52 protein-coding genes and 1 riboswitch (1 of these 53 running past the window's edge) are annotated in these 57,671 nt (G+C 50.3%); of the genes, 15 read left to right on the forward strand and 37 right to left on the reverse strand.

Annotated elements, in window-relative coordinates; all coding sequences use genetic code 11:
• Window positions 1-379 precede the first annotated feature (379 nt).
• The 5 genes from A3842_RS16955 to A3842_RS16975 form a co-directional block, all read right to left on the reverse strand.
• Window positions 380-1,606 (reverse strand): TolB family protein, encoded by a 1,227-nt coding sequence (locus A3842_RS16955; protein ID WP_074102165.1) that lies wholly within the window; start codon window positions 1,604-1,606, stop codon window positions 380-382.
• 973 nt (window positions 1,607-2,579) lie between these two features.
• Window positions 2,580-3,332: an amino acid ABC transporter ATP-binding protein gene (locus A3842_RS16960; RefSeq protein WP_074102166.1), complete on the reverse strand. Its 753-nt coding sequence runs from the start codon at window positions 3,330-3,332 to the stop codon at window positions 2,580-2,582.
• A gap of 12 nt (window positions 3,333-3,344) precedes the next feature.
• Window positions 3,345-4,013 carry an amino acid ABC transporter permease gene (locus A3842_RS16965; RefSeq protein ID WP_074088678.1) on the reverse strand — a complete coding sequence of 223 codons (669 nt, stop codon included), beginning with the start codon at window positions 4,011-4,013 and terminating at the stop codon, window positions 3,345-3,347.
• A 58-nt stretch (window positions 4,014-4,071) separates the two neighbouring features.
• The gene (locus A3842_RS16970; RefSeq protein WP_074102167.1) at window positions 4,072-4,923 is read right to left on the reverse strand and encodes an amino acid ABC transporter substrate-binding protein; all 852 of its coding nucleotides are present in this window, start codon (window positions 4,921-4,923) and stop codon (window positions 4,072-4,074) included.
• A 344-nt stretch (window positions 4,924-5,267) separates the two neighbouring features.
• Window positions 5,268-6,788 (reverse strand): DHA2 family efflux MFS transporter permease subunit, encoded by a 1,521-nt coding sequence (locus A3842_RS16975; protein ID WP_074102168.1) that lies wholly within the window; start codon window positions 6,786-6,788, stop codon window positions 5,268-5,270.
• Between the two features lie 194 nt (window positions 6,789-6,982).
• On the opposite strand from A3842_RS16975, the gene A3842_RS16980 reads away from it, so the two are divergent.
• The 7 genes from A3842_RS16980 (at window position 6,983) to thiE (ending at window position 12,942) form a co-directional block, all read left to right on the forward strand.
• Complete coding sequence (locus A3842_RS16980; RefSeq protein WP_074088675.1) at window positions 6,983-7,639, forward strand: TetR/AcrR family transcriptional regulator; 657 nt, start codon at window positions 6,983-6,985, stop codon at window positions 7,637-7,639.
• A gap of 71 nt (window positions 7,640-7,710) precedes the next feature.
• A riboswitch (TPP riboswitch) is annotated at window positions 7,711-7,814 on the forward strand.
• A gap of 111 nt (window positions 7,815-7,925) precedes the next feature.
• Window positions 7,926-8,714: an ABC transporter ATP-binding protein gene (locus tag A3842_RS16985; protein ID WP_256701737.1), complete on the forward strand. Its 789-nt coding sequence runs from the start codon at window positions 7,926-7,928 to the stop codon at window positions 8,712-8,714.
• Window positions 8,698-9,474, forward strand: coding sequence for an ABC transporter permease (locus A3842_RS16990; protein ID WP_074102169.1), 777 nt, complete (start codon window positions 8,698-8,700; stop codon window positions 9,472-9,474). Before A3842_RS16985 ends, A3842_RS16990 begins: the two co-directional genes overlap by 17 nt.
• Entirely contained in the window at window positions 9,471-10,523 is a 1,053-nt protein-coding gene (locus A3842_RS16995; protein WP_074102170.1) for an ABC transporter substrate-binding protein, read from the forward strand. The genes A3842_RS16990 and A3842_RS16995 overlap by 4 nt, the downstream gene beginning before the upstream one ends.
• A 101-nt stretch (window positions 10,524-10,624) precedes the next feature.
• Window positions 10,625-11,428 carry a hydroxyethylthiazole kinase gene (gene thiM / locus A3842_RS17000; RefSeq protein ID WP_256701742.1) on the forward strand — a complete coding sequence of 268 codons (804 nt, stop codon included), beginning with the start codon at window positions 10,625-10,627 and terminating at the stop codon, window positions 11,426-11,428.
• Window positions 11,429-11,456: 28 nt separating this feature from the next.
• Window positions 11,457-12,290 carry a bifunctional hydroxymethylpyrimidine kinase/phosphomethylpyrimidine kinase gene (gene thiD, locus A3842_RS17005; protein ID WP_074102172.1) on the forward strand — a complete coding sequence of 278 codons (834 nt, stop codon included), beginning with the start codon at window positions 11,457-11,459 and terminating at the stop codon, window positions 12,288-12,290.
• A 1-nt stretch (window position 12,291) separates the two neighbouring features.
• Window positions 12,292-12,942: a thiamine phosphate synthase gene (thiE, locus tag A3842_RS17010; RefSeq protein ID WP_074102173.1), complete on the forward strand. Its 651-nt coding sequence runs from the start codon at window positions 12,292-12,294 to the stop codon at window positions 12,940-12,942.
• Between the two features lie 64 nt (window positions 12,943-13,006).
• On the opposite strand, the gene A3842_RS17015 is transcribed toward thiE, so the two are convergent.
• Window positions 13,007-13,549: a GNAT family N-acetyltransferase gene (locus A3842_RS17015; RefSeq protein WP_074102174.1), complete on the reverse strand. Its 543-nt coding sequence runs from the start codon at window positions 13,547-13,549 to the stop codon at window positions 13,007-13,009.
• A 157-nt stretch (window positions 13,550-13,706) separates the two neighbouring features.
• Between A3842_RS17015 and A3842_RS17020 the strand changes: the two genes are divergently transcribed.
• Window positions 13,707-14,144 carry a MarR family winged helix-turn-helix transcriptional regulator gene (locus A3842_RS17020; protein WP_074088668.1) on the forward strand — a complete coding sequence of 146 codons (438 nt, stop codon included), beginning with the start codon at window positions 13,707-13,709 and terminating at the stop codon, window positions 14,142-14,144.
• A gap of 17 nt (window positions 14,145-14,161) precedes the next feature.
• On the forward strand, window positions 14,162-15,985 hold the full coding sequence (locus tag A3842_RS17025; protein WP_256701738.1) for an ABC transporter ATP-binding protein: 1,824 nt from the start codon (window positions 14,162-14,164) through the stop codon (window positions 15,983-15,985).
• Between the two features lie 95 nt (window positions 15,986-16,080).
• Here the strand turns inward: A3842_RS17025 and A3842_RS17030 are convergent, their stop codons facing one another.
• The 18 genes from A3842_RS17030 to A3842_RS17115 form a co-directional block, all read right to left on the reverse strand.
• Window positions 16,081-17,028 carry a hypothetical protein gene (locus A3842_RS17030; RefSeq protein WP_074102176.1) on the reverse strand — a complete coding sequence of 316 codons (948 nt, stop codon included), beginning with the start codon at window positions 17,026-17,028 and terminating at the stop codon, window positions 16,081-16,083.
• Between the two features lie 16 nt (window positions 17,029-17,044).
• Entirely contained in the window at window positions 17,045-17,761 is a 717-nt protein-coding gene (locus tag A3842_RS17035; RefSeq protein ID WP_074102177.1) for a pseudouridine synthase, read from the reverse strand.
• Window positions 17,762-17,868: 107 nt separating this feature from the next.
• A complete protein-coding gene (locus tag A3842_RS17040) occupies window positions 17,869-18,051 on the reverse strand; it encodes a DUF3934 family protein (RefSeq protein ID WP_178382108.1) in 183 nt (60 codons plus the stop codon).
• Window positions 18,052-18,195: 144 nt separating this feature from the next.
• Window positions 18,196-19,284 carry an aspartate-semialdehyde dehydrogenase gene (gene asd, locus A3842_RS17045; protein ID WP_074102178.1) on the reverse strand — a complete coding sequence of 363 codons (1,089 nt, stop codon included), beginning with the start codon at window positions 19,282-19,284 and terminating at the stop codon, window positions 18,196-18,198.
• A gap of 126 nt (window positions 19,285-19,410) precedes the next feature.
• Window positions 19,411-20,622 (reverse strand): VWA domain-containing protein, encoded by a 1,212-nt coding sequence (locus tag A3842_RS17050; RefSeq protein ID WP_074088662.1) that lies wholly within the window; start codon window positions 20,620-20,622, stop codon window positions 19,411-19,413.
• Window positions 20,623-22,968 carry a DUF5682 family protein gene (locus A3842_RS17055; RefSeq protein ID WP_074102179.1) on the reverse strand — a complete coding sequence of 782 codons (2,346 nt, stop codon included), beginning with the start codon at window positions 22,966-22,968 and terminating at the stop codon, window positions 20,623-20,625.
• Window positions 22,965-24,068 (reverse strand): AAA family ATPase, encoded by a 1,104-nt coding sequence (locus tag A3842_RS17060; protein WP_074088660.1) that lies wholly within the window; start codon window positions 24,066-24,068, stop codon window positions 22,965-22,967. Before A3842_RS17060 ends, A3842_RS17055 begins: the two co-directional genes overlap by 4 nt.
• Before the next feature lie 32 nt (window positions 24,069-24,100).
• Entirely contained in the window at window positions 24,101-25,954 is a 1,854-nt protein-coding gene (locus A3842_RS17065; protein WP_074102180.1) for a HEAT repeat domain-containing protein, read from the reverse strand.
• 51 nt (window positions 25,955-26,005) lie between these two features.
• On the reverse strand, window positions 26,006-27,445 hold the full coding sequence (locus A3842_RS17070; protein WP_074102181.1) for an SWIM zinc finger family protein: 1,440 nt from the start codon (window positions 27,443-27,445) through the stop codon (window positions 26,006-26,008).
• Window positions 27,446-27,759: 314 nt separating this feature from the next.
• On the reverse strand, window positions 27,760-28,362 hold the full coding sequence (locus A3842_RS17075) for a response regulator transcription factor (RefSeq protein WP_074088657.1): 603 nt from the start codon (window positions 28,360-28,362) through the stop codon (window positions 27,760-27,762).
• A complete protein-coding gene (locus A3842_RS17080; protein WP_074088696.1) occupies window positions 28,359-29,504 on the reverse strand; it encodes a sensor histidine kinase in 1,146 nt (381 codons plus the stop codon). Before A3842_RS17080 ends, A3842_RS17075 begins: the two co-directional genes overlap by 4 nt.
• Before the next feature lie 140 nt (window positions 29,505-29,644).
• Complete coding sequence (desA, locus tag A3842_RS17085; protein ID WP_074088656.1) at window positions 29,645-30,709, reverse strand: Delta(5) desaturase DesA; 1,065 nt, start codon at window positions 30,707-30,709, stop codon at window positions 29,645-29,647.
• Window positions 30,710-31,236: 527 nt separating this feature from the next.
• Window positions 31,237-32,835, reverse strand: coding sequence for a response regulator (locus A3842_RS17090; RefSeq protein WP_074102182.1), 1,599 nt, complete (start codon window positions 32,833-32,835; stop codon window positions 31,237-31,239).
• Between the two features lie 17 nt (window positions 32,836-32,852).
• Entirely contained in the window at window positions 32,853-34,223 is a 1,371-nt protein-coding gene (locus A3842_RS17095; protein ID WP_083609626.1) for an ABC transporter substrate-binding protein, read from the reverse strand.
• Between the two features lie 14 nt (window positions 34,224-34,237).
• Window positions 34,238-35,962: a sensor histidine kinase gene (locus A3842_RS17100; protein WP_074102183.1), complete on the reverse strand. Its 1,725-nt coding sequence runs from the start codon at window positions 35,960-35,962 to the stop codon at window positions 34,238-34,240.
• A gap of 65 nt (window positions 35,963-36,027) precedes the next feature.
• A complete protein-coding gene (locus A3842_RS17105; RefSeq protein WP_371916007.1) occupies window positions 36,028-36,876 on the reverse strand; it encodes a carbohydrate ABC transporter permease in 849 nt (282 codons plus the stop codon).
• Window positions 36,877-36,887: 11 nt separating this feature from the next.
• On the reverse strand, window positions 36,888-37,841 hold the full coding sequence (locus tag A3842_RS17110; RefSeq protein ID WP_074088651.1) for a carbohydrate ABC transporter permease: 954 nt from the start codon (window positions 37,839-37,841) through the stop codon (window positions 36,888-36,890).
• A 97-nt stretch (window positions 37,842-37,938) separates the two neighbouring features.
• Window positions 37,939-39,297: an ABC transporter substrate-binding protein gene (locus tag A3842_RS17115; RefSeq protein WP_074102184.1), complete on the reverse strand. Its 1,359-nt coding sequence runs from the start codon at window positions 39,295-39,297 to the stop codon at window positions 37,939-37,941.
• Between the two features lie 224 nt (window positions 39,298-39,521).
• Here A3842_RS17115 and A3842_RS17120 point away from each other — a divergent pair, with 224 nt between their 5' ends.
• A complete protein-coding gene (locus A3842_RS17120; protein ID WP_074088649.1) occupies window positions 39,522-39,734 on the forward strand; it encodes a hypothetical protein in 213 nt (70 codons plus the stop codon).
• Window positions 39,735-40,352: 618 nt separating this feature from the next.
• On the opposite strand, the gene A3842_RS32590 is transcribed toward A3842_RS17120, so the two are convergent.
• From A3842_RS32590 to A3842_RS17130, 3 genes are all read right to left on the reverse strand, one after another.
• Window positions 40,353-40,511, reverse strand: a complete 159-nt coding sequence (locus A3842_RS32590; protein WP_167374618.1) for a hypothetical protein — start codon at window positions 40,509-40,511, stop codon at window positions 40,353-40,355.
• 200 nt (window positions 40,512-40,711) lie between these two features.
• Window positions 40,712-41,710: an aldo/keto reductase gene (locus A3842_RS17125; RefSeq protein WP_074088648.1), complete on the reverse strand. Its 999-nt coding sequence runs from the start codon at window positions 41,708-41,710 to the stop codon at window positions 40,712-40,714.
• Between the two features lie 182 nt (window positions 41,711-41,892).
• Window positions 41,893-43,521, reverse strand: a complete 1,629-nt coding sequence (locus A3842_RS17130) for a stalk domain-containing protein (RefSeq protein ID WP_178382366.1) — start codon at window positions 43,519-43,521, stop codon at window positions 41,893-41,895.
• A 235-nt stretch (window positions 43,522-43,756) separates the two neighbouring features.
• Between A3842_RS17130 and A3842_RS17135 the strand changes: the two genes are divergently transcribed.
• Window positions 43,757-44,428: a tetratricopeptide repeat protein gene (locus tag A3842_RS17135; protein ID WP_074088646.1), complete on the forward strand. Its 672-nt coding sequence runs from the start codon at window positions 43,757-43,759 to the stop codon at window positions 44,426-44,428.
• 99 nt (window positions 44,429-44,527) lie between these two features.
• Here A3842_RS17135 and A3842_RS17140 read toward each other — a convergent pair whose 3' ends face one another.
• The 5 genes from A3842_RS17140 to rpiA all read right to left on the reverse strand — a co-directional run bounded on the left by A3842_RS17140 (window position 44,528) and on the right by rpiA (window position 50,038).
• Entirely contained in the window at window positions 44,528-47,686 is a 3,159-nt protein-coding gene (locus A3842_RS17140; protein ID WP_074102186.1) for an MMPL family transporter, read from the reverse strand.
• Window positions 47,683-48,135: a MarR family winged helix-turn-helix transcriptional regulator gene (locus A3842_RS17145; RefSeq protein ID WP_143186307.1), complete on the reverse strand. Its 453-nt coding sequence runs from the start codon at window positions 48,133-48,135 to the stop codon at window positions 47,683-47,685. The genes A3842_RS17140 and A3842_RS17145 overlap by 4 nt, the downstream gene beginning before the upstream one ends.
• 211 nt (window positions 48,136-48,346) lie before the next feature.
• Window positions 48,347-48,787, reverse strand: a complete 441-nt coding sequence (locus tag A3842_RS17150) for a GNAT family N-acetyltransferase (protein ID WP_074102187.1) — start codon at window positions 48,785-48,787, stop codon at window positions 48,347-48,349.
• A gap of 62 nt (window positions 48,788-48,849) precedes the next feature.
• Window positions 48,850-49,296, reverse strand: a complete 447-nt coding sequence (locus A3842_RS17155) for a VanZ family protein (RefSeq protein ID WP_074102203.1) — start codon at window positions 49,294-49,296, stop codon at window positions 48,850-48,852.
• A gap of 55 nt (window positions 49,297-49,351) precedes the next feature.
• Window positions 49,352-50,038 carry a ribose-5-phosphate isomerase RpiA gene (gene rpiA, locus A3842_RS17160; RefSeq protein WP_074102188.1) on the reverse strand — a complete coding sequence of 229 codons (687 nt, stop codon included), beginning with the start codon at window positions 50,036-50,038 and terminating at the stop codon, window positions 49,352-49,354.
• A 74-nt stretch (window positions 50,039-50,112) separates the two neighbouring features.
• Here rpiA and A3842_RS17165 point away from each other — a divergent pair, with 74 nt between their 5' ends.
• Entirely contained in the window at window positions 50,113-50,310 is a 198-nt protein-coding gene (locus A3842_RS17165) for a hypothetical protein (protein WP_074088642.1), read from the forward strand.
• 7 nt (window positions 50,311-50,317) lie between these two features.
• Here A3842_RS17165 and A3842_RS17170 read toward each other — a convergent pair whose 3' ends face one another.
• From A3842_RS17170 to A3842_RS17180, 3 genes are all read right to left on the reverse strand, one after another.
• Entirely contained in the window at window positions 50,318-50,794 is a 477-nt protein-coding gene (locus A3842_RS17170; protein ID WP_083606644.1) for a GNAT family N-acetyltransferase, read from the reverse strand.
• A gap of 96 nt (window positions 50,795-50,890) precedes the next feature.
• Window positions 50,891-51,445, reverse strand: a complete 555-nt coding sequence (locus tag A3842_RS17175) for a macro domain-containing protein (protein ID WP_074102189.1) — start codon at window positions 51,443-51,445, stop codon at window positions 50,891-50,893.
• A complete protein-coding gene (locus A3842_RS17180) occupies window positions 51,429-51,896 on the reverse strand; it encodes a hypothetical protein (RefSeq protein ID WP_074088640.1) in 468 nt (155 codons plus the stop codon). Before A3842_RS17180 ends, A3842_RS17175 begins: the two co-directional genes overlap by 17 nt.
• Window positions 51,897-52,126: 230 nt before the next feature.
• Between A3842_RS17180 and fsa the strand changes: the two genes are divergently transcribed.
• From fsa to A3842_RS17195, 3 genes are all read left to right on the forward strand, one after another.
• Window positions 52,127-52,774, forward strand: a complete 648-nt coding sequence (gene fsa / locus A3842_RS17185) for a fructose-6-phosphate aldolase (RefSeq protein WP_074088639.1) — start codon at window positions 52,127-52,129, stop codon at window positions 52,772-52,774.
• A 130-nt stretch (window positions 52,775-52,904) separates the two neighbouring features.
• Entirely contained in the window at window positions 52,905-53,348 is a 444-nt protein-coding gene (locus tag A3842_RS17190) for a MarR family winged helix-turn-helix transcriptional regulator (protein WP_074102190.1), read from the forward strand.
• Window positions 53,349-53,360: 12 nt separating this feature from the next.
• On the forward strand, window positions 53,361-54,581 hold the full coding sequence (locus A3842_RS17195; protein ID WP_074102191.1) for an MFS transporter: 1,221 nt from the start codon (window positions 53,361-53,363) through the stop codon (window positions 54,579-54,581).
• Between the two features lie 121 nt (window positions 54,582-54,702).
• On the opposite strand, the gene helD is transcribed toward A3842_RS17195, so the two are convergent.
• Window positions 54,703-57,060 carry an RNA polymerase recycling motor HelD gene (gene helD / locus A3842_RS17200; protein WP_074102192.1) on the reverse strand — a complete coding sequence of 786 codons (2,358 nt, stop codon included), beginning with the start codon at window positions 57,058-57,060 and terminating at the stop codon, window positions 54,703-54,705.
• A gap of 270 nt (window positions 57,061-57,330) precedes the next feature.
• Window positions 57,331-57,671 carry the 3' end of an FUSC family protein gene (locus A3842_RS17205; protein WP_074102193.1) on the reverse strand. Its footprint extends 691 nt past the window's final position, so the window shows 341 of its 1,032 coding nt (coding positions 692-1,032); the start codon falls outside the window, past its right edge; its stop codon occupies window positions 57,331-57,333.

The following is a 57,671-nucleotide window of genomic DNA, read 5'->3' on the forward strand; positions in this document are numbered from 1 at the left end:
CGGCCGCTGTTGTCTGCAGATTTCTTGATGTTTCTGGATTTTATTGCTAACTTTCCCCGTTAGAGTTTAATGTACAATTTCGAGCCAGCCAACAAGTCTGACTCCCACACGACCCCACATTTTTGTTATAACAATATATTCCTTTTACTTTATATTAGGGGTCACATTACGAAACAGAAAAAATCGTACGTTTGGAAATAATGAAAAACCAATTTCTATTTCACAAGGAATTTCGACCTTCTCCATATTTAGTATCTTAATTTTACTCTTGTTCGAAACAAAATAGATCGGCAATGGTATCTGCAGTTTCATTTGGAGTAACCCTGCCCAATTAAAATAAAAACCGCCAAGACTACCCGACGGTTAAATATTATGCTATTCACTCCATTGGAGCATACCAACTTACTGAATGTTGATAATCTACGTTTTCGATCCATTTTTTTGCCGACTTTCCGTCTGGCTCGGAAATCCAAACATCATTATTACCCCAATTCGATCGTGTCCAAGTTAATTTTTGATTTAGATACAGAAATTCAGGGTTAAAATCACCATACCCGATAGGTGGAAAACTTATTTGCTTTTGATCTTTGTTTTGAATATCAATTCTAAATAAAATCGGCAGTGCCCTCTTGGAGGGTTTATTTGACCATTCTATTTCAGGTGACCTGGAAACAATTACATTCTTATCGCTCTGCCATGTAAAACTTAGATCAACAAAATTTTCGGGTGTCAAAATAAGAGATTGCAAAGCAGGGAGTTCTTTTACTTTCAAATGTTTGTTCTTGAATCCAAAGATCATTCTACCGCCACCTTGAATGTATCCCAATAAATTGCTGCTGGGTGCCCAATTAAATGCAAACCCCGAAGCCATCTCATCGAGAGGTTCAAACTTCTTTCCATCCGAAGATAACACGCAAAGCATATTGCTATCCATAGACCATGAAGCAGTTGGATGGACAATAAAAGCAATCCATTTTTTATCAGCAGACCATTCGAAACTAGACGTACCTATTGCCAATATTTCAATATTACCTTTCTTCAAATTCCCAGGGATGGTGAAAAATTGTTGCACATTTTTAATTAAGTCTTCAACTTTTAGGTCCTTTCCTAAGGGAACCTTAAAAAGTATAGGGTTTGTCCATCCATTTGGGAGTAGATTTGCACTTGATGAAACCAAAAAGCCACTTCCATCTGGCATCCATGAGAAACTACTGACACCTAGGGCTACATTCGTAAAACTTTTAGGTTTTCCCAAACGAATGTCTGAAATATTCAGAACGCTGCGGTCTTGGAAGGCAAGAACATTTTTATCTGGTGCCCATTGACAGTTTGAGCCTCCCTCATGATACACCTGGTAGCTTTTCATGCCCAGGGTATCATAAACCCATATTCCATCCTTTTTCGTATAGGCAATCCATTTCCCATCATATGACCAAACAGATGAATCCACACGCGAATCATTAGTTATTTGTTTTTCCACTTTATCGACTTTCAACCAAAGATTCTCTTCGCGGATAAAAGCGGCTTTCAATGTACTTTCTGCATGAGTTATGAGTGATCCCTGGAAACAAAATAGAAAAATTAGGATCAATAAAAGTTTCTGCACCTCACCACCTCCAATTCAATGTTATATTCCCCAAAATCGATCTATATATCCATTAAAAAAGACCCTTTAAATAAAGAGTCGTAAACTTGACTTTCCATGTATAGTAGAGAAATGCAAGTTAGCCACAATCAATGTGTAATAATAAACTATACTTCAACTGGACGTCTGCCGTAGGGAACAATAGCGTTAATTTAGGGTTGATTTATCTGACGCTCTCATGGCAACTTCTTAGGACTCAATCTGACAGGATCGCCGATAATGTACGATTTTTTCCGTTTCGTGATGTGACCCCTAATGCCACACTAACCTCCCGTTAGCATAATGAAGCGTCAGCTAGTCTAATACTTTGTTTTCTCAGTCTACAACTTTATTTTCCCAGGCTAACACTTTAATTTTCAGTCTAATACTTTATTTTCTTTGGACAGTCTAATCGATTGACAGCAGCATTTACGACACGAACGAGGTGGTTTTCGGGAATATCTTCTTCCATATCCATTGGCAAAAGTTGGTCCATGGTATATTGAATGTACAAAAGAAACCTCTCCTTGATTGAAAATGGTTGACCGCACTTCCATTTTACCAAAGAAAGGTTTCCTTTTTTATGATTTTAGAAGGATTGTAGATACGGTTCCCACTTAAACAGCGGAGAGAACGGAATGATTGTGGAAAAGCGGCAGCGTTCGCCTTGGTCTCCGGATTTTCACCGCTAAGGGGAATGAAAAAAATCTGGAGACCACAGCGATTGGAACAACGTTTCGTTCGCGGAGCGTCCTCACCAAGCGCAACCGTCTATCCAACTCTAAAAACAAGGGGCGTCCCAGCCATTTCATGGCTTATGGGACACCCCCTCAGGTATCCGTTTCAGCGAGAAATAGAAGGATGATTTATAGTGTGAAACATATAAATCCTTATATTTGTAAAAAGGCAGTCCCGGACGTTCTTCCGGACTGCCTTTTTTTTGTTAATAACCAGATTAGATGTCCTCTCCGCTAATCCGGTTCAGGAACTGCAGCGCGCGCGGGTTCGTTGTATGCTCCAGCACTTCAGCCGGTGTCCCCTGCTCCAGGATTACACCGTCATCCATCAATATAATCTGATCCGCCACATCCGCGGCGAATTTCATCTCATGGGTAACAATGACCATCGTCATGCCTTCGGCAGCAAGCTGCTTGATTACCTTCAATACCTCGCCTACCAGCTCAGGATCGAGAGCCGAGGTGGGCTCATCGAACAGCAGTACTTCAGGCTCCACGGCCATCGCCCGCGCAATGGCGACACGCTGCTGCTGTCCGCCCGATAATTGATGCGGGTAAGCATCCACCTTGTCCGCAAGGCCAACCTTGGCGAGCAGCTCGATGCCGCGCTTGCGGGCTTCCTCCTTCGGGCGTTTCTGGACGGTAACCTGACCCTCCATCACATTTCCCAATGCGGTCATATGCGGGAACAAATTATAGGACTGAAAGACCATTCCGGTCCGCTGGCGGAGCGCAAGTATCGAACGCTGCGGGATTTTGCCGCCGGCTGTGAAATTCAACTTCAGATCAGCCAGTGCCAGGCTTCCCTGGTCAGGCTGTTCCAGCAGATTGAAGCAGCGCAGCAGGGTTGTTTTCCCAGATCCGGAAGGGCCTATTATAACGAGTACTTTGCCATGTTCAACGGTGAGGTCTACACCCTTCAGCACTTGGAGGGGGCCGAACGATTTGTGCAAGTCACGAATTTCAATCACGGGTACTCCTCCTTATCTCGCCGAGTAACGGTCGAGCCGCTTCTCCAGGTGATTTTGCAGAACGGATAGCACGGAACAAAACAGCAGATAAAACAGAGCCGCTTCACAGTATAACAGCAGCGGTTCATAGGTGGTTGCCGTAATCTGCTGTGCTGTTTTGAAAATCTCAACATAAGTGATTGTCGCTGCAAGCGAAGTGTCCTTAACGAGGCTGATAAAAGAATTGGACAACGGTGGAACCGAAACACGCGCTGCCTGAGGGAGAATGACTCTGCGCAGCGCCTGTCCCCGTGTCATTCCGACAGAGAATGCTGCTTCCCATTGGCCTTTATGTATAGACAGAATCGCGGCCCGCACAATCTCGGAGGAATAAGCGCCCACGCTGAGCGTGAATCCTATCGTAGCAGCAATAAAAGGATCAAGTATGATGCCTACCGCCGGCAAGCCGTAAAAAATAATAAACAGTTGCACCAGGAGAGGTGTGCCCCGGATTATCCAAACGTAAAAGCGGGCGATCAGCTTCGGCAAGGTCCATGGCGAAAGGCGGATCAGTGCGGTCAATACAGCCAGCAGAAGCCCCAAGATAAATGAAACGACAGCCAGCGGAATGGTAAAAGCCACCCCGGCTTTGAGCAGGGGCAGCATCGAATCAAGGAAAATTTGTATTTTGCGGTCATCCATAGATCAGACATCCTTCTCTAGACTATGGGCGGCCTCGGCCGCCCTCGTCTACCCGTTATTATTTGGAAACGTCAGCGCCAAAATACTTCTCGGAAATCTTCAGGTATGAACCGTCACTCTTCATAGCTGCCAGAGCTTCGTTCACAGCGGCTACCAGTTCATCGTTGCCTTTCAGGAAGACAGCCGCACTCTGAGAGCCCTCTGCAATTTCGTCAACAACCTTGATTTTCACATCCGGCTTCTGCTTCTTCAGATCCAGATAGGACAGGCCGTCATTCACGGTTGCATCAATGCGCCCTGAGGTCAGCAGATCAATGGCTTGATTAAAACCGTCGGTTGCCACGATTTCCGCTCCGTTCTTACGGGCGATATCGGACAGATTACTGGTCATAGACTGGCCGGCTTTCTTGCCTTTCAGATCAGCGAAGGTCTTGATATCTTCATTCTTCTCGCCAACGATCAGCACAGCTTTGGAGACAATATAAGGGTCCGAGAAATCGTACTTCACCTTGCGTTCGTCGGTAATGGAAACTTCATTAAAGATAACATCAAAGCGCTTCGCGTCCATCCCGGCAAAAATGCCGTCCCACTGGGTTTCGAAGAATTCCGCTTTTACTCCCAGCCGTTTGGCCACCTCTTCAGCGATCTCAACGTCAAAACCGGTTAGCTTACCGGAAGAATCATGGAAGGTAAATGGTGCATAGGTACCCTCGGTCCCAATACGCAGCTTACCGCTGGCTTTGATGGCCTCCAGGCTGTTTTGTTCCGCAGGTGCTGCAGCTCCTTCAGTAGGTGCTGCCGAAGACTCGGCTGCTGAATTTTTGCCTCCGGCATTATTGTTATTATTGCCGCAAGCTGCTAGCAGTACCACTGTAAGCAGCAATAGAATAGTCAAACTAAGTTTTTTCATAAATCGATAACCCCTCTCGTCTCATTCTCTGTATGTACCGGCTGTTCACCGGCAAGTTGAATAGTAACACCGTCACATCAGCGGAGTCAATAGTTTTTCCGATAATAAACATCGGAATTATGATGTAAGCGTTTGAACCGCTATTTTCCTTCTCTTAAGGCTGCTGGTATTGGAATAGCATACCCCAAAACATGTTAAATTCCCCAGAGAAGTCAGGTACAAAAAGTGGAAACAGCTTCGCAGTCCTTATAGAGCCTCAACAATAAAAAAATCCCCGCAGCACCTGAATGCTGAACGGAGATATTTGCACTAACCCATATGTTATTTGACTGCATTTACAGAAACTAACTATGCATCATTTCAGGCTGAACCTTTGACTTGGAGCCGTCTTCCCCGCCTCTGCGCCCTCTCCGCAGAAGTAAGCCCAGCATAGCACCGCCCAGAGCAACGAAAATCATAATGTGAAAGGTATCATCAAACCCTTTGGCAAGAACGGTTTGTGTAGCCAGCTTCAAGGCTTCGGGTGAAGCTTCTGCCGCGCTCTTGCCGGCTGCAGCGGCAGCCTCTTGCATTTCCGCCCCGCGCGCAGCCGCTCTTGAGGTCAGGATGGTTACCAGTGTGGAAACAGCCAGAGAATTGATTACCTGCTGCATGGAATTGGTCAAGGAAGTGACCCGGTTAACCAAATGACTTGGCGCCTTGTTGAGCAGATGTGTATTCATTGGCATCACCATCATTCCCATGCCTGCACCGCACATGATCAGCGGCAGAATCAGGTCCCTGCTCTGCGTGGTAAGATCCACATGAGAATACTGGTACAACGCACCCGAAACCAGGCTGAGTCCGCAGACCACCAGCCAGCGAACTCCGATCTTGTCGAACAAAATCCCGGCAATGGGCATCATAAGGCCAGAGGCAATCGCCTGGGGCAGCAGGGTAAGACCCGTATCAAATGCTCCGAAGCCGCGGGCCTGCTGAAGAAACTGCGGGAGCAGGAACAGCGCACCGTACAAGCCGAACTGTGCAATCCATTGTACAACAATCCCTGTGCTGAAATCGACCGAGCGCAGAATACGCAGTTCCAGGAGCGGTGTCTCCGAACGAAACTCAGCAATGACAAAAGCGATTAAGGCCACAGCACCGAGGGATAAACCGATCAGTGTTTTGTCCGAAGTCCAGCTGTCCGCTCCCTGGCTCACCCCGTAAGACAGAGAAGCAAAGGCAAGGGGCCCAAGAATGATCCCAAGCTTATCCATCCCCGGCACCTGGCTGCGTTCCGATTGAGGCAGCTTGCGGGAACCAATCAGAAGACAAATGATCCCGATGGGAATATTAATGAGGAAGATCCAGCGCCAGGAATGATACTCCACCAGCCAGCCGGACAGCACGGGACCGATAGCCGGAGCGAACAGCACCGGAATACCCATGATCCCCATGACTACGCCTACCTTGCTCTTGGGTGCCAGTTTGTACACATATGCCATCCCGACAGGAAGCACACAACCTCCGCCCAGACCCTGCAGGACACGGAACGCAATCAGCCATTCTGCACGGCTTGGTGTTGCACAGAGAATTGAACCCATAGTGAATACGATAACTGCAGTCAGAAAAACAGTCTTGGCCCCAAAGCGGTCAGACAGCCAGCCGGACAACGGGATCACCGAAGCCTGGGCCAGCATGTACCCGGTCACAATCCATTGCAGTGTATTTAGATCCGTATTAAAATCCTTAACCAGCGTTGATAAAGCCACATTCATAGCCGTACTGTCGAGCACCACCATGAATACACCGGCAATGATGGCCAGCAGCGGAACCAGAATGCTTGACAGGCGAAAATCGGCCTCCGGTTTCAGCGATTGCTCCATTCTCTGTCTCCTCCTGAATTGAACTGCGCGCAGGTGGACTTATTGACCTCAGCGCAGCTTAATCGATATAATATATCTCTAAACGGACAACTGTCCGTATTTACATTTTTCAGTCTACGGACAATTGTCCGCTATGTCAATGGAGTTCACATATTTCCTGTAAATATATACTGTATTTCTGAAAGGAGCCTGTCATGAACCCGAGAGAACAAGGCAGCAACCCATCCTCAAACCCAATACCACCATCAAATCCATCCTCCTTCCGGAATAATCAGGACCCTTATGTCCAGCGTATTCTTGAGGCCGCCCGAGCGCTTTTTACTGAGAACGGTCTGGAAGGAGTCAGTATGTACGGCATTGCCAAGCAGGCAGGAATCGGCCAGGGCTCGCTCTACCGCAGATTCACGGACAAAGGTGAAATTTGCTCTGCCCTGCTCTCCACCAGCTCAGAGCGTTTTCTTACCCGTTTGGAGCAGGAGCTCCAAACCACTTTAGAAACAGACAGCTCCATTGAGGAACTGCGGAGCAGTATTGAACAAGTGGTGGATTTCATAGACCAGCATGCCGAGCTGCTGCAGATGATCAAGTCTGAGTTCACGGGTAAGAAACAGCTTACCCAGTTTGAACATCCGATTTTCCAGCGGCTGAATGCAGTTATGGCCGAGCGTCTGCGGAGGGTTGCTGATGACGGCAAGCTGATTGCTATTGATCCGCATTTTGCCGCAACTTCTCTGATCGCGGTCCTCAGCCCTGATCTCTATCTCTATCAGCAGAAGCTTCACGGGTCGGGCAAAAAGGATATCCTGGAAGGGATTCTAACCCTATTCGTAACTGGACTGCAGCGGTCCTGAGTACACTTTCTTTTGACAACATTCTGGAATATGCTATATTAGTTAGCAGTTGCGAATATAATATTGACCTGCTATTTCACTAGGGGAGTCTAATGACTGAGACGAAGCCTTAAGCTTCGGACCCTTGGAACCTGATCTGGATCATACCAGCGGAGGGAAGTGGAACAGAAACGATCAGCAGTGCCGCTTCACGCCTACTGCCTGAACCTTTCAGACCCATTTGCCTCCCCTGGAGACGGATGGGTCTTTATTGTGCTTCCTAAGTCCCGGAAGCAGATGCGTGCCAATGAAAGGAGGCTTAATACATACGAGTATGATCTCTATCACTAACCTGTCCTATGCTTTCAGCACTTCACCGCAGATGCCCGTATTCAGTAGGCTCTCGATGAACGTCCGCCGGGGCGAATTCATTTCCATTGTCGGTGCCAGCGGCTGCGGAAAAAGCACCCTGTTCAAAATCATCGCCGGTCTGCTTCGGCATACAGGTGGCGAACTCAAAGTTCACGGTATGATCTCTGACGATCCATCGTCGCGCCTGGGCCAGGTCGCCTATATGCCGCAGCAGGATCTGCTGTTGCCCTGGAGAACCGTGATGGACAACTGCCTGCTGCCTTGGGAGCTGAAGCGAAAAGGCAGCAAGGCAGTTGCTGTAAAGAATATCCGTGAGATGCTCGAACGGTTTGGCCTTGAAGGTACAGAGCGGCTCTACCCGCAGGAGCTGTCCGGGGGGATGCGTCAGCGGATCGCTATGCTCCGTACCCTTGCCGCTGGAAATGAGCTGATGCTGCTCGATGAGCCTTTTGGAGCACTGGATGCCATAACCAAGCGTGAACTGCACCGCTGGCTCCTGGAATTGTGGAGCAGTCTTAAGCAAACGGTTCTGTTCATCACCCACGATCTGGAGGAAGCGCTGCTGCTCAGTGACCGGATTTACTTGATGTCTGGAGGCAGCGGCGGTGTACAGGAATTCTCGGTGGATATCCCGCGGCCCAGACACTACCGGATGAACTATGAACCGAAGTTTATTACTTTGCGGGAGAATTTGGAGCGGAGGCTGCATGAGAGTATCTATTAGCAGAACCTTTCTGCGCGATTATGGCCCCTTTGCCTTGCTGGTACTGGTCACCCTAGCCGGCTGGGAGTTCGCTGCATGGCTGAAGCTTGTTCCAGCATTCATTCTCCCGGCTCCAACAGCTATATGGACGGCACTTATGGAGCAGAAAGAACTGCTCTTCGGAGAGCATTTACCCGCTACACTTCAGGAGGTTTTGCTCGGCTTTGTTCTGTCAGCAGCCTGCGGCATGCTGCTGGGTACGGGAATGCACATGTTTACTCCGCTCGAAAAGGCGTTATACCCTTTGCTGGTGATCAGTCAGACCATTCCGCTGATCGCGCTGTCACCCATTTTTATTATGTGGTTTGGCTATACCCTATGGAGCAAGGTTGCGGTGGTTTTCCTTACTGCCTTTTTCCCGGTGGTAGTAGGGACCTTTGACGGTCTGCGCAAAAGCGGTGCTATGTACAAAGAACTGCTGCTCACACTTGGTGCGACCCGCTGGCAAATTCTGCTAAAGACCCAGATTCCGCCTGCACTGCCCTCTTTGTTCTCTGGTCTTAAGCTCTCTATGGTCTACTGCGTCATTGGCGCGACGATTGGGGAATGGCTGGGCGGTAGCCGGGGGCTCGGCTATTTCAGCCGGCGGATGGCGGGCAATCTGCAAAGTGCGGAAATGTTCGCCGCAGTATTTCTTTTATCTGCACTCGGTATCGTTTTATTTCTATTTATTGTGCTGCTCGAAAAAATTATTTTGCAGAAAAGAGGCATTCATCGATGAAACTGATCCCTTCTGAACCTCCCTTTAGAAAAAGGAAACTCCCTTTGCTCCCCTTATTGCTGCTTCTGTGTCTGGGACTTGCTGCGACAGGCTGTGGGAACAGCAATGATAAGTCTCCAGCCAGCTCTGCATCAGCGGATCAAGGCGGGCAGCCCCACAAGCTGACGATTATGCTCGACTGGTACCCGAATGCAGTCCACTCCTTCCTGTACGCCGCCCAGCAGAACGGCTATTTTGCCGACGAAGGGCTTACTGTGGATATCCAAATGCCCGCTGACAGCAATGATGCCCTGAAGCTCGTAGCCGCAGGTAAAGTTGACCTGGCCCTAAGTTACCAGCCGCAGGTGCTGATGGCTCGGGGTGAGCAGATTCCGGTGAAGTCCGTAGCTGCGATCGTCAGACATCCGCTTAATCATCTGATGGTTCCGGCTGACAGCGGGATCAAGAGCCCAAAGGACCTGGCAGGCAAAAATGCCGGATACTCCTCGATCCCACTCTATGAAGCTATGCTGAAAACCATGGTCAAAAGCGATGGCGGAGATCCTGGAGCAGTAACCCTGACCGATGTGGGTTTTGACCTGATTCCAGCCATTACAACCGGGCGTGTCGATGGCATTATTGGCGGATTTATTAACCATGAGCAGTTGATTCTGGAAAAGGAAGGCCATCCGGTCATTTCGCTGAATCCAACCGATTACGGCGTCCCCGATTATTATGAGCTAGTATTGGTCGCCAGCGACCAGGGCCTGCAGAATTCTGAAGGCTATATCCAGAAGTTTATCCAGGCAGCACGTAAAGGACAGCAATTCGTTGCGGATCACCCGCAGGAGGCACTTAACCTCCTTCTGGCTCATGAGGATGCAACGGCTCCACTCGACAAAGACATCGAATCCAAAAGCCTGGAGCTGCTGCTGCCCCTAATGGACGCCGGCAGTGAGCCGTTTGGCTATCAGGACCCTGCATCATGGGAAAAGGTACAAACCTGGCTGAGTGATAACGGGCTGCTGAATGGCAAGGTGAAGACCGCGGAGGCTTTTATTAACTTGTAAATGAGAATTCATAAATGCTCATATAACTAAGTCTACGCTTCTGGAGCGAGTTTGTACGAAGTGAATTCATAGAAGCAAGGCTGACAAAACTTTTAGGAGGAATACTCATGTCTTTCTTATCCAAAGTGCGGGACAGCAATCCGCTGGTGCATAACATTACCAATATTGTGGTCGCGAACTTCAGTGCGAACGGACTGCTGGCACTCGGGGCTTCGCCTTTTATGGCGGATGCACATGAAGAAGTCGCGGATATTGCCGCTATGTCTGGTGCTGTAGTGCTCAATATCGGTACACTCAATGACTACGCCATTGATTCGATGCTAATTGCCGGACTGGCAGCGAACCGTCATCATGTGCCGGTTGTCCTTGACCCCGTAGGTGCCGGAGCCACTGCTTACCGCACCGAAGTAACCCATAGGCTGGTCAACCAAATGCAGATCACCGCGCTGCGCGGCAACGTCGCTGAAGTGGCCCATGTGGTAGGCGAGAGCTGGAACATCAAAGGTGTAGATGCCGGTACCGGAGACGGTGATGTGGTGGCATTGGCTGTAAAAGCTGCGCTGAAGCTGAATTGTGTGGTGATCATCACCGGCAAAGAGGATGTTATCACGGATGGCAGCACCACCTACGTAGTCAGCAACGGCCACCCTGTACTGACTAAGGTTACCGGCACCGGATGCCTGCTCAGTGCAGTCGTCGGCGCTTTCCTGGCAGCTAGCGGCGGCGCCTGGCTGGAAGCAGCTGCAGAAGCTATATCCTTCTATGGCGTTGCCGCTGAAATTGCGGCCAGTCGGTCGTGCCAACAGGGAGTCGGCAGCTTCCAGATCGAGTTCCTGAATCAGCTGGCTCTCGTTACCCCGGAAGTATACGCAGAGCGCTCCCGCATACAACGACTTGAACAATGATAACATTTTCACCAAAGGAGAGCTTGCGATGACAGAGCCTACAAGGAATAAAATATTCAAAGCATTGACAATTGCCGGTTCCGACTCCGGGGGTGGGGCTGGCATTCAGGCCGATCTTAAAACCTTCCAAGAGCTGGGGGTATACGGTATGTCCGCGCTTACTGCAGTGACAGCACAGAACACCTTAGGTGTTCAAGGCGTATATCCGCTGGAAGCGGATGCCGTTACCGCGCAGCTTGATTCCATCGGAACCGATCTTACACCGGATGCTGTCAAAACAGGCATGCTGTTCAGTAGCGGACTCATCCTTGCAGTTGCCGAAAAGGTGAGCCAATATGGCTGGGACCATTTGGTCGTTGATCCGGTTATGGTTGCCAAAGGCGGTTCTCCCCTGCTCCAGCAGGAAGCCGTACAGGCACTGATCCGCTATCTGCTGCCACTGGCCCTGGCTGTAACACCCAATATCCCTGAAGCAGAAATTCTGAGCGGAATGAAGATTTCGGGCATGGCAGACCGCGAGACAGCAGCCAGACTTATTCATGCCATGGGACCGCGCTATGTGATGCTCAAGGGTGGTCATGTTGATGAAGATAGCCATATGGTAACTGACCTTGTATTTGATGGAGAGAAGTTCACTTATTGGGAAAGTCCACGTGTTGCAACTCAGCATACCCACGGAACCGGCTGTACTTACTCCGCTGCCCTTACCGCAGAACTTGCACAACACAAAACGGTCCCTGAAGCGATTCAGACAGCCAAGGCTTTTATCCATGCAGCCATTGAAGACGGCTTGAATATAGGTTCCGGATACGGGCCGACGAACCACTTCGCCTATCAGAACAGAATGAGGGGGAGGCGCTGATATGCAGCGGATAGACAGCGAAGATATGCGCAGACTGCTGAAGCTGTATTTCATTATGGGCAGTGTGAACTGCCGGAAGGCTCCACTGGAAACACTCTCTGAAGCGATTGAGGGCGGGATTACCTTGTTCCAGTATCGCGAAAAAGGCCGGACCGCTTTCACCGGCCAGGCCTATGTCGAGCTTGCCCGACAGTTCCAGCAGCGTTGCCGGGAGTGCCAGGTGCCTTTTATCGTAAACGATGACATTGAGCTGGCGATTGCCCTGGATGCGGACGGTGTTCACGTTGGTCAGGACGATGAACCTGCCCGTTCGATCCGCGAGCGGCTGGGAGCACGTAAAATCATCGGGGTATCCGCCCATACGCTGGAAGAAGGCCAACAGGCTATTGCGGACGGTGCCGATTATCTTGGCGTCGGGCCGGTCTATCCCACTTCTTCCAAGGACGATGCTGAAGCGGTGCAGGGTACCGCTGTGATAGAGACGCTGCGCCGCAGCGGACTTACCATTCCCCTGGTTGGAATCGGTGGTATCACCGTGGACAATGCAGCCCCTGTAATGAAGGCTGGAGCAGACGGAATCTCCGTGATCTCTGCGATCGCCGGTGCAGACAACATCAGCGCTGCTGCCCGGAAGTTCCTGCGGGTGATGTAACACAAAAAAGCACAGCCGCCGTTCATCACTTGGCGTTGTGCTTTTTTTATGACAATAAGAAAACTCAGCTCCATCTACCCATTACAACGGTGTGGTAAAACTTGCCGTCAGATAAAAGCTTGTCGTTCTTCAGAAGACCTTCCTCTTCAAATCCCAGTTTCTGATAGAGCGCGATAGCCTTGTGGTTGGTTTCCAGGACTTTCAATGTGATTTTGCGGATGCCGCTGGTTTCCGCCCAGTGGATGGAGGCAGCCAGCAGCTGGCTGCCAATCCCAACCCCCCAGTATTCCTGCAGCACACCAATACCAAATTCCACTTGGTGAGACAAGCGTTTCAAGCTAGTTCCCTCACATCTGGAGAATCCGGCCAGCCTGCCGTCAATCTCTGCCACTAAAAAAAGGTGCTTGAGGTTAGCGGCATCATTTAGGATGAGCTCTTCAAAGCCCGCCGCATCCATATACGCCTCCCCTTGTTCCCTATCCAAATTCTCCGTTTCTCCATCGATTTGCAGCCGAATTTCAGACAGCATCCCGGCATCTGCGGGGTCTGCTTCCCGAATCGTAATGCTTTTGCCGCCGCGTTCATATTGCCATGATTCCATTTTCATGATGTACTCCCTTTCCTGAGGACTTCAGCTGTATGCACTTCCAATATTAAACATGCTGACGGTATAGTCAATGTTGTTCGTGCTTGACTATACCGAATTATTGGTTTACTTTATAAACAGTTCACATTGATAACTTTTCTTCAAAGGCAGGTGCAGTATGGCTGATCGTGAGCAAACCATAGAAGTGTATCAATCTTATTTTGCGGTAGCCCGCCAGCTTAAGAAGCTGGCACATCAAAGCGCGGCGGACCTTGGGCTGACCGTGCATCAGATCGGCATCCTGAATTTCCTTCTACAGCATCCGGGGCAGACCCAGAAGGAAGTTACGGAACGCCTGGTATTTAACAAAAGCCGGGTCAGTCTGCATATTGATGCGCTGGCGCTCAAGGGACTGGTCACCCGCACAGTTTCGGAGCTGGACCGCAGAGAGACGATGCTATACCTCACCACCGAAGGTGAGATGCTGTGCAAGCGCTATAACGAGGAAGCTTGGTCCCATAAGGTGCTCGGGGAAGCCCTGGCACCCTTCAAGGAGGATGAGCTGCGTCAGCTTATTCATATGAACAAACAGCTGCTGCTGCATCTGAATTCCTAAATCAATAGAAGCTGGTGATGAGAATGTCCCGAGGTTTTGGACCGGGCGGCCCCCATGGCCGATTGAAATTCGACGACGACGCGCAAAAAGCCAATCTCAGCAAAGCTCTCCTGCTCCGCATCGTGAAATTTTTCATGCCCTACTGGAAACAAACCCTACTTGTAATGGCGGTGCTGATTGTGACCGCTGTACTTGGACTCCTGCCTCCCCTGTTCATCCAGCAGATTATCGACCAGGCGCTTCCGGATAAAAATTTGCGGCTGCTCGTTCTGCTCGTTCTTGCTTCACTGGGTACAACTGTCGTGTCCGGCCTGCTGGGTGTGCTGCAGAATTATTTGAATTCATTTATCTCGCTGCACATTGTCTTCGATATGAAAAACCAAATGTACCGCCATCTGCAAAAGATGCCGCTGCAGTTCTACTCCGGGGTACAGCAAGGTGAAGTTATCACACGTATGACCAGCGACATTTCAGGGGTGCAGGGTGTATTCAGCAGCACAGTAGTCAATTTTGCCAGCAATCTGTTCATTCTCGTCTCCACTGCGGTTACGTTGTTCATCATGAACTGGAAGCTGGCGCTGGTCGGCATTCTTGTAATCCCTTTGTTTATCTTCCCTACCCGCAAGATGGGCAATATCAGCTGGAAGCTGGCCAAGCAGACCCAGGAAAAAATTTCAGATCAAAATCAGATCATCCAGGAGACACTCAGCATCAGCGGGTATCTCCTTATGAAACTATTCACCAAAGAATCGGCAGAGTACGCCAAATTCCAGTCCATTAACTCGGAAGCCACAAGCCTGCAAATCCGGCAATCCATGGCCGGCCGCTGGTTCATGATGGTTCTGTCCACTTTTACCAGTATCGGTCCATTAATGATTTACTTATATGGCGGTTATCTGTTTATTCAGGGAGAGCTGTCCGTTGGGGCAATCGTAGCTTTTGTAGCTTTGCTGGGGAGACTCTATGGACCCGTGATGCAAATGACGAATCTCTATGTGGATATCAAGCGCTCTGCAGCGTTGTTTGAACGGATTTTTGACTATTTTGATATGAAGCCACAGATTGTAGACGAACCGGAGGCCAGGGTCATTCCCGCAGCCGGCAAGGATATCAGTTTTCACAACGTTTCTTTTGCCTACCAGGCGGATAAAACAGCGCTGCACGGGATTTCGTTCACTGCTGCTGCCGGAACCTTAACTGCACTCGTCGGCCCAAGCGGCGCTGGAAAAACAACCGTCACCAACCTTATTCCGCGTCTCTATGATACGGATTCAGGCTCGATCACAATCGGTGGCAGCAACATCCGCGACTTTACACTGGATTCCCTGAGGTCACAGATAGGCCTTGTTACGCAGGACACCTATCTATTCAATGGAACGATCCGGGACAACCTGATGTACGCAGAAGACGGGGCCAGCGAAGCAGAAATGATTGCCGCATGCCAGGCAGCCTATATTCACGATTTTATTCTGAGTCTGCCGGAGGGGTACGACACCGTTGTGGGTAACCGGGGCATCAAGCTGTCCGGCGGCGAAAAGCAGCGGATTTCCATCGCCCGTGTGCTGCTGAAGAATCCGCCGATCATTATCATGGATGAAGCTACCTCCTCCCTTGACACAGCCTCCGAGTATTATATCCAGCAAGCCATGCATTCCCTGCTCCAGGGCAAGACCAGCATCGTGATCGCCCATCGGCTCTCTACCATCATGGCGGCGGATCAAATTCTCGTCGTTCAGAGCGGAGCTATCGTCGAGGAAGGAACGCATGAGTCCCTTCTGGAGCATAATGGAGTATACAGAGATTTATACGACAAGCAATTCGAGTCCAAGGTTCTGGCCTAACAATTAGGAACGCAGGCATATATCTTATATCAGAATAACAAAAATCCGTATGGCGCCATGGTATAAAAAGGCACATACGGATTTCTTTTATATAATTATTGATGAGGGCTGGTGTGATCCAGCGGTTTGAGCTTATCCATCCATCCCTTGATCGGATCGTAGGTACCCGCTTCAATGAGTTTGTGGTAGACACTCACAAATCCGCCGTCCCCGGCAGTTTGGCCCGCCCACTTATAGTACTCGGGGAACTTTGCCTCCGCTTCGTCCAGCCGGTCCAAGATCAGATATACATCCATTAACGACTCAAAGGTGCTTTCTTCAGGTTCTGTTTTGTAATGCTGTTCCTCAATAACCAGCTGGTTTTCATAATATTGCTGCGTTCTGGCTCGATTCGGGATATATTGGTTATTCTTGAACTCATAAACAGCGAATAATGCGGGCCCAAGAGGCACCTGACCGGAATATGGACTTGCTAACAACTCCAGCTCGCCGTCTTGATCTACATCCTCATAGGTCAATAGAACATCATCATTCACAGTGACTTGCAGCTTACCTTCTATCTCCTCCAGAACAATAGTTGCCGACTCGGGACGGTTATCTGCCAGACTGAACAGCAGTGTGGGCCGTCCATTTTGAATAAGCGCCTTTGCCCAAATGCTCTTGGCCTGATCAAATTTGTCCCCGCCTTCAAAGCTTAATCCCTGCTGTTTACTGTCAAAAAGAATCTCACGGTTCTTCGCAACCACAAACTGGGTATAATCAAAATCTCCGCTATTCCAGTAATAAACTTCATAGGTCTGTCCGTTCAGATCAAAAGATTCTTTGTGTACAAAACCAGGATATTGATCCTCTATCGATGCAGTCCCTGCGGCTTCTACAGCTGGCGATGCTGAAACAGCCGGTGAAGCAGGCGGTGACGGCGAAGCCTGTACTGCAGACACAGGATTTTCGGTGGGGCTTGTATGCCCCGCATTCCCGTTATCCCCGGATGATGAACAACCGGCCAGGAATATCAACATGATAAAAAAACTCACAAAGCGCATGTAAGGTAGTCCTCCTCTATGGTTGTAAAGGGGCCTGAGCATTGCTAAGCATTCCATGGAGCTCTGCCAGTTCATCCTGCTCCAGATGCCTCCACTGCCCTCTCTCCAGCCCGCTCAAGGATATATTCATGATCCTGATCCGTTCCAGACGGAGCACTCTATAACCGAGCTCTTTGCACATACGGCGGATTTGCAGATTCAGTCCTTGGGTAAGTACAATCCGAAATTCAGTCTCGCTGATCCGGCTGGTCTCGCATGGTTTGGTCCGTGTACCAAGAATCTCCACACCAGCAGCCATCCTCTGAAGAAATTCATCCGTCAAAAGTTTGTCAACAGTAACCGCATATTCCTTCTCGTGACCATATTCCGAGCGCATCATCTGGTTCACGATCGCTCCGTCATTAGTCAGCAGAATCAGTCCCTCCGACTGTTTATCCAGCCGGCCAATGGCAAATATCCGTGATGGGTATCCCACAAAATCAATGATATTCCCCTTCACCTCGCGTGAGGATGTACAGGTGATGCCTATTGGCTTATTCAGCGCCAGGTATACTGGCTCTCTATCGACAGCAGCTAGGGGCTCTCCGTCGACGGCTACAATGTCGCCTGGCTCAACCTCCGCACCTTTTCCACAAGGAAAGCCATTAATCGTAATCCGCCCGGCCGCAAGTAATCTGTCGGTTTCCCTTCGGGGGTAAATCCCTGTTTCGCTTATGTATTTATTGATTCTCATGTCTGTTTCCGCTCTCCTGAAGGGTAATTAAAAACATCTGATTGGAGTGTATACGCTACAAATTCCAAATCAGATGCCGCATGTTGATCTATGAGCATCCGGCCGTTTTACTTGCCGCTCCTAGTTGGTTTGGTTCCACTGCCCTTGGCTGCTCCCGCGCTTTTGCCGCCAGGTCCCCCAGAGGGTCCGCCTTTTGCCGGCTTCACAGGTTTCGCCGTTTTGTTCCAGCGGGTCCAGCCCTTGCTGCCTGTTCCTCTGCCTGTGCCGCCGCCTTTACTTTTTGCCACAATATCACTCCACCCGGTATTCAGTTTTCGTCTTGCATCCATCTATCTTACCATTACAATGCACAATATGTCAGGTAAATACGCAAACAGCCTGCCGGAACTTATCCGGCAGGTTGTTGCTTACCCTCATATATATTAGTGTGCGGTTTATTTTTTCGGCAGAATGTAACCTTCCGCTTTCAGCAGTTCAGCGATTAATACGGCGCCTCCGGCTGCACCTCTAACCGTATTGTGGGACAGGCTGACGAATTTGTAGTCGTAGAGCGAATCCTCGCGGAGTCGGCCGGCAGAGATACCCATACCGTTCTCAATGTCGCGGTCCAGCTGCGTCTGAGGACGGTTCTCCTCTGTGAAATAAGTGATGAATTGTTTGGGTGCGCTTGGCAGGCCGAGTGCCTGTGGACGGCCTTGGAAGCTGTTCCAGCGTTCAAGAATCTCTTCCTTGGATGGCTTCTGTTCAAAGGAGGCAAACACTGCAGCCATATGGCCGTCAGCAACAGGCACACGGATACATTGTGTCGTAATGACAGGCTGTTCGCTTTTCACGATCCCCTCATCCGTCACGTTACCCCAGATCCGCAGCGGCTCCTGCTCGCTCTTCTCTTCTTCACCGCCGATATATGGGATGACGTTGTCAATCATTTCCGGCCAATCGGTAAAGGTTTTGCCTGCCCCGGAGATCGCCTGATAGGTAGTCACTACCACCTTGGACGGCTTAAAATCATGGAGCGCATGCAGCGTAGGCATGTAGCTCTGGATGGAGCAGTTAGGCTTCACCGCGATGAATCCGGTCTCCGTACCCAGACGTTTGCGCTGCTGGGCAATGACCTCCAGATGCTCAGGGTTGATCTCAGGGATCACCATAGGAACGTCTGGCGTCCAGCGGTGTGCGGAGTTATTGGAAATCACCGGCGTTCCAGTGCGCGCGTAAGCTTCTTCCAGTGCCTTGATCTCTTCTTTCTTCATATCAACGGCGCAGAAAATCAGATCTACATCCGCAGCCACTTCCTCCACCTTGGAGGCATCCTGAACCATGATGCTTTTGACAGCCTCAGGCATAGGAGTGGACAGCTTCCATCTGTTCTTGACCGATTCTTCATAAGTTTTACCTGCTGAATTTGCACTTGCGGCAATCGCCGTTACTTGAAACCAGGGATGATTCTCAAGCAATGCGATAAAACGCTGGCCTACCATTCCAGTACCCCCGACGATACCCGCTCTCAACTTACTTGACATAAGAAATTCATTTCCTTTCAAGCAGCGCCTTCGATAGGTGCTTTTTAATAACCGATTATAAATGATATATGCAGCTTACACAATATGTGATTGTAAAGAAGAGGCTTTTGGAAAAAATTATTGGTGTTACGAAGCTCCCAGACGTTTCGCCAGCTCGCCAAGATCCTGTCCCTTAAGCGCCCCTTCCACAAGTTGGGGCAGCAGGGCCGGAGTGCAGGCGAAGCAAGGTGTGCCATCGCGCGACAACTGTCCGGCCAGCCGCTCATCGTAAGAGGGCTTGCCTTCATCCGACAAGGCCAGCAGGGTCATTGTGCGGACCCCTGACTCGCGCAGATCGCGCATCCGGCGCACAAGCCCAGCCTGGTTGCCGTTCTCATAGAGATCCGAGACAATAATGAATAGCGTCTTCTTAGGTTCTTCAATGAACTGCTCGCAGTACTTCACCGACTTGTGGATATCCGTTCCTCCGCCGAGCTGAATCCCGAACAGCATATCCACCGGATCATTAGCACACTGCTCGGTCAAGTCCACCACTTCAGTATCGAAAACGACTACCCTGGTGTTCAGCGCAGGAATACTTGCAAAGATAGACCCGATGACCGAAGCCCAGATAATGGAGCTGGCCATCGAACCGCTCTGGTCAATATCCACGATAACTGTCCATTCCTTACTGCGGCGTGCCCGGTCAAAATAATAAAACCGCTCAGGAATAATTATCCGCCGCTCCTGGTCATAGTGCTTCAGATTCCGCTCAATGGTCCGCTTCCAGTCCAGCCCGCTGAGCGATGGTAGCGGAGAGTGCTGCCGCTTGTTCAGCGCCCCGGTAACGGCGCGGCGGATATCGGTCTCCAGCAGCTTGACCAGATCATCAACCAAAGCCTGGACCAGCATTCTTGCAGTATCTTTCGTCTTTTCAGGAATTTTACCCTTGAGTGACAAAAGCGTGCCTACCAGCTGGATATCCGGCTTCACCGCAGCCAGCAGCTCCGGCTCGAAGAGCAGCTGCTTCCAGCCCCTGCGCTCCATGGCATCACTCTGGATGATCGATACGACATCCTCCGGGAAATAGCTGCGCACATCGCCAAGCCACTTCGAGAGATTCAGGGCGGCATGGCCCGTCCCTGCTCCTTTGCCCCTGCCGCCGGGAGCATTGCCGGAGCCGCCTCCTCCGTTCGTCTCATCATAGATGGCGGCAAGCGCTGAATCCATGATCAATTCCTCTTCAGTCAGGCTAAGCTGGCCGCCTTCACCGTAGCCTGCAAGCGAGGCTTCGGCTTCCTGCCCCAAGATCAGCCGCCAACGGGTAACAGTACTCTCCTGCTTGCTGTCATTCGTCATCTAAAAATCACCGAAGTCAAAATCATTCAAATCGTCCAGCATCTTGGCTTCATCCTCCTTCAGTTCTCCGGTAAGAATCTCTGCCGCCTGCTCTGTATCCACACCCCACAGTTCACCGAGCAGCTCGGAGATCATCGTTTTCTCTCTTGGTGAGAAGGTGCTGAATGCCCGGCGCAGAAACACCAGCGCCCGCTTGAATTCATCATCCTCAAGCGCATTGATATAATCGTTCAGCTGCTCCCAGAGGCTCATTCTAGAGAGCAGTCCATACCGGTTGCGCATCGACAAGCCTTCGAACCATCCCGCCCCAAGATCGGCCGGGATGCCGGGAGACAACCGGCGTGAGACTTCCGAAGCGACTTCATCCGCTGAGATCGCTCCACGCTCCATCAGAATGGCACAGGCGAAGCCGGACAGCCTCGGGTTGCGGTTATCCTGCTCAGACAGATGCAGCAGCTCCTGCAGCCACAGCGGTTCGTCCACCGTCTCGCTATAATCCAGCGATATTCCGTTCAGTTCATTCATAGCCACAATCATCTGCCCGGCGGCCTCGTCATTGCAGCCGCTCGCATCCAGCAGGAACAGACAGCCCCGCCGGAACAGTTCTTCCAGCAGTGGTGTAAGCGGTACGGTATCCACCTTGCGGATGTCGCCAAAGCCGATAATCGTTGCCAGCTCGCGGGCAGCAGCGGCAATGCCAACCACATCGCGGCTGTCTACAGCAAGGCTCTGAAGAACCCGGCTGGCTTCTTCCATCTGCGCTGTCAAGCCGCATTCACAGGCAATACGGATGAGCGCTGAAGCTTCGGCGATGGACTGGCAAGCCTGCAGCTTCTCGCGAAGCACATAAGCGGCAGCGACTTCAATGGTCTCCCCAAGGAGGGTCGATTCAACCACCTGTATCTCCACCTCCGGCGTCCACTGGATAATCCAGTATTCTGCCCAGGTTGCCGCATCCTGCCCGCTGGGCCTGTTCTTCGCAAAAGAAATCCCGAGCAGCCGCAGTCTATGGAACAAAATAGACCGGCTCAGGTCCAGATAAGCGGCCTCCTCGCTGGACACTCTGCGGTTCTCCCTGAGGTCCAGCGGCAGTTCGCTGGCTACGGTTGATTTATACTTCTCCAGCTTATAACGCTTAAGCAGCCGGTTTAGATCGTCCTGGATCGGTGTCTGACTGACACCGTCAGCGAGTTGCCCGATAGCTGTTCCTACATCCACCCTCGCCAGGGCATCGGCGATGACAGACAGCTCACCGTGGCCAAGCAGCGTCTGGGCGGCATCCCGCAAATCGCGCAGGGTAGGCGCACTCCCGCCGTGCAGCGCAGCCAGCGACTCGGCCAGGCGCACCGCCTCGATCACCTCGGCTGTGGAGCGGTGTGTCCCGCTGCTGCGTAAATAGCCCGCAAGCGTGGACAAATAGAGATGTGCCAGCTCCTCCGGCCGCCCGGCGTCCATGGTCTCCCACATCATTTCAAAGTAATGAGGCGCTCCGTTCCCCGCCCCATAGCCCGACATGGTAGAGAGCTTGTAGTATGAATACGGCATCAGCGTCAGCTTGGTGCTGCGTGAAGGAAGCCCGGACAGTTCTTTGTCGCTCAGGGCGTCCGACAGATCTGCAAGGGCAGACGCATGATACGCTCCGCAAATGACCACGATCTTGTCCGGTGCATGCCCCTCAGCGATTTTATCCAGGATCTGCCGCCGCATATAGGACTCGCGCAGAGCATTATACGCGTGCTCTTTCGGCTGCTCGAGCTGCTCCCGGCCTTCCGATAGCAAGCGCATCCCGGCAGATAACGAAAGAATCGCTGCACGGTAAGCTCCGGCACTTAAATTGTGCTCGTAATTGCGCTCCCAATACATATCATAGTCATATTCACCGGCAAGCCGGGCAATCCGGCTGTACACGGATTCCTGTTCCTTGACCTCTTCAGTTGACGGCTCAACCGCTTCATCCGCTTCAGGCTTCACTTCCTGTACGGAGATACTTTCCCGTCTCATGGCATCTTGAAGGCTTAGAATGACCGAGGAAGGAAGATCAATAAATGCAGCCTCTGCCCCGTGATCACTGGCCCATTTCATGCCCTGATATTCAGGGGAATAGACTGCTAACGGCCACAAGGCCGTACGCACCGGCAACTCCTCCGTGAAAGCTAATATGGCAACAGGAGGCTCCGTTGAGCGATTCGTCAAATGGCGGATTTCATCCGTCGCATCGCTTGGGCCTTCGATCAGCACCGCCGTCGGCTGAAGCTCATTCAGGTATTCCAGCAGATGCTTCGCGCCGCCCGGAGACAGGTGCCGCACTCCGAAAATATGTACCCCGGCTTCAGCAGTCGCTTTCACTCGTTCAACTCCTTACAGGCCTGGTAGAGTCCGCGCCATTCCGCTCCTTTTTTCTTCATCACATTATCCAGATATTCCTTCCAGACCAGCTTGTCTTTGTCATCATCCTTGACAACCGCCCCTTGAAGCCCGGCAGCAAGATCGCGTTCCGTCAGCTCACCATCACCGAAGCTGGCTGCAAGCGCCATACTATTCGTAAGCAGCGAGATAGCCTCAGCCGTAGAGATCACACCTGCAGGAGTCTTCACCTTCTCTTTCTTGTCCAGTGTCATACCGCTGCGAAGTTCACGGAAGATCGTAACAACCTTGAGCAGCGCCTCATCCGCAGGAACCGAAGCCCCAAGATTATAGGATGATGCAATTTCAGCCACCCGCTTCTTCACGATTGACAGCTCGGTTTCGATATCCGTAGGTGCGGGCAGCACAATAATATTGAAGCGCCGCTTGAGCGCAGCAGACATTTCATTGACACCGCGGTCCCGGGTATTGGCAGTAGCTATAATGGAAAAGCCCTTGCGTGCCCCTGCTTCCTTGCCTAGCTCCGGTACAGAAATCGTCTTCTCCGAAAGAATGGAGATCAGCGCATCCTGCACCTCTGAAGCGCACCGGGAGATCTCTTCGAACCGGGCGATCCCGCCGTCCTCCATGGCCCGCATAATCGGGCTTTTGACCAGTGCTTCAGGAGTAGGGCCGTTAGCCAGAAGCATGGCATAGTTCCATGAATAGCGCACATGCTCTTCACTGGTGCCGGCAGTGCCCTGAACTACCAGACCCGAATTCCCGTAGATCGCCGCCGCCAGATTCTCCGACAGCCAGGATTTTGCCGTTCCCGGCTCCCCGATCAGCAGTAGTGCCCGGTCAGTAACCAATGTGGCGACCGCCATCTCGATCAGACGTGTATTGCCGATATACTTAGGCGTAATGACTGTATTGCCAGCCTTGCCGCCTGCGATAAAGGTCAGCACCGAACGCGGGGACATCTGCCAGCCAGCGGGGATATTGCCGTTATCCTCCTTGCGTAGGGCCTCAAGCTCCTCCCGGTATAAAATCTCTGCCGGCAGCCGCATATAATCCTGAAGCTGTTCTTGTTCCGTTGACATGGATATCTCTCCTTTGTATGGACCGCTCTTGATTATTCCCGGCTACGAAGCTGATGAATCACATATTCCAGCTGAGCACGGCTTTCGTAGTACCTCTGATTCGGAAGAAGGGCTTCCAGACGGCTGCTGAAGCTTGCGGGAAACCGCAGCATTTGCTGGAACTGGGCGTAATCAAATCTGTAGGGGTTATAGTTCTTCTCATTTTCCATCACAGACATCATCAGCTCAAGCAGCTCAGGGTCCTGCATTCCAGAACGTTCAAGACCTGTAAATATATTTGTGAAAAATTCATGATTCCGCTGCCTTTTCTGCTGGTTGTTCTGCTCGCTCAGCTTGTTCAGCAGATAGCGGCGGGATTCTTCATGACCCGGATGTGCAAAAGCGCATACCAGCTCCGGTACGTCCCTGTGAATGAACAAATCCAGCCAGCGCAGGTCCCATGCAGCCTGAATTTTTTCAGGAGAGAGCATTCCCAACTCACGGTACTGCCGCTCCCTCTGGGGGTCCCAGACCGCGTCATACAATAGCTCTTCCGCAGTCATAACCTGCTCTTTGATCGTGTCCATGAGCAGTTTGTTGCGCTGTGCAGAATCCTTGGTAACTACAGCTTTCAGCTTGTTAATCATCGTCCCGCCGAAATGCCTGTAGAGCTCGTCAGGTGTCATCAGCTGCTGGGCTGCCCGGAAGTAGTGCGGAAAATAACGGGAATCCTGTTTTTGCAGCTGCTGCAGCTCTTCAAAGGCTGATTCGGAAGCAGCCCTTTGCTTGTACCAAGCCGCTTCATTGATGATAGTCGTGTAACCCAGGGAAGCAAACCGGGCATATTCCTGGATTACATAGCTGTAGAGCTCATCCAGCTGCGGGTTCCGTTGTCCGGAAAGAACGGTCGCAAACGGACGGATTCTGCTCCACACTTCCTCCGTTTTTTTCTTATCCACATTCTCCTGCGGCGCTTCACGCAGCTCCTGCATATAAAGAACAGACAATCTCTCGGCAAGTGGCTCGGAAGAGGAATATACCAGCGCATCGGCCACCAACTCCCGGTCCTTCTTCGCCGCAAATGCTTCATACAGCCGGTCTTCGCCTTGCGGCGATCCGCCTGTCGTGAGCGCTTTATACGCAGCCTCGCGGATCACTTTTTTCTTATCGGTGCTCCATTCCAGCAGGGCCGGGAGGTAAGCCTCATGACTGCCAAGGCATTCGATCGCGGCGGCCCGGATATCGTCACTGCCGGTTTCAGCAGCATGGAAAATCTCTTCAAGGACTTCTGTTCCACCCGCCTTGGCAATGGTCTTCAGTTTGCGGACTTCACTTTTACCGCCTGCGATATTCAGATTTTCGATCAGATAACCAGCGATGGCAGGGCCGTAAGCCGGAAGAATCTCGGTCATACTAAATTCAGCGATCTCCGAATAGGGATCATTTAGAGCCGCAATCGCCAGGGGAAGCAGACGAAGATCCTGAAACATCCCCTCCTTAAAAGCCTCGGTCACAATCTCATATCTGCCGCTCCCGGTTGTAGTCAGTGCCTGCCGTACTACCGCGAGCTTCCGGTAAGGAAATTTGGTATCCAGAGAGAGATTGCGGCTGCGAAGCTCGCCCGGCGTTCCTTCAGGTGCGGTAACCCCTTGGGTGTACAATACCGATTCCAGGAGGAGCGTCAGCTCCTGCAGCCGGACGGCGGCAGGCGTTCCTTGTCCGTCACCCGGTTCCAGAAGGGAGGTGATGCCTTCCCCCAGCCGCTTAAAGACTGCTGCCCGCTCGCCAAGCTGTTGAAACTGTGGAAGCAGCCGTTTCAGCCGGAAATCACCGGCTGCCAGGTCACTGCCGGCAATATATAGTCTTCTGACCTCTTGATGAAGCTCTTGCAATAATGCTGTACTCATGGGCTGTCCCCCTATAGGATATATAAGAACGTATATGATATTTACAGGTAGTTAGTACAAAAGCCGGGTAATCGAACCGCCTTGGATCAAGGTTAATGGCTGGGCAATCAGACGCCCCTGATCCAGAAGATGCTCGAACATCACCAGAATGCAGCAATTCTTCAGAGTAGTTGCAGGCAAGAACGGAAGCAGCTCAAGCGTGCCCTGAGGCAGCGAAGGAATGTCCTCCAGCACCAGCCCGGTTCCGGATTCATCCGTAATTACGTACTGGCCGACTTCCGTCACACCCACACTAGCTGCATGCAGCAGCACTACAGGCGTTTTGTCGCTTAACGGGTTCTTCAATTGATTTTTGACCTTCTTGAGCGTCTCCGCATAAGAACGGCTAGCCTTTGCCGAAACCTTGTCAAAGTCTGCATCACTTATAGCTCTCGGTGTCATTTCTTCATAACGCACCCTGACATTCATATCTCCCGGGTAGGTGTACAGCAGCGGAATACGGGCAAGCTCAAAAAAACTGTCTTCTTCCCGCATCAGCTTGGCGGCCTTATATGGCCGGTAATTCACTGTCCGGTGAATCTCGCCGCCAGCTGTCTCCAGCCAGTAGCCGAGATCTACGAACTCCTGCCTAGCAGGATCATCGTAACTGTAGAACGCCAGCTGCAGAAGCTCGACATTCTCCTTCACCAGTCCATACTCCCTGAGCTCAGACAGCTGCCAGGCATGTCCCAGCCATTCATCAATCGTGGATTCATGATCAAGAGCAAGCTCAGGGTCCTCCGCTCTGGCAGTCAGATAGACCCGGCCTTTCCTGATAAAAGCATGAAGCCGCGTTAACTGCTCCATAGCATATGTATAGCCCTCTTCCCGGTCCTCTGCCTTACCCAGCAGCAGAGCAAAGTGGCGCAGCTGCGTCTGTGCTCCCGATAAATAGTAATTACCAAGCTGTTTTACATGCTCTTGCACGGTTTTAACTGTTTTGCTGTCGATCGTGGATAACCCGCCGCGGATCAGGGACAGCACCAGTTTTTCCAGCAGATCGAGCCCTTCAAGCTGTGCACCTATTTTTTTCTTCAACGCAGACTTGTTGACCTTCTTGGGCTTGCTCTCAGTACCCTCGGCTGCCTGTTTGGCCTTGTTCTCTTCACGCTTCTCCACCTTCTCGCGTTTGGAGGCTACATCCTCCGGCACAGGTGCCGGCGTGAAGGCCTGCCCTTCCACATAGGCATAGAGAAGACCGAGTGCATGCTTGCAGGGGAACTGCCGGCTGGGACAGGTACAACGGAACACCGGACTTTCCGGTGTAATAAAATCTACGGAGCACTCGTAAGGGGTTTTGCCGCTCCCGGCACATTGTCCAAAGAGCAGTTCCCCGTTCTCTGAAGTGTGCAGCTGTAAGAAGCTCTTCTTGCGTACCAGACCCTGGCCATTCTTGATAGCAGCGGCATTGGGTGCGAGCGAATCTACATAGGATGATGTTAGTTCAGGCAAATTAGTTGTCCTCCCGACTGAATTAGGTGGCAGATCAGCAGATGATATAACATGTAATATGAACACATGTACTTCATTACCCAAATCCAGGGATAAGATCACATGTTTGCATTTATCTTAACAAAAATACCCACAGGTTCCAATCCGGCACACGGTTTTACCTAAAAAACAGGTACATAGTCTTGTCAATGCAAAAATATTGACAGCAGATTATTTAACGAATCAGCTTCAGTTTAAACCCTGGACTGTGGGACGCGATTATAGACTTACAGCATAAAAAAAAGAGACTCTACGAGTCCCCATGTGATTTCCGTTTATTTAAACCAGCCCTTCTCCTTAAATCTGGTAATGGCTTCAATCCGGTTCCCTACATCCAGCTTGTCGAGGATGACCGATATGTAATTGCGCACCGTTCCGGTTGTAATGTAGAGCTGGCTGGCGATTTCCTTCGTATTTTTGCCATCGGCGATGAGTCCCAGCACTTCCTTCTCCCGCTGGGTCAGGGGATTGGCCTCATTGCTGTAAGCCTCATCCATCAGTTCAGGCGCATAGAGCCGTTTGCCGGCCATCACACTGCGGATAGAGAGTGCTAAGTCTTCACTCGGACTGTCTTTCAACAGATAAGCATTTACACCGGCTTTGACGGCCCGTTCGAAATACCCAGCCCGGGCAAAGGTGGTCAGAATCATTATTTTACAGCCGGAATCCTTCAAGACCTCCGCAGCTTCGAGACCGCTCATCGCCGGCATCTCAATATCCATGATGCAAATATCCGGCTTGTGCTGTTGTACCAGCTTGACGGCCTCCTCCCCGTTGCCTGCCCGGCCCACTACCTTCATATCTTCCTCGAGATCCAGCAGGGAAGCCAGTGCCCCCAACAGCATGCGCTGATCCTCAGCGATGACTATTTTGATCATTGTTCCTTTACCTCCAGTTCCGGCTGCTTAAAGACGTTCGGCACCTTAATGACAAGCGTCGTTCCTTGATCTTGCAATACATCCATACAGCCGTTTACAAATTCAAGCCGCTCTCTCATTCCCTGTAGTCCGTGACCCTTGTCATACAGATTGATTCCCTTGGTTCCCGAGCCGTTATCCTTTATCATAATCTGCAGGTCGGTCCGTGACGGTTCAATCCGCACCTGGCAGAGTGTGGCCTTACTATGCTTTACCACATTAGTAATGGCTTCCTTAAGACACATACTCAGCACATTCTCCGTAATCAGAGAGGTATTGGTTAACTTTGGATTGCCCTCCAGCTCGAATTCTATCTCAGCTGCCCCCAGCAGTTGGCGGATACGTACGAGTTCATCCTCCAGGCGGATTCCGCGCATTTGCGTTACCATCTCCCTGACTTCCTTAAGCGCACTTCTGGCGGTCTGGCGGACATCATTTATCTCTAGTACAGCCTGCGCCGGATTTTTGTGAACCAATTTGCCGGCCAGATCGCTTTTGAGGCCGATCAGTGACAGCTTCTGACCCAGTGTATCGTGCAGATCCCGGGCAATCCGTTGCCGCTCCTCTATGATCACCAGCTCGGAAATCCTTTTGTTGGCATCCTCCAGCTGACCCTGCAGTTTATCCTGGTTGTTACGGTTGTAGGTTGTCGCGGGCAGCAGCACTACAGCGATCATACTCACCAGTACGAACGGAATCTGTGAGATGAACACAGAACTTCCAGTAATCAGCTCATAGTTGATGGCAACGATGGTGGTCAGCAGGTGAATCGAATACAGAGTGAAAAAACCGGCTCTTTTCTGAATATTCCCGATAAAAAAAGCAATGAACAAAGCAAAGTACATATATCCAAACAGCAGAGTCATTGTGATCGAGACCACGATCTGCACACTGGTCCAGAAATAGACTACCCATCCCTTTGATTTGAACGAGAGGACATAACAGGCAAAAAAGACCAATACCATAACGATTCCATAGACCCACTGGTTCTGATTCACCGATGCGGAGCGGAAGATGAAATAAAACGGGAGAATATAAAATATGACCCATACATAAGGGCTGAGACCGGTACTTTTGTGAAAGATATGATGCCACTTCTGCATGTCAGCCATCCCTTTTGCCAGCAAGATTGTACCCCCATTTTAGCATAAACACTGCGTTTTCCAACAATTTTCGGCAAAAAAAGAGAAAGCGGAGCGTCGGCTGTAATGTTCTCCGGCTTCGTCTTTCTCTACTAAATATTCTATTCGCTCTGGAATCCGGGTTTGATGACTTTCAGACCCTCCGCTGCCGACTCCGGCTGTTTCATTCTCGTCTTGATCTCCCTGAAACCGACAAAGCCTTTATTCTCTTCATCCCATAAGCGGAAATGCAGTGCCTTCAGGCTGGTTCCAATGGTAATCGTTGTAGCGTGCTGCAGAGGTGTTGATGCATTGTGTGCCAGCTCCAGATTATAGTTCGGCACCTTCGGACTCAAATGATGAACATGGTGAAATCCGATATTGCCGGTAATCCATTGCAGTACCTTCGGCAGTTTATAATACGAGCTGCCTTCCACCGCGGCTGATACATAACTCCATTCTTCTTCATGCTCAAAGTAGGAATCTTCGAATTGATGCTGCACATAGAACAGCCAAATGCCGAGAAAGCCGGAAACGAATACGATCGGCAGCTGCACCATCAGAAAAGCCTGCCAGCCCATCGCCCAGATGAGCGAAGCATAAAGTGCGGCAATGGAAACGTTGGTCAAATAGGTGTTCATCCGTTCCTTGCGTCTTGCACCTTTGGCATTGAAACGGTATTGAATCAGGAAGACGGCGACCGGTCCGACCACGAACATGATCAGCGGATTGCGGTAGATGCGGTAGTACAGGCGTTTCAATGGCTTCGCTGCGATATACTCCTCTACGGTCATAATCCAGATATCGCCGATTCCCCGCTTGTCAAGGTTGCTGCTCCCGGCATGATGGATGGAATGGCTATGCTTCCACTGGCGGTAGGGTACAAGCGTCAATACGCCCGTAATCGTCCCGATGATATCATTGGCTTTGCGGTTTTTGAAGAACGAGCCATGGCAGCAGTCATGGAAAATAATAAAGGTGCGGATCACAAACCCGGCTGCGGGAACCGCGAACACAAGCGTTAGCCAGTAGGATACAGACAGGCTGAAATAGGCAGCCATCCATAAAAGCACAAGCGGAACGAGGGTATTAATCAATTGTCTGATACTCGCACTCTGATTTGTTTTTTCAAAGGGGGCCATACTTTTTTTCAGGCTGGAGAGCTGGGATGTCTGGTTTGTAGTCATCTAGTTCGTTTCCTCCTCGGATGTTCCAGGTAACGGATACATTCATCTATCTTCATTATAGAGTAGTATGTGTCATCCCAGAAAGGCATAAACATCAATGATGTTGTATGACAAATGTCATACCTACGTTCCAATTAGTGGTATCAATGGGGTTTAGAGAGTATTCCCGCGTCAATAGCTAGGCTGAAGAACCTGAGAGAGCTATGTATCTATTGTGCAAGCTCGGATCGGCCGACTCCCGGGTATCAGGCCAAGCCGAAGGAAGAGATCCGCTTAAACCGTATCCCGCCGGAAATTGGAGAGCTGGAGCATCTGGAGCAGCTTATCATTCAATATACCTCGATCCATGAGCAGCCGCCCCAGTTAGTGAAGCTGAGGTACCTGCAAAGCTTGAACTTGGAAATGTGTATGATCCACCGAAAACCTGATTTTCTCAATGGTATGAAGCAATTGAAATACATTAATATATCACGGGATTCGTTATGGGGAAATGATTGAATCAAGAGCGCAAACTTCAACAACAAAATCTAATTTGCCTGCCGGGAATTCGCCTCACGGTATTCCGTTGGGGTATTGCCGGTGGCTTTTTTGAATACTTGGGTAAAGTAGCGCGGGTCCTGATAGCCGACAAGCGGCGCGACCTGATAGACCTTCACGTTGCTGTTCTGCAAAATATATTTGGCCTTCTCCATCCGGCAATGGGTTACAAATTCCAGGAAGGTATAGCCGGAGATTTGTTTGAACAGTGTGCAAAAGTGACTGATGCTCAGATCCGCAACCTCCGCAACTTCTTCTATGCTGAGATCCTTGTGGTAGTTAGCTTCAATATACCGTTTGGACTTCTCTACTATGCTCCGGCCATCCTCACGGGAGGCCGATTTATGGCTCTCCAGCATCCACTCGCGGAATTCCATCTTAAGTGCAGCAATCATTGCCGACAAGGTACCGAGACCGTGCATTCTGCTGAGCAAACCTTCTAGTGACCAGTCGGTATGCAAATTAAGATGTTCAAATTGCCGGTACAGCACCACAATCATCTCAATGATCAGTCTCTCTGCAAGCTCCTGCGGCAATCCCTGCGCTTCAATGTAATCGGCCATTTCATCGAATAAGGACATCATCCGCTCCAGATCCAAAGTCCGGATACTCTCAATCAGGGCTAGCTCCAGCTCCTTCGGATATTTCACTTCCCGGCTCCCGCCAGGCAAAGACTCCTCATCAAGAAACACACCTGCCTGCCCCGAATAAAACCGCTGGTACAGTGCTTTGCAGGCGAGGGGGTACACAGTGCTCAATTGATTAATTCCCTGTGTAGTCCGGCTGATGCCTACCGAACACTCCAGCTTGGAATATCTTTTAATCCCGGCGGTCAGCTGCTCGCCAAGTTCTTTTCTGCCTGCACTTAGGTTCCCGGGGAATAGCAGAATCCACTCTCCGTTATAGAACGGGAATACGGACAGCACTCCATTTTCCAGCGACCACTCTTCCAGAATGTTCCGTACCGCGAAGAGCCAGAGGCGCTTCTCCTCCACACTCCAACGGGCGGTCAGAGAAGCATAATGATCAAGCCGGACCACCGCCATGAAATAGTCACTTTCCAGCTCGCTATTCTCCAGCCATTTGAGATGCTGAAGCGGACGCGGATTCCCGAGCGTGAATTCAGCGAACATCCGCTCACGGGCCAGCATGGACAAAGTCTGCACCGAGAGCAGCAGCTGTTCATTCTCCTTCTGGCGGTCGAGTCTTTCTCTGGCCCGGGCGAGCATCTCGGTCAATTCGCCGTGATCAATCGGTTTCAGCAAATAATCAAATGCCCCCTGCCGCAGCGCCTCCCGGGCATATTCAAACTCCCCATAACCACTGATGAAGATAAAGATCAGCTTGCCGCTGCGCGGCAGCACCTCCTTCATCAGCGCAATGCCATCAAGGACCGGCATGCGGATATCACTAATGATGATATTGGGTTCTGTCTCCTCAATCAAACGCAGCGCCACTTCCCCATTCCTTGCTTCTCCCACAATCGTTAGTCCCAGTTCCTCCCAAGGGATAGCCACCTTCAAGCTTCGCAGAATGATCGGTTCATCATCTACCAGCAGCACTTTGTAATTCACCAGTGTTGCACCCATCTCAAGACCCCCCAGGCTTATTGTATGGCCGAACTCCGAATCAATTTCCAGTATTGCTCTGATGAGATCTGTAGCTGCTTTAATGCCTCATCGCCCTGCAGGCCGCCATCAATCATCTCTTCTATGACACTCAGGAATGTTTTCTTGACCTCCGGTGACAGCAGATTATCGTAGGGCACGAAGCTCTGCTGATTCTTCTCCATCATCTCCATGACCTGGGCGAATACCGGCCCAGTCTTATTCGGATCAATGGGAATCCGCATGGACGGAATTCTTAAGCCTTCATACACGATCCGGCTCTGTATCTCTTGGGTATAGAATCCTTTCATCAGTGCAAGTGCCGCTTCCCGTTTGGCTCCGCTCAAGCTGGAGGACAACCCGATCCCGATGGTATACCCGCCCGCGATAGAGGCTTCCTCACTGCTGTTCAGAGCCGGGAACGGAATAACCCCAACTTCGTTCTGGAAATCTGCTGGAGCTTTCTCCCCTGAGAACAGGTTAATATCCCAGTTGCCATTCAAATACATGGCAGCCTGCCTGCTTGTGAACAGCCCGACTGCATTTTCCGGGGAGGTATCATTAGAAAGCGGACTAAATGCCTCCTCCCCGATCCATTGCCCCAGATGCCGGAACGCCTGCTTATAATAGCTGTTCTCAAAGCTGGCTCCTTCCTTACCGGTAACCAGTTTCTGGATCAGATCCGGACCCGCGTAGCGGTCCATTAAATAATGGGCAAATATCCCGGCAGGCCAGCGGTCTTCATTGCCGAGCGCAAAGGGAATGTAGCCCGCCTGCTTCAATTGGAGGATCGCTGCATCCAGTTCAGCCAGCGTCTCAGGAACCTTAATACCCAGCTTGTTGAAGATCATCCGGTTATAATACAGCGGCTCCGCATTGCCTTCAATCGGAAGTCCGTAAATATGATTATTATTGAACGTCCACAGGTGCAGATCCTTGAATTGATCCTTCAAGCCATTCACCTGGGCGAAATCCGTTAAGTCCATCAAGCGGTTGGAACGCACATAAGGCTCGATCTCGGCTCCTCCAAATAACACGAACATATCCGGGGGCGTGCCGGTAACCATTTCACTCTTGAGCTTCTGCTCACGGTGGATGGTCTGGTCCAGTCCCTCGAAATTCACTTTGACATTGGGATGTTCCTGCTGATACTTCTCTACCACCTCTTCGAAAATAGCCAGTAATGGCCGGTCATGCTCCTTAATCCAGAAATGGCGGAAGGTGAGGGTGATTTTCTCCTGGGCATTGTCCTCAATCGGTTCCCTTCTGCCTTGCATAATAAAGAGAACCGCTCCCGTCATCAGGCCAATATAGAGAATAATCCAGCCCCGTTTCATCAGCCATCTTTGGACAATCTGCTTTCTAGTCATTCCATCCGCTCCCGTCATGGCTGAATTCTCGGAATACGGATACAAATTGTTGACCCGAAACCAGGGGAGGAACAGACTACAATGCCGTAAGGATTGCCGAACCGGATTTTCAGGCGCTCATGCACATTTTTTAGTCCAACCCCGCTGTCGCTGTATTTTTTCGGATTGATGCGTTCCTTGTTCCACAGACTCATCAGCGTGGCGAGATCAAAGCCCGGGCCGTTGTCCTTGACTATAATAATCAGATCCTTTCCCATCTCCTCCGCTGAGATTGTAATTACTCCGTGCTCCTCCATCTGCTCAATGGCATGGTATAAAGCATTCTCGACAATTGGCTGGACAATAAGCTTCTGGGTCATCAGGTATTTCAGGGAATCCGGCAGCTCCAGTGCATAAGAGAACTTGTCTTCAAAACGGAATTTCTGAATATCCAGATAGTGTCGGACATGCTCAAACTCCATCTGCAGTGGAATCAGTTCCTGATTCTGGCTGATGCTGATCCGCAGCAGCTTGCCGAGAGAGACGACCATTTTGCTGATATCCCGGTTCCCAGCCAGTACAGCCATGGAGTTGATGGATTCCAGTGAATTATAGATAAAATGCGGGTTAATCTGCGCCATCAGCGCCTGCATTTCTGCTTCCTTTTTACGGCCCTGCTCGGTCTGCACCTGCTCGATCAGTTCCACGATCTGTGCGCTCATCCGGTTAAAGCCGTCAATCAGTGAATCGCTTTCATCATCGGCCCGGGGAGGTATGGTTATGGGTGTAAAAATACCCTGCTTTACCCGTTTCATGCCGTTCACTGCACTGTTGATGCTGCGCACAAGCCGGCGTACAAAATAATGGTCAAACAAAAACGCAGATATTAATGAAACCGCACCTAGTATGAGGGCAATATTGCGGATCGACACGGACTCTGAAGAAATCAGATTCATCGGTGTAATCGCTGCCAAATACCAGTCTGTATTATGTGAAGGCAGGAAAGTAATCAGTGATTTCTCCCCTTGGTAATTGTCGATGTAATAGTCCTCATCCCGGGAATAGTTGTCCTGTAAAAAAGGGAAATCCGTTCGTTGCCCGATATGCTCCCCGGATTTGGTAAAGACGATGTTCCCCTGCTTGTTCACCAGCAGAATATCCCCTTTTTTCAGTGTGGCGGCTTCCCAGAAAATCTGATCCAGCAAATCCGGTTTCATATACACCACAAGATAACCGATATCCTCCAGGGAATAATAATCCTTAATTATCCTGGCCTGCACCAGCACTGGGTTACCGGAAGATTCCGAGCCGTTCTCCCCTGGACCTGACCAGACGGGGCGCCCCTCCGCGCTCTCCATGGCCCCGTACCAGACCTGCTTCCGCATGTCAGCGAAGGACATTGGTGCGTTGTATTGATACAATAGACGGTCTTTGCCATATAAACTAAAGGAAGTTATCATCGGATGGTTGATCAGCAGATTGTTAATCTCCTGCTTACGGTCATAGGTCAGCACAAAATCCGGCTGCTTCAGTGACTGCTGAATCGCCGGCTGCGTTATGGCCGAGTTGGTTATGGATGAAATTTCACTGAGCGCGAACTTCAGCTTGCGGTCCGTCTCCAGAAGCGAGATCCAGTAGAAATTGCTGGATTTCTTCTCCATGGCATTGGAAAAATTAACATAGGTCACGCTCCCCATCACAATGACGGGGATGAACACGAGAAGAATAATAGCGAACAATATTTTGCGGCGGAGCTTCATAAATCCTTCCCTTCCTCCTGCTGTCCTATGTCCTTATTATTCTTCACGGCAATCCTTTTTTCCTGTTAGCTCTTGATTGCACCCGAAGTCAGTCCGGCAATGACCCACCGGCTAAAGAGCAGGAACACAACCAGCAGCGGCAGCGTTGCGGTGAAAGTGGCGGACATAATCATTCCATAATCCAGACCGTCACGTGTGGTAAACAGCTGCTGGAGGGCAATCTGAATGGTATAATGCTCTTTATTCTTCAGAACGACGAGAGGCCAGAAGAAATCATTCCACACGGTCATGAAGTTCAGAATGCCAAGTGTAGCCATGGCCGGTGTAATGACCGGAATTGCAATGTTCCAAAAGATGCGGAAATGCCCCCCGCCGTCAATGCGGCCGGCTTCAATCAGCTCCGTATGTACGGCTGTAGAAATGTACTGACGCATCCAGAAAATCCCAAATGCATTAACCATCGCCGGCACAATCAGTGCTTTGAAGCTGTCGATCCAGTGCAGCTTTGCCATAATCACGTAGGTTGGCAATACACCCAGTTGCTGCGGTACAAACAGGGTGGCAATGACAAAATAGAACAGTACATTTTTGAACGGAAACTCATATTTGGCAAACGCATAGCCGGCCAGCGTGCAGAAGAACACGACCGAGATCGTCACCATCGACGAAACAAACAGAGAGTTACCCAGCGCCTGGAAGAAATCCGCTTTATCCAGTACACGCTTGAAGTTGTCGATGAACTGATCTCCGATAGTCAGCAGCGGCGGCACATGAAAGACAGCACCTTTGTCATTGGTCCCCACCACAAACATCCAGTAAAACGGAAAGATGGATACCAGCGCCCCGAGAATTAACAAAACATAGAACCAGAATTTGCCGAAAAGACCGAGATCATCCGGATTTTTTTTGAACATACGCAGTGTACTCACGCTTTTTTCCCTCCTGTATCTCCACCCATGCGGCTTGAGACCAGCATATTAAGCAAAGAGAAAATAATCGTGACGAGGAACAGCAGAACTGCCGTAGCCGCCGCCGTACCGAAGAATCCATTACGGAAGGCTTCACTATATAGATAGGTCACCATTGTAATCCCTTCCTGCCGTGTCGAGCCGGTTCCGGATTGGCCCAGGAATACATATGGCTCTGTGAAGAGCTGCAGGGCGCCAATCGTTGAGAGCAGGGTAACAAAAATAATGAACGGACGCAGCAGCGGCAGAGTAATGAACGTAAGCTGCTGTCTTCTGCTGGCTCCGTCGATACGGGCCGCTTCATACAGATCCATCGGAATACTCTGTAGACCGGAGAGGAAGATAATCGCGTTGTAGCCCGTCCAGCGCCACATGACCATCGAGGAAATGGCAATTTTGACGCCCCACCACCCGGAGTTGAAGGCTACGCTGTCTAAGCCCAGTCCATTCAGCATCCAGTTGATCATCCCGTTATTGCCGAACAGTGTGCTGAATACCAGCGTAACGGCAACGATAGAAGTGATGTTCGGCATAAAATAGAGAATGCGGAATGTTTTTTTGAACCGGGTCATCCCTGAATGCAGGAGTACGGCCAGCAGCAGCGCCAGAATAATCTGCGGCACTGTTCCCATAAGTCCCATAATGAGCGTGTTGGTGAAAGAGATCCAGAAGGTGGGGTCGCTCGTCACCAGATCATAGTTTTTCATGCCGACATACTTCATGGGACCCAGTGCATCCCACTTGAAAAAGGATAAATAAATCGTGAAAAAGATCGGGTACAGTCCAAATATCGAGAACAGAATAAAGAAAGGAGAAATAAAGGTATATGCAGTAATGCGGCTCCGTCTTTGTTCAGTTAAAAAAGGGCGTTTGCTCTCGGCATGTGGACTCGCGAGTACGGGCTCAGCCATGTCACACCTCCAGGGAATATAACGTTTTTAAATCCGGATTCAAGGAGGATACTGCACCCCATGAATCCGGACAGTCATGACAACTTCATTGAAAGACTTAGCCGCGTTCTGCCAGAGTCTTCGCCTGTTTCACAGCTTCATCCCACTCTTTGGCCGGATCGGCTTTCTTCTCCAACACGTTTTTCAAGGCGTTCTTGAAGAACGTATCGGTCTGGTCATGCAGAGGACCGTAGTAGACAGGTTTTACGCGGTTTGCTGATTTACCGAATTCAACCGCAGTCTGCTGGCCGCCAAAGAAATCATCCTTGAAGTCCTTAAATGCAGGATCTTCATACAGTGCAGGAATGGAAGGCATCAGACCCTTGGTCTTGAACGATTCGAGCTGGTTGTCTTTATTGACCAGCCATTGGATAAAGTCATAAGCTTCCTTAGGATGCTTGCCTTCCTTTGGCAGGGTGATGAACGATCCGCCCCAGTTGCCTGCGCCTTCAGGAAGCTGGGTGATTTTCCATTTGCCGGAGGAATCCGGTGCGTTGCTCTTTATGTTGCCAGCCATCCATGCAGGTCCCATAACCACTGCAAAGGAACCGTCACTCATACCTTGACCCCACTCAGGGGACCACAGCATTACATTGCTGATCCAGCCTTCCTGAATGCCCTTAACCGTGAAATCATAAGCTTTCTTCACCTGCGGATTCGTGTCGCCGATGAATTTGCCGTCAGCTTTGCTGAAGTAAATTTCGTCAGCGGACTGATCGCGCAGAGCGTTATAAGTCAGATCCGTCAGATCCACAAACGGCTTGCCGGTTTTGTCTTTGAACGCTTTAGCTACCGTAGCGAACTTATCCCAGGTATCAATAGCAGCGCCGAAGCCGTCAGGATCATCCGGTAACCCGGCAGCCTTTGCCAAGTCCGTGCGGTAGTATACAACGGTAGGTCCGATATCTGTTGGAAGACCCAATTGGAAGCTGCTATCCACAGAAGAGGCTTGTTTCCATTTCCAGTCCAGATAATTGGCTTGAATATCCTTCGCACCATAATCGTTCAAGTTGTAGAATTTATCCTGAGCCCCCAGGAAACGTTCCATGAAACCGATTTCAAGTTGAAAAATATCAGGTGCTCCCGAACCCGCAGACAATGCTGTCGTCAGGTTGTTGTGGTGAGCGGTCTGGTCACCGGTGTTCTGAACCTTAATGGTAATGTTCGGATGATCCTTCGTGTATTGGTTCGCCAGCTCTTCATAGTTGACATTGCCAAGCGTCCAGAAGGAGAGCTCAATTTTTTCAGCAGGATCTGCAGCCTTTTCGGTTGCCGGAGCATTTGTACTTGCCGCGTTGTTACCTGCATTTTCTTTTTTGGTGTCGTTCCCGGCTTTGTTGTTCCCTCCGCATCCTGCCAGTGAACCTACTAGCAGAACGGCGGCAAGTGACACTGCCAGGTGCTTTGCTTTTCTCATTCCTCTGTACCCCTTTCAAAGGTTTCTCTTACAAGATTTAGTGTACAGTAGGCAATCCGGTTTTTTGAGGAGGCAAACTTCCGATTTATGGTGGAAATATTTACGATAGTGGTTATTCACCTTTGTGCTCACTCTGGATTTATGTGCTGCACACAGGTATACTATTTTTATTTCCATCCTTCCCCCATCCAGATCCTTATATTTTACAAAAGGAGAGTATTATCATGCCTATCAACCGCCCTTTGCTGACCGACAACGATCTTCAGGAAGCCGTTGACCGCAAACTGCCGGTTCGGGTCTTCGAGGATGACCATCTGGTGAATTCCGGAGCGACCGTCGTCCGCTTCACCGATTCGGATGTTGTGATTCAATCCCGGGTCAGCGACTTAACCTATTATTCCCGCAGGAGCTGCCAGTTCTTTGAGGTTAGACCTTAGCCGCTTTAACAAATTCACATTTGATTATGCACAAAAGAGCTGTCGCATAAGCCATGAAATGGTGGTACGCTCTTTGTTTCAAGAGTTGGATAGACGGTTGCGCTAGGTGAGGACGCTCCGCGAACGAAACGTTGTTCCAATCGCTGTGGTCTCCAGATTTTTTTCATTCCCCTTAGCGGTGAAAATCCGGAGACCAAGGCGAACGCTTCGCTTTTCCACAATCATTCCGTTCTCTCCGCTGTTTAAGTGGGAACCCTATCTGCAATCCTTCTAAAATCATAAATAAAGAAACCTTTCTTTGGTAAAATGGAAGTGCACACAACCATTTTAAATCAAGGATAGGTTTCTTTTGTACATTCAATATACCATGGACCAACTTTGCTTGGAGAGTGGACCAGAAAGAAGATATTCCAGAAAATCATCGTCTACGCCTACACTCTGCTGGAGCAAGCAACCAAAGACCAAAAACGAAGAGCAGCAATTCTCCAGTAGTGGAAGAATCACTGCTCTTCTTTCGTTTTACGATTTTTTAAAATGAACTTTCCCACTCGTAGAAAATTCTACTTATGGGACAGCCCCTATCTTTTTAAACGTTATAGGTTTGCTGGACTGCTACAGTTATTTCTTCAACCCGCCATTCGCCTTCATTTTCTCGCTCAGAATATCCTGAAAGCTGAGTGTTTTGTCATCGGACCTTTGCGGCTTCGGATCAGCCACAGGTTGAGGTCTGAAATATTGATGATTATAGGCCATAAGATTATGTACTGTCATACTCATTTAAGTTCAACCTCCTTGAATAGGTTCGACCATATTTGCGTATCTGCGCATCATCTTATCCCTTATTTAACCCGTACCTTCCAATCCTAAACAGTTTTATTGCACATGAAGATAAAAAAAATAAAAACCTCCGTATCCGCTAAGCGGAATGGAGGTTGAACAAGTTTCAATAGTAAGAGGCCTATACACATTTAGGTTCATTATTTCTGAGCTGACCAGGAGACTTCGTTCAGATGATCAAGCTCGCCTTGCTCAAGACGGAAGCTCATGGCTCCAATATTCTCCCGTGCATGACGGACCTTGGAAGCCCCTGGAATAGCAACTACCGTGTCCCCGTTGTAATATATCAGCCAGTTAAGGGCAATTTGACCAGGAGTCACTCCATACTTCTCAGCTAATCCCTTCAGGCTCTCTATTAATGGCTTACTGCGGGCCAGCCCTTTGTCATCCAGGCCGGACTGCAATTTTCGCATACGTGATATTGCCTGGATCTGCGCAGGGTCCTGGTGGAAGCGTCCGGTCAGGATGCCTTGCTGCAGCGGGGAGTAGGCGATAATCGAAATCCCAAGCTCTTTAGCCGCCGCCATCGTTCCATTCCGGTCTATTTTTCGGTCCAGCAGATTGTATTTCACTTGGTTGGAGACAAGGTTCAAGCCATATTGGCGGAGCAGCCGGTGGGCCTCTGTCATCTGTTTCGCCGAATAGTTGCTCACCCCGATGTTACGGATCTTACCAGCTTGCACAAGACCGGCCATCGCTTTCATCTCACTGGCGATCGAAGAGAGGGAAAAGGGCTGATGAATCTGGTACAAATCGATATCCCGCCCGCCAAGGCAGCGAAGCCGTTCATCAATCGTGGAAGTAATGGAATTAGCGGTGCGGAACAGCGGCCACCATTTGGTTGCAATCAGAGGCGTGGCATGGGGGCTGTTCTCCCTCTTCATCTGATCCAACACATGAGCCAGAGCTTCCTCCGATTTTCCGCCGCCATAAATCTCTGCAGTATCAACCCAATTCATGCCGCCTTCCAGACTTACCCGGACAATTTCCAGAATATCCGCATCCTCCAGATTACTCCAATACTTCCCGACAATGCCTTTGCCCCGGCTGAATTGCCAGCATCCCAGTCCAAGCGGTGACACCAATAACGCGGATTGCCCCAAAGGACGTAAGCCGGCAGTTGCCCATCCTGATTCCATGAATCATCCTTCTCCCATAGATAGAGTACGATCTGATGTGCAGACTGAACACAGAAAATCCCTGTGCTAATCAGCAGATACAACCCCAGCTTAAGACTTAAGGCTTTGACTGTCAATTTAGCCTTACAGTCAGCTTGACTGTCTCTGAAACGAGTCTGTTCCCGTATGGGTTATCCGGCGGTTCAATCCGTATTGTCAGCTTCCCGTATAGTGAGGATAGAACTCTTCCCCTCCCAAGTCACCGAAAGTCCAAGAGCATGGATCAGTGCAGAGGCCGGGACCAGCTCTGTATAGCTGACTTTTACCGGAGGCGGGGTCATTGTCATACTTTTTCCGCCAGCTAACTGGATCTGGCTCTCCCGGATCAGCAGAGACTTGCCGTTTCTCGTAAGCTTTGTGCCTGCATCCCAAGTAACCGTATAGCCCAGACTCTCCGATACGGCACGGACCGGCAGCATCAATCTTCCATTTACATAGATCGGCGGCTGCTCGGCTTCCAGAGGCTTTCCGTTAACGACTAGGTTAATCGGCTTTAGAATCGGCGACAGCCTGAACGGCCGTGATTCGAGCACACTGATGCCTAGCTGGCCGAACATGTTCGTTCCCCAGGCTACTGCAGTTCCGTCCTTGAGTACCGCGTATCTGCTGTTCTCCCCTGAAGTGATGGATACCGGAGATTGAAGACCTTTGATTTGCTTAGGGGTTGTGAACGTCAGCTTGGGATCTGTTGCATAGTTTTCACCCCAGGTCCAGACGGTACCATCCTTCTTCACTCCAACAAACCCGTCTAACCCCAAACTAAGCTTCGCGAGACCGTTAAGAGAAGTAACCTTTTGTAAGGAGTTCAAATCCGTTCCAGATGACCACAGCCAATATTCTCCTTTTTTGCTGCGGACAACATTGAAGCCATTTCCTGTATCTATGGTGACAATACCGGTTAATCCGGCCATTTTCTTCACAACTAGCTTGGATAGATCATGGACGTCGCCATCCACGCTCCCCCACACCGTCCCGCTTTCTGTCAATGCAAGCAGGCTATCCCCATTCATCACAATGGATTTCACATGATACAGATTACTTACTGGAGTTGGCGACAGAGGCAACGCCTTGCCGGGTGCTACTCCTGAAGCCGATTGCCACACCCACAGAGTGCCATTATCCTTGAGTGCCGCTTGAAAAGCACCCCCTGCGATATCTTTCACACCGCTTATACCCTTAACGGGATTTGCCGGAGGAATTACAGCATAGCCTGCAGCCGTTCTGTCCGGAGCTGTCCACTGCATTAATGTGCCGTCTTTCTTCAGAGCCAGCATGCCCCCTGAGCAGGAGGTGATTTTAATGACGTCAGCTAACCCGGGAATGGTCTGCGGCTGCTGAACCTCACTTTGCTGGTTAACCGAAATGTTATCATCCTTGGCATAAGCCCCCCACACCGTCACCGTTCCCTCTTCTCTCAGCGCCAGATAATATCCATATCCAATCAATAGCTGCCGGGTATGGTCCAGCGCCTCAATACGGTGTGGAGTTATAGTCCAGCCCTGAGGCCCGGCAGTGCCATTTGCGAATTGGCCATATACATTGCTGCCCCAAACCCATACGGAACCATCCTTGCCAAGTGCAAATGAACTTCCGCCCCAGAACCCTGCAGATGCTACGATTTGTTGAATCCCTGGCAGTTTGGAAGCTGCTGAAACGGTGCTGTTTGCCACTGCTGCCGAATCAGAAGTTGAAGTTGAACCGGAGGCAGTTACGTGAATAGAAGGTAATCCAAATACTCCAGTTACTGCAGTTACAGCAATTGTTGATAGCATACCTAAAAGTCGGATTTTCCGGAAAAATATATTCATGGCAATCCTGCCTTTCTTCTCAAGCAGATTGGTATCTTTTGTATAATATAGTCTATATACGCAGTCCAGTCCGCAAAAGTTGTGCTCGTTCTGTTCAAAAAATTACAATCAGAAATATAGGCTGATATGGTATAATTACCCTGCTCTGCAGTCTTCTATAGAAATGAGTTCGGAAACACCAATATAACGGAGGGAATTCATGTTTAAAATTCTTGGTTTTTTGCTGCTGTACCGCCTGGTGGGCAACCCTTTTCTGGCACTTATCCTTCTGCTCGTTATCCTGTATTTTCTGGACCGCCGATACGTCGGTATATTCCCAAGCATCTCCAAACCCTTCCGCCGGAGCCGCCAAATGTCCAGACTGCGGACGACCATTTCACTCAATCCCAATGATGTGTCAGCCAAGTTCGATTTGGCACGGTTGCTGATTGAGCGCAAGCGTTACAGTGAATCCAAGGAACTGCTTGTACAAATCGCTGACCGCTACGAGCAATCTGCCGAATATTGGGTTGAGCTCGGCTATGCAAATTTGAAGCTGGGTCTCCTGCCCGAAGGCGAAGCTCAGATGCTGCAAGGCCTGGAGATCAACCGCAAGGCCCAATACGGACAGCCTTATCTCCGTCTCGCCGAAACCTTCCGCAATACCGACCATGACAAAGCCTTGCACTATGTAACCCAGTTTCAAGAGATCCAATCCTCCTCCAGCGAAGCCTATTATCTTGCAGGTTCGATGTACAAGGCACTGGGCAGAGTTGACGATGCCAAACGTGCTTTTGCCGAATCAACAGCTATTTACCGCTCGCTCCCCAAATACAAAAAACGCCAGGAACGCAGATGGGCGCTGCGCAGTTATTTCGCAAAAATGCGTTAGTTCAGCTGCTACATACATCAACGAAAAAACCTCCTGCCAGCACAGGTAATGTGCAGCGGAGGTTTTTTTGGAGTTCAAACTACAACTCAGATAAAGTTTTTACATATCCAGCGATTTGGGTTTGTCATCTGAAGCGGACCCGCTGAACGGCCACCAGTTGGCCCGGCCGAACATCCGTACCATCACCGGTACGAAGAACGGCAGAAACACCAGCGCGTACAGGGCAAGACCCGACAGGACTACGGTTGCAATCTGCATCATTGACAGTACTCCCGACGGGTACATCGAGGCGAAGGTGCCGCCTAAAATCACTACCGCAGACAGGATAACTGTACCCATGTTACGCATTGCGTGCAGGATCGCTTCACGTACATCCCAGGTTTTGTTCTCATTGAATCGGGCCATGAGGAAAATGCTATAGTCCACACCCAGCGCAATCAGCATCACAAAGCTGAAGAATGGCGTCGTCCAGGTGATTCCTGAATAATTCAGCAAATGTACAAAAATCGCCTCGGTCACCCCGAGCGCTGTAAAGTATGTGATGACTAGTGAAAGAATCAGATACAGCGGCATAATAATCGAACGAAGCAAAACTACCAGTATGATGAAGATCCCGCATAGCATAAGGACAACCGTCCGTGTATAATCCTCATTCGAAATTTTCTGCAAATCACTATAGGTACTGGTTACTCCGCTGATGGCCGTTTCAGCATTTTCCAGCTTTGTACCTATGACGGCGCGGTCTACAGCTGCCTGAACATCCCCCATACTGTCTATCGCCTTCGCACTGTATGGATTGGCAGCAAACACTACATCCAGTGTCATCACCTTACGGTCTCCAGACAGATAATTATCAAACACCTGCCGCATGCCATCAGACTTAAGCGCCTCAGCCGGTACTAAGAACCCGCTCAGCTCATCATCCTTGGCATCTTGAATCTGCTTAAGGTAATCCTGTGCAGAATCAAGTCCGCCTGTAATCTGCTTCAGGCCGTCCGCACTGTCGCTCAGCCCATCGGTCAATTGGCTGATTTGTCCTGTAAGCTGGCCGAAGCCGTCTGCCAGCTGTTGTTGGCCACCCTGCAGCTGATCCAAACCGCTTGTAATGGAAGGAATCTTATCCACGATCTGTCCTTGTCCGGCTGCTGCCTGATTGAGTCCTGATTGCAGCTGGCCGATTCCAGCCACCAGCTTATCGAGACCCTGCGCCAGCGCAGTCTGTCCGGCTGCCGCTTTGGCATATCCCGTATTGGCCTCATTCAGGCCCGCTGCGGCTCCTTTCAACTGCCCCGTAATCTGGCCTAGGCCCTCTGCGAGCTGAGCTGTTCCTGCACCAGTCTGTGTTACAGTGCCTTTGATCGTCTGATAATTCACATCCTGCAGGAGATCCGGATGAGCAGCTTCCAGACCGGTGAAAGATGCACCCAAACCGCCCAGTGCCTTTGCCACGCCTTGAAGCTGGGTTTGGAGCTGTCCAAGTCCGCCATCCAGCGCCGTCAGTCCTGCCCCGATTTTCTTGTAGCCCGCGAGCAGCGATGCATTGGCATCGGCTAACTGCTTGGCACTGGCTGCCGCCTGGGCCAGCCCGGCTTTGATCTCACCGGCTCCCGAAGAGCCGCTCTTTATACCGTTTTCGATGCGCAACAATCCGTCTCCCAGAGCATCAATGCCTTTTCTCAGCGCGGCTGTGCCTTGTGTCAGCTTCGCGCTTCCTGATACAGCTTCATTCAGCTTCGGCTCATTGTCACTGAGCTGCTTACTCGCTTTCTCCAGCCCCGACTGTATCTTGGTCAGTCCTTGATTGCTCTGGCTAAGACCATCGGTTAGAGTTGCCACCTGCGTCGGAATCAAAAAGTCATTGATCTGTTCGCCGGTCGGACGCGACATACTGCGTACCGATTTGACACCTTCCACCTTTTCCAGCTCACGGCTAATTTTCTCCGCAAGCCCTATATATTCCGGGGTGTCCATACGGTCGTCATTCTTAATAACGATCTTGCCGGGCATAGATTCCCCGGGGCCGAAGCTCTCAGAAATAATGTTAAAGCCCTTGACCGAATCGTAGTTTGAACCAATCTCATTCATGCTGTTAAAGGACAGTTTGCCAGTGTAAGTCAACAGGAATGGTAATACGATCGCCGCTACAATCAACAAAGCTGCCCAAGGTCTTTTGAGGGAAAAGGAACCTGCTGCCCCCCAAATCCGGCTCTCACTGTGCGCAAGCTTGCTGCTTGATGGCCAGAACAGTCTTTTGCCAAGCACTGCCATGAAGAAGGGGACGACTGTCACGAGTGCCAGCAGCATCACGGCGATTCCTACGGCCACCGCTACCGCTGAACGGTAGAGCACGAACTTGGACAGTCCGATCGCCAGGAAGCCGACGAATACAGCAAGACCGGAGTAGAATACTGTGCCGCCTGCTTTTCGGTAAGTTGAAATAATTGCACTTTTGGTATCCTCAGCAGAAGCCAGCTCTTCCTTGAAGCGGCTGATCAGTAATATGCAGTAATCCGTCCCGATCCCGAACATGACGGCAACCATGAATATCTGCGTAAAGGTCGATAATGGAAAATCAAAGCGGTCCACAAGAAACGCTACAATGGATTGAGATACAATATAACTGAGCCCCACAGTGAGCAGCGGCACAAATGGTGCAACAAACGAACGGAAGACTACAAACAGAATCAGCAAAATGAAGATAACGGTAATGTATTCCGATTTCTTCAACCCTGCTTCCGAGCTGGCAATGGTATCCTCTGTAATCAGTCCTTCACTCGTCAAGTAGTGACCGGCGCTGACACCACTTAGCAGTGCATTCACTTTATCCGGCAGTTGCTTGACGGCTTCCCCCCTGCCACTTACCATGAGCGCTGTCATCACCGTTTTTCCGTCTTTGGCAATCAGGGTGTCCTTCAATTCCGGCTGCGAAAACGGGTCGGTGATGGAGTCAATATTCAGCGAGTCTTTTTGAGCGGTGAGCTTCCCGACACCTTGCTTAATGCTCTCTGTGTCTTCAGCGGAAAGTCCGCCGGGTTTGTTGAAGACAAGTGCTACCTGATGCAGCGTCTCTCCGCCTTTGGCATCGGCCACTTCCTTCATAATCTCCGAGGCCCTTGTAGAGGAGTAGCCGTCCGGAACGGAAATCTGCCCCTTCTCGCGTACCAGATCTGACATGCCCGGAGCTGTCAAAAATAACAGAACCGCCACGGCGAGCCATACAGCTATAATGGCCCATCTTGCTTTAAGTATGGTCTTCAATTGTTTCTACCTCCTGTATCCTGCATCAAAAATGCCAGCTTTTCAAACATTGTGATGAATTTCTCGATATCCCGTTCCTCAAAATGCGAGAAATAAGGGGAAATCACCTCATGTACCTGCTTTTCAGCGGTAGAATAGGTTTCTCTTCCTTTGTTTGTAAGTGACAAATAGACTTGGCGGCGGTCATTCTCATCCCGGGTCCGGTCAATAAATCCGGCTTCAACCAGTCTATTAATTATTGCAGTGATGGAACTCTTCCCCACAGCTACTGCTTCTGCTAAATAAGTGGAAGTACAGAGATCCTGGCTCTTAATCAGACGCATGATGAGAAATTGATCGTTGGTTAATCCTTCTGCCATACTGTCTCTAATTTGCGCGTTGATCTGCCGGGTCACTACCATATATGCATCCACATAGCGGTTAATCCATTGCTCCGCCTCAAGCTTCAAAATCCCAACCTCCTAGCCCTGATAATAGTTCGTGTATAGAATAGTTTTACAGTAAAACTATATGATTGGCAACCTAAAAAGTCAATATCACGAATCAGATCCCCGCAAAAGATTTGTACTGCAAAAAAAGCCACCCCGCAATTCATATGCGGAATGGCTCATACCCATGCTTAGTAAGTACCTGAATGATAAAATACGGAAGTCTGCAGAATTACTCCTCATCCTCAGCTTCTTCTACTTCATACACACAGCGGAACATTTCAATGCCTGCAGGATTCTCCCCAAGACTGTAGACCATAAAGCCCAGATTCCGGTAAAAGTCTGCGGCAATCTCATCCTCTGTCTCAGCAAGCAGATACCGCGGATTGCGGGCTGACAGCAGCTCCAGAATAATTCCCCGCGCATAGCCTTTACCCCGGTTTTCCGGGAGCACGGCAATATGACGAATTTCCAGCGAACCATCCTCAGTCTCTTCAAAGCCTACCAGTCCTACAAGCAATCCTTCCTCTTCCCAGCCGCAGAGCTGAAGTGCCGCCTTACTGCCATATTCCACCGTTGTACGCCAGAGCGCATCCGGTTCATCAATCACGGCATAAGCCAGCAGCTCCTTCACTTCTTCTGTATCTATACGCTGCTTCAAATCTATCAGCATTAGTTTTGTTCTCCTCTCCGTACATTCACTTAATCCTGCTATAAGAACCTCTGATTACATTTTTACTTTCTTCTAAAATACACAATCCGAAGCAATATGTACCCGCTTAATACTCCCGCAAGGTTCAGCAACACATCATCAATATCGAAGCTGTCCGCACGCAGCAGCATTTGCATGGTTTCTAAGAGCAGTATGCCTGCTGCAGAGACCATGAGCAGCCGAATGACAGCGTACAAATTCCGCTTCAGCAACGGTAGAAGAAAGCCAAATGGCGCAAATACAATTACATTGCCCAGTATATTGATAACCCTTCCTGTCAAAGAAACTCCGTTCTCTAGATCAAAATACAACTTTATAGTACGAAACAGCTCCAGGTTATACCGGAAAGGCCCTTCTGTGTGAACCGTTCGTCCAAATCCAAGGAACATCCAGTATACCAGGGCGGCACTATATCCAATAAACAGAATCATGAGGAGCGCCTTGGCTATTCCCTCCGCTTGAGGTGGCATGTGCCTTTTCCTGCTGCTCTGGCCGGTGCTGCTGTGCTTACCTTTCTTACCTTTGTTACTCGCCTTGCCCGCGCTCAATGACTTCAATGCTCCCGTCCGGTTTGCCGACAATCGCCACAGCGGCGATGCCAATAAAGAGGCCATGTTCCACTACCCCTGTAATATTCTGAAGGGAATCCGCGAGTTCAGCAGCTGAGGCAATGGACCCGAAACGGCAATCCGCAATGTAATTTCCGTTGTCAGTCTTGTACAGGGCATCCCCGCTCCGCCGGAGCTCTGGTGTGCAGCCCAGCTTGGCCAGCGCAGCCACGGTCCACTCCCAGGCGAATGGAACGATCTCCACCGGCAATGGAAATTTACCTAGCGTATGAACAGCTTTGCTCTCGTCAGCCACCACAATCATCCGTGTACTATTGCGGGCTACGATCTTCTCACGAAGCAGCGCACCTCCGCCGCCCTTAATGAGCTCCAGATCATGGTTCAGCTCATCCGCACCGTCGATGGTGAGATCAAGACTCTCGATATCGCCGAAACCGACCAGAGGGATCCCGAGCTCACGTGCCTGTTCCTCTGAGGCAACCGAAGTGGCAACGGCAGTGATCTGCAGCCCTTCCTTTACCCGCTCACCGAGCTTCCGGATGGCCCAGTAAGCTGTAGAACCTGTTCCGAGTCCGACTCTCATTCCGTCCTTAACATACTCTACTGCCTTTTCTGCCGCTAGCTGCTTCACATTGATACTCATTTTTAATACCCCCATGTATCCGTTATAATAGTTTTGAAGTACCATCAAATCATCACCGCCAGGAGGCTCCCAGCATGAGAACCGAACATCAGATCCAATCCAAAATTAACGAATTGACCCTGCAGAAAAGATCCGTGGAATCCCGGCTGACACCGCTGCCGGATGGCAGCCCCCAGCGGGAACCGCTGAATGCCCAGCTGAGCCGGGTTGAGGATATGATCCTGATGCTGGAGTGGGTGCTGGATGCACCGGCCGGCAAGTACCACGCATAAACTTGGATTAAGACAAAATTTTGCCGTAACAAAGACTGTCAGGATCACCAATATAGGGTCCAAACAAATCAATGGGCCGGTAGCCGTTCTTCTCATACAGCGCAATGGCTTCCGGCTGCTTGATGCCTGTCTCCAGCCGGATTTCTCTGCAGCCCGCTGCTGCAGCCCTTTGTTCCAAATCCAGCAGCATACGGTTTGCTATCCCTTGCTGGCGGGTATCCGGATCTACATAGAACCGCTTGAGTTCCATACTGGAAGAATCTTCAGCCAGTGGACGCAGGCCCCCGCAGCCTACCGGCTTGTCCCCGGCATAAGCCACCACGAAGGTCATTTCCCGCACCTTGGGGTCAGAGAAGTCCACCACGTAGATCGTCTCATGCGGATACCTTGATTTCAGTTCAACATCCAGACGGTCAATTAACGCCCTCAAATCCTTATTCTCGGGATCAACTACAACAAAGTTCACTCCAATATTAGAACACATTTCTGATTCCTCACTCTCATCCCATTGGAATGTACTTTTATCTATATAGTTGCAGCTTGTGATTTTCATATTAGCACAGGAACGTGATAACGCAATTCAGGCAAAGCCATGAAGCATTTCCTCGTATAATTGGGCATTATCCTTCTCATAGCAGATGAATTCTATCCGTTTCAGCGGCAGTCCACCGGAATCGCGTTCCTTTATATACTCAATGACAGAATTCAGCGCAGTCTGGCAAGCCAGGACTTTGGGGAAATTGTAGACCCCAGTGCTGATGTTGGGAAAAGCAACACTTACCGCCCCCCGTCTACAGGCTGCCTCCAGACTGCTCGAATAGCATTTGGCCAGAATTGCAGCTTCTCCCGCAGCTCCGCCTTTCCATATCGGCCCTACCGTATGTATGATCCCCAAGAAAGGCAGATTTCCCGCATTGGTCACCGCAGCTTCACCTGGAAGGATACCGCCTTGCTTGTGACGGATCTCTGCACATGCCTCAGCTATTTGCGGTCCGCCAGCCCGGTGAATCGCGCCGTCCACACCACCACCGCCAAAAAGGCCCGAATTCGAAGCATTTACAATCATGTCTCCCTGCCAGGCGGTAATGTCACCCTGCCGGGTGGAAATGGCTACATGGTTAATGATGATTTGCATCTGCGGTCTCCTCCTTCACAGCCGATTCCAAACGGAGGATCATCTCTTTCTCCCCATTGCTCAATGCGTTGTCCGTAAAAGAATCCGCCTGGATCTGCTCGCCCCGCAGAGAAGACTGCCGGATATTGCCCAGCATCCAGCTCTGAGCGTCAGAGAGTGCCATTTCCCCGCCTCCTGCAGGAACCCGGCACAGGGCTATCGTCTTGTCGACTTCTCCGCCTGCAAGCTGCCCCTCCAGAAGTGAACGAACGCTAAATTGAAACAAAGGAACCGCTTCCGGCCGCTCATCATTGTATGAAAAGGACTGATGATAGACAGAATACATTAAACTGCTGATGCGTCCTGCAGATTCATCCGCTTCCTGCTGGGCAACCAGCCTGCTGTTCTGGAAAGCAATGATTCCGGCAGCAAATAAAAGAAAGGCGACAACCCCTGCATATACTATAAACATATCTGACACCTGCCCTTTCGGCGATATGGGCAACACCGCTTCTATATTATCACGTGACGAACGTGTCAGGGAATGGGCACAGCGCGCTGAATTAACATTTTACCTGAAATTCTATAAAGTTATTTTGAAATATTCATATTAACAGTTGAAACTTCCAGCACCATGATTCATAATGAAGTGGTGCAAAAATGTTTGTCAATCCATATCAAACCAAGGGAGGATACCACGAAATGAAATTTTTCTTGGATACCGGAAATATTGAAGAAATCAAACGTATTACCCGCCTCGGATTAGTGGATGGCGTAACGACAAATCCGTCGCTTATCGCCAAAGAAGGCAGACTGTTCAAAGATGTTATCAAAGAAATCGTTGCGATTGTACCAGGCCCTGTCAGCGCTGAGGTCATCGGTCTGAAAGCCGAAGAAATGTTGAAGGAAGCTTACGAAATCGCTGAATGGGCACCTAACGTGGTTATCAAGCTGCCGATGACTGAAGATGGTCTGGAAGCTTGTTATGAATTAACCAAAAAAGGCATTAAAACGAACGTAACCCTCATCTTCTCGGCAGCCCAGGGACTGATGGCCGCCAAAGCCGGCGCTACCTATATCAGCCCGTTTGTTGGACGTCTGGATGATATCGGTGTTGACGGCATGAAGCTGATCTCGGATTTGAAGACCATCCTGACCAACTACGGACTTCAATCGGAAATCATCGCTGCAAGTATCCGCAACATTGCACATGTGGAGCAGGCAGCAATTGCAGGTGCGCACATTGCAACAATTCCGGGCTCCCTCCTGCCTTCTCTCTGGAAGCATCCACTGACCGACAGCGGTATCGAGCGTTTCCTGAAAGACTGGGAGAAAGTTCCGCAAGTTTAAGCACCCATTACCAATACATTACCAGCCTTTTTCCGCAGATGCGGGGAGAGGCTTTTTTGTTGTACATTGACATATATAGATGTCTTGAATATAATTGTTATGACAAGTATTTGTGAAAGGATGAGTAATCATGCCCTTTTCTTCACCACAAGATTTCCTCGGATTTCTTCTCGGCTCTACACACCGGAGGATATCCAATGCATTTGCCCGTGTCCTTAAGCCTTATGACATCACTCCGGAGCAGTGGTCTATCCTGCTGATGATCTGTAACCGTGAAGGCATTAACCAGAAAGAGGTTGCAACTGCGGCCGCCAAGGACCAGCCGACTACCGCCCGCATTGTTGAACTGCTGCAGAAGAAAGGCTTCATACACAAGACCATGAGCCCCACCGACCGGCGTGCCTTCCAGCTCTATGCGACTGAGACAGGCAAGTCATTGATTGAGCGAACGGTTTCTCTAGAGCAACAGATGATTACAACAGCTGTTAATGGACTCCGCCCAGAGCAGCTGGAAGACCTCCGCTCCATGCTGGAGCTGATCTATCACAACACCGGAAATACGCTTAAAGAATAGGAGAAACCCGTTTTGAATCATACATCTGAGCGATTATGGACCCCGTCTTTTATTATTCTCACAATCTGTAACTTAATGTTGTTCATGGGTCTGCAAATGACCCTCTCCACCCTCCCTGCGTATGCCGAAGGAACACTCCACGCTTCTTCCGTACAAGTCAGTCTTGTAACCAGTCTATTCGCACTAAGCGCCATTGCCTCACGCCTCTTCTCCGCAAAGGCTATGGAGAAGGGCGGCCGCAATCTGCTGATCTTCCTTGGACTGGCTGTTTCCCTTGCTGCGGTGATTGGCTACTACTGGGCAGGAAGCATTCTTGCTCTCTTGCTCCTCCGGATGCTGTTCGGGGTTGGCTTCGGCATGGCCAGCACCGCATTCCCGACAATGGCCTCTGATGTGATCCCGATCCGGCGAATGGGCGAAGGTATGGGGTATTTCGGCCTATCTACGAGCCTGGCGATGTCAGCCGGCCCGCTGATCGGACTCAGTCTGCTGCAGGGACCCGGCTTCGGTTCGCTGCTTATCTGCACAGCAGCAGTCCTGGCGCTGATTGTGCCACTCGGCTACCGTTTGACCACGAAGCTGCCTGCACATCATAAGGAACCGGCAAGTGCACCGGTATCGGAACTTAAGGGTGGAGCCTTCCGCAGACTATTCGTACCCTGCGTGCTTAATTTCCTGCTAGCCGTCTCTTATGGAGGCCTGCTGGGATTTCTGGCTCTATTTGGTACGGAAATTCATCTGGATCATATCGCTTACTTCTTCCTGTTCAATGCCGTTGCCATTGTGGTTGTAAGACCTCTGTCCGGTAAAATCTATGACCGTTTCGGTCCTCCAGCCCTGCTTATTCCGGGAAGTCTATTCATTATCGCAGGATTGCTGCTGCTTTCTTTCGCTTCTTCAACAGGCGCCCTTTTTCCGGCCGCAATTTGTTATGGAATAGGGTTTGGCTCGATGCAGCCTGCACTGCAGACCTGGATGATTCAATCGGTAGAGCCCCGCCAGCGCGGGATGGCTAACGGTATGTTCTTCAACTCACTGGATCTGGGTGTAGCACTTGGCTCCCTAATTCTCGGTTCGGTTGCACTGTATACCAGCTATGCTGTCATGTACCGTTATTCAACCCTTGCCCCGCTTTTATTGCTGTTGATCTATACTGTGATACTCCTTACTTCACGTTATAAACGCAGGAGCTTTGCGCAAGAACCTTCCATAAGCCACCCAGCAGCCAAATAGATATTGCCAGAGATGTTCCACTGAGGTCACTTAAGACCACTCTGAGGAATATTCAGAAAAAGACCGCCTTCCAAATATCAATTTTTGGAGGCGGTCTTTGCACTGTACTGTATTCCTGCGTTTAGATCTGTGAAGCCCCGGCGGTCACAGACTCACGAACCTCAACAGGCAGGAAGTGATTGGGCTGGCCCAGACTGTAGATATGCAGCAAATGCATCGCCCGGGTACATGCGGTATAGAACAGCTTGCGTTCACTTTCCCGGCCATATTTAGCTTCAGAGCCGTCGTAAATGATCACGGCATCGAATTCTACACCTTTGGCCAGGTAGGCGGGGAGTACCAGTGTTCCTCTTTGAAAATTGGGCGTATCCTTTGTAACCAGTCTTACCTGAAGTCTGTCCTGCAGCTCGGCATGAACCTTGGCACTCTCTTCCGCTGTCTTGCAGATGACCGCTACATAATGATAGCCCATGGAATGCAGATTCAGTACATCCCGTTCTACTGAAGCCAGCAGCCCCTCCTCGTTGTCCACAACGGTCAGCTGTGGTGATTCTCCCCGGCGGTTGAAAGGAACGATCTTTTCCCCTCCGGGAATCATCGAACGCGTAAACTCAACGATCTCATAGGTGGAACGGTAGCTGCGGGTCAATGAGATCACCTCTGTGTTCTCCTCCCCATAGATGCTGACCAGTCCACCCAGATCTCCCAGTACCTCACCTTGGGCATAAATCGCCTGATTCAGATCGCCGAGCACTGTCATTTTGGCCCGCGGGAACAGTCGCCGCATGAACTCCAGCTGGAAAGGAGAGTAATCCTGCACCTCATCTACAATCACATGGCGGATCAGTGTGTTCGTACGGAAACCCTGGCTCAGTTCCTTCAGATACAGAAAAGGTGTGGCATCTTCATAGGCAAGCTCGTTCTGGTGCATTGATGTTATCGTCTGCCGGCAGATGTTGTCCCAGACATCAGGAAGCTTCTGACTGCTGCTCAGACGCTCCATTAATCCACGGTCTGCAAAAAGCAGGCTGTACAGCCCCTTCACATCTACGAATCTTCCGCGTTTGGTCCAGCCGCGCAGCGGCTTCAGACGCTGGCTGACGATGAATCTGGCGAGCGAGGTTTTCTCCATATCGAAATCATCAAAGCTGTCATTCTGGCCGCCGCCCTTGCGGCGAAGCATATTGTAGGCCCGCTGATAGTCGCTGGAATCCATTAACTCAATCTGATCCTCTACCCATTGCGACTCCCGTTCTTCCACACTGAACGCAGCGATTTTTTTGAGCAGCCAGCCTGTCATAAGATCGATACGGTTCGCCAGTTTAATGCTGGAATCAAAGCTGTAGAACTTGCGCTCCATCTCTTCCTTGCTCACAACTGCCCGGCCTTGAAATACAAGCGGCTTAAACAGCATCCCTTCATGCTCCAGAAGATTGACATAACGCCGGATCACATCCAGAAAGGCCACAGAGGATTTATAGGCGATTCCCTCTCTGCGTGTGGACGCCTCTGGTCCTTCAGGGGCATTCAGGAGGCTTTCTGTCTGATTGAAGACGTCCTCCAGCTCAAACTCCTGGCCCAGCCGGTGCTCCAGGTACATTTGGAAGGTGGTCTGCTGCATATTTTCTTCACCCAGTTCCGGGAGCACAGTGGAGACATAGCTGTTAAAAAGCGGATTGGGCGAGAAGAGCAGCATTTGGTCTGCCTGCAGTACTTCACGGTATTTATAGAGCAGATAGGCTACGCGCTGTAATGCGGCTGAGGTTTTACCGCTGCCCGCTGCCCCTTGAACGACCAGCATCCGGCTCCGGTCATTGCGGATGATGGCATTCTGCTCCTTCTGAATCGTCGCTACGATACTCTTCATCCGGTCGTCAGCACTGTGGCTGAGTACCTGCTGAAGCAGCTCGTCGCCGATGGTTACACCTGTATCAAACATGACTTCTATCGTCCCGTCATCGATGACGAACTGGCGCTTCAACTCCATCGTTCCGGAGATTAGCCCGCCTGGCGTTTCGTAGGCTGCCGGCCCGGGAGCCCCGTCATAGTAAAGGCTGGAGATCGGTGCGCGCCAGTCGTAAATCAGGAAAGTGCCGTTATCCTCCATAAGTGAGCCGATGCCCAGATAAATCTGCTCTGTCCCGGCTTCCGGTGTCTCCTTGAAATCAATCCTGCCGAAATAGGGAGATACAACCAGCTTTCTATATTTTTTAAGCGCTTTGCTTGACTGTAGATGATGGCGCTCACGTTCGTTCAGAATTTGGGCCTGCTGCCGCAGACTTGTTGAGGTTTCCCCGAGGTCATCCGGGCTGCTGAAATTCACCGTAACCTCTTCCCAGAAGTCCTTACGCATATCGACGACATCACTGCGATGAAGTCCGAGTTCCTCGGATAACCGCCGGATATGGGCTGACAACAGCTTCGTAATCCCGTTAACCCTTTCCTGCTCTTCTTTCCATTCACTATCATGTTTCTCCATTGCAATTCATCCCCTTTGGAAGGTTGACATCCACCCTTACCCATGTTATAATTAAGTTGCGCATTTATGTTTTATCGCAAACGATTTTCCCATATCTTTTTATTGTATCAACTGCATCACACTTAATCAAGTCTTTGATGATCCGGTCCCACTAGGGGCCGGATCTTTTTGCTCTGTCTAGACTAGCTAACCTTACATGCTGAACACTATAAAGTATGCTCCATTTTCAGATGGGTGGTCAACATTCGCATATCCATGCGGAATGGCGAACTATTCCTTTTCATCCCCTGAAAGCCGGTTGATCTGGTCCGCCACTTTATCCAGACGCTCCAACTGGTACCCATAGTCATAGATCGCTGCTGCCACAACAGACAATCTCAGCTGTCCGTTTTTCCCGGCATCATAGCCGTTGATTGCTGCTTGCAGGAAACGGTCGTTATCCCCGCCGAGCGGGGCAATATCGGTCGCTCCCGGCTTTAGTTTGTCTTCGAATTTGAGCAAAATTGTCTCATGGTACTTGATCAGCTGCTCCAAATGATGGTCGAATAACTCATCTGTAAGCTCTGTACGTTCGGCCTGAAAATAATGCCGTTCCACCGCCTCCAGCACCT

It is taken from the genome of Paenibacillus sp. P3E, assembly GCF_001909045.1.
In the GTDB taxonomy this organism is placed as follows: domain Bacteria; phylum Bacillota; class Bacilli; order Paenibacillales; family Paenibacillaceae; genus Paenibacillus_AQ; species Paenibacillus_AQ helianthi.

Coding starts and splice junctions, on each gene's coding strand:
- A3842_RS17030 (WP_074102176.1), bottom strand. CDS start 17,028: ATGCGCTTTGTGAGTTTTTTTATCATGTTGATATTCCTGGCCGGTTGT.
- A3842_RS17015 (WP_074102174.1), bottom strand. CDS start 13,549: ATGAAAATGGAATCATGGCAATATGAACGCGGCGGCAAAAGCATTACG.
- A3842_RS17080 (WP_074088696.1), bottom strand. CDS start 29,504: ATGCAGAAGTGGCATCATATCTTTCACAAAAGTACCGGTCTCAGCCCT.
- A3842_RS16970 (WP_074102167.1), bottom strand. CDS start 4,923: ATGAAAAAACTTAGTTTGACTATTCTATTGCTGCTTACAGTGGTACTG.
- A3842_RS17130 (WP_178382366.1), bottom strand. CDS start 43,521: ATGCTATCAACAATTGCTGTAACTGCAGTAACTGGAGTATTTGGATTA.
- A3842_RS17170 (WP_083606644.1), bottom strand. CDS start 50,794: ATGTGTTCTAATATTGGAGTGAACTTTGTTGTAGTTGATCCCGAGAAT.
- A3842_RS17175 (WP_074102189.1), bottom strand. CDS start 51,445: ATGCAAATCATCATTAACCATGTAGCCATTTCCACCCGGCAGGGTGAC.
- A3842_RS16990 (WP_074102169.1), top strand. CDS start 8,698: ATGAGAGTATCTATTAGCAGAACCTTTCTGCGCGATTATGGCCCCTTT.
- A3842_RS17155 (WP_074102203.1), bottom strand. CDS start 49,296: ATGCCACCTCAAGCGGAGGGAATAGCCAAGGCGCTCCTCATGATTCTG.
- A3842_RS17105 (WP_371916007.1), bottom strand. CDS start 36,876: ATGTTCAAAAAAAATCCGGATGATCTCGGTCTTTTCGGCAAATTCTGG.
- thiE (WP_074102173.1), top strand. CDS start 12,292: ATGCAGCGGATAGACAGCGAAGATATGCGCAGACTGCTGAAGCTGTAT.
- A3842_RS17060 (WP_074088660.1), bottom strand. CDS start 24,068: ATGTCAACGGAACAAGAACAGCTTCAGGATTATATGCGGCTGCCGGCA.
- A3842_RS17115 (WP_074102184.1), bottom strand. CDS start 39,297: ATGAGAAAAGCAAAGCACCTGGCAGTGTCACTTGCCGCCGTTCTGCTA.
- A3842_RS17025 (WP_256701738.1), top strand. CDS start 14,162: ATGAGAATGTCCCGAGGTTTTGGACCGGGCGGCCCCCATGGCCGATTG.
- A3842_RS17065 (WP_074102180.1), bottom strand. CDS start 25,954: ATGAGTACAGCATTATTGCAAGAGCTTCATCAAGAGGTCAGAAGACTA.
- A3842_RS17180 (WP_074088640.1), bottom strand. CDS start 51,896: ATGTTTATAGTATATGCAGGGGTTGTCGCCTTTCTTTTATTTGCTGCC.
- A3842_RS16980 (WP_074088675.1), top strand. CDS start 6,983: ATGAACCCGAGAGAACAAGGCAGCAACCCATCCTCAAACCCAATACCA.
- A3842_RS17075 (WP_074088657.1), bottom strand. CDS start 28,362: ATGATCAAAATAGTCATCGCTGAGGATCAGCGCATGCTGTTGGGGGCA.
- A3842_RS17150 (WP_074102187.1), bottom strand. CDS start 48,787: ATGCTGATAGATTTGAAGCAGCGTATAGATACAGAAGAAGTGAAGGAG.
- A3842_RS17135 (WP_074088646.1), top strand. CDS start 43,757: ATGTTTAAAATTCTTGGTTTTTTGCTGCTGTACCGCCTGGTGGGCAAC.
- helD (WP_074102192.1), bottom strand. CDS start 57,060: ATGGAGAAACATGATAGTGAATGGAAAGAAGAGCAGGAAAGGGTTAAC.
- asd (WP_074102178.1), bottom strand. CDS start 19,284: ATGTCAAGTAAGTTGAGAGCGGGTATCGTCGGGGGTACTGGAATGGTA.
- A3842_RS16985 (WP_256701737.1), top strand. CDS start 7,926: ATGAAAGGAGGCTTAATACATACGAGTATGATCTCTATCACTAACCTG.
- desA (WP_074088656.1), bottom strand. CDS start 30,709: ATGACTACAAACCAGACATCCCAGCTCTCCAGCCTGAAAAAAAGTATG.
- A3842_RS17050 (WP_074088662.1), bottom strand. CDS start 20,622: ATGACGAATGACAGCAAGCAGGAGAGTACTGTTACCCGTTGGCGGCTG.
- A3842_RS17090 (WP_074102182.1), bottom strand. CDS start 32,835: ATGGGTGCAACACTGGTGAATTACAAAGTGCTGCTGGTAGATGATGAA.
- A3842_RS16975 (WP_074102168.1), bottom strand. CDS start 6,788: ATGGAGCAATCGCTGAAACCGGAGGCCGATTTTCGCCTGTCAAGCATT.
- A3842_RS17110 (WP_074088651.1), bottom strand. CDS start 37,841: ATGGCTGAGCCCGTACTCGCGAGTCCACATGCCGAGAGCAAACGCCCT.
- A3842_RS17120 (WP_074088649.1), top strand. CDS start 39,522: ATGCCTATCAACCGCCCTTTGCTGACCGACAACGATCTTCAGGAAGCC.
- fsa (WP_074088639.1), top strand. CDS start 52,127: ATGAAATTTTTCTTGGATACCGGAAATATTGAAGAAATCAAACGTATT.
- A3842_RS16965 (WP_074088678.1), bottom strand. CDS start 4,013: ATGGATGACCGCAAAATACAAATTTTCCTTGATTCGATGCTGCCCCTG.
- A3842_RS17125 (WP_074088648.1), bottom strand. CDS start 41,710: ATGGAATCAGGATGGGCAACTGCCGGCTTACGTCCTTTGGGGCAATCC.
- thiD (WP_074102172.1), top strand. CDS start 11,457: ATGACAGAGCCTACAAGGAATAAAATATTCAAAGCATTGACAATTGCC.
- A3842_RS17165 (WP_074088642.1), top strand. CDS start 50,113: ATGAGAACCGAACATCAGATCCAATCCAAAATTAACGAATTGACCCTG.
- A3842_RS16995 (WP_074102170.1), top strand. CDS start 9,471: ATGAAACTGATCCCTTCTGAACCTCCCTTTAGAAAAAGGAAACTCCCT.
- A3842_RS32590 (WP_167374618.1), bottom strand. CDS start 40,511: ATGAGTATGACAGTACATAATCTTATGGCCTATAATCATCAATATTTC.
- A3842_RS17095 (WP_083609626.1), bottom strand. CDS start 34,223: ATGACTAGAAAGCAGATTGTCCAAAGATGGCTGATGAAACGGGGCTGG.
- A3842_RS17100 (WP_074102183.1), bottom strand. CDS start 35,962: ATGAAGCTCCGCCGCAAAATATTGTTCGCTATTATTCTTCTCGTGTTC.
- rpiA (WP_074102188.1), bottom strand. CDS start 50,038: ATGAGTATCAATGTGAAGCAGCTAGCGGCAGAAAAGGCAGTAGAGTAT.
- A3842_RS17190 (WP_074102190.1), top strand. CDS start 52,905: ATGCCCTTTTCTTCACCACAAGATTTCCTCGGATTTCTTCTCGGCTCT.
- A3842_RS17020 (WP_074088668.1), top strand. CDS start 13,707: ATGGCTGATCGTGAGCAAACCATAGAAGTGTATCAATCTTATTTTGCG.
- A3842_RS17035 (WP_074102177.1), bottom strand. CDS start 17,761: ATGAGAATCAATAAATACATAAGCGAAACAGGGATTTACCCCCGAAGG.